The organism is Aliivibrio sifiae, from assembly GCF_002954705.1.
Lineage (GTDB): Bacteria > Pseudomonadota > Gammaproteobacteria > Enterobacterales > Vibrionaceae > Aliivibrio > Aliivibrio sifiae_A.
Map to the genome: position 1 here is coordinate 1016571 of NZ_MSCO01000002.1, position 57671 is coordinate 1074241.

Below are 57671 nucleotides of genomic sequence, written 5' to 3' on the forward strand. Positions count from 1 at the left end.
CTGCTTTTTTCAGTTGTATATTGTTTTTATTTACGATGCTATTCTCTATATATAGAGATAATTCGTTTTTCTCTTCTTCATTCAAATACAAACCTAATTTCGTTCTACGCCACAGTACATCTTCTGCTTTCTGAGAGAACTCATGTTGTATTAAATAATCAATTTCAGCTTGATATACCCCTTCTGAGAATCTTATTCCCATATCACCTTCACAAGTAATGTTCTCTAATAAAGTCCAAACTAAAGTACCGAATTGATTCACATAGCGAATTGCTGTTTTTTCTGCTAACCATTGATGCTTAGTACAAATATTATTTACTAATTGTTTACGTGGGTAATCAAAATCTCCCCCCGGTAGCGCTACATTTTTGGTCCACGACGTTCCTATCTTCATAAAATATGGGCTTAGCATCTTCATTGCAGTTTCTGCTAATTTTCGGTATGTCGTTAGTTTTCCACCAAAAATAGACAATAATGGTGCTTGGTCTAACTCTTGTTCTAGCTCTAGAGTGTAATCACGAGTAATCGCTTGAGGAGAATCAGATTCATCATCACACAATGGACGCACGCCACTGTAAGTCCACACAACATCATCACGCTGAATTTGATCAACAAAATGCTGGTTCACTACATCAATTAAATAATTTACTTCATCTTCTGATATTTCTACTTTCCTCGGATCACCTTTATATTCAACATCCGTAGTTCCTATGATAGAGAAGTCTTCCATGTAAGGAATAACAAAAACAATACGATTATCTTTATTTTGTAGAATATAAGCCTGCTCTTCATTATGAATTTTTGGTACGACAATATGGGAACCTTTAACCAAACGAATATTTCGTGGTGATTCATCCTCTAAGCTATCATCAAAAAATTGTTTTACCCATGGACCAGCAGCATTCACTAACGCTTTAGTTTTACGCTCAAAATGTGTGTTCGTTTGTTCATCAAAAATAGTAACATGCCAAATGTTATCAACGCGTGTTGCTTTCTCAACACGACAATAATTTTTTACTTCTGCGCCATTTTTCTCTGCAGCCATCGCATTTAAAATCACTAAACGCGCATCATCAACCCAGCAATCAGAATATTCGAATCCTTTTTTCATTTCCGGTTTCAGTAAACCAGAAGCAGCTAAATTAACAGAGTGACTTGCAGGAAGAGTCGTACGCTTGCCTAAATTATCGTAAAGGAAAAGACCAGCACGGATCATCCATGCAGGACGTAAAAATGGACGATGAGGTAAACGAAAACGCATTGGTTTAGCAATATGTGGTGCCTTTGCTAACAAAACTTCACGCTCTGCAAGCGCTTCAGACACTAAACGAAATTCATAATGCTCTAAATAACGCAAACCACCATGGATCAATTTTGAGCTTGCTGATGACGTTGCAGAAGCAAAATCAGATGCCTCATATAAACCGACAGTTAAACCGCGACCAGCGGCATCAGCAGCGATTCCAGCACCATTAATACCACCACCAACTACGATTAAATCTAAAACAGCGCAGGTTGTGTGTGTTTGGTTTCCATTATTCATAGTAGCGACCTCAAATACTCATAATGAGCGAACGAACATTAATTACGATAAAATCACGATAACTTAACTTTCGTTTTGAGTCACTTTATATTTTCGATTTCGAACATTTTGTGTGATGAAGATAAAAAAAAACCCTGATCTTAATCAAGAACAGGGATCGTTTACCGGTAAAAAGTGAGAGCTACTTAGAAATTACCTCATAAGGAATGTCATTATCTTTTAAAATAACCACGATCTCTTCTGGTGGCTCTTGATCCGTAATGATCATTTGTAACTCAGTAATACTACCTAAATTAACCATCGCATTACGACCAAATTTTGTATGGTCAACAGCAAGATAAACGCTTCGACTGTTCTCTATAATTGCTTTTTTCACACGAACTTCGTGATAGTCAAAATCCAGTAATGAACCATCGTAATCAATACCACTGATCCCTAAAATACCAAAATCTAAACGAAATTGCTTAATGAAATCGAGCGTTGCTTCGCCCACAATACCACCATCACGATTACGAACTTCACCACCAGCGAGAATAACCTTAAAGTCAGGGTTAGCCATTAAGATCATAGCTACGTTGATGTTATTGGTAACCACACGTAAATCTTTATGGTTTTTTACCAGTGCTTTTGCAACTGACTCTGGCGTTGTACCAATGTCGATAAACAATGTCGCGCCATCTGGTATATGTTTGGCAAGCGCTTCTGCTATCGTGTCTTTTTCATTTAGCTGCATCACTTTTCGTGTTGTATACGCAGTGTTTACCGAGCTTAATGGAATAGTCGCGCCACCATGATGACGGCGGATTTTATTCTCATCAGCAAGTTCATTTAAATCACGACGAATGGTTTGTGGACTGACTTTGAATTGCTCCACTAAATCTTCGGTACTGACATATCCATGTTGCTGTACTAGGTTTACGATTTCTTGGTGTCTTGATAATTGCTTCACGAATTACTCCCCTAATTTCGATCAATCAAAGACTTATATTTTTATCTGAAATTAGTGTACAAAGAAGTTTATGAAATTGGAAATAATTGCGATGAATATGCGTGATGTATATCAAATAAAGTTCGGAAAAGAAAAAGGAGCGCAATAAATGCACTCCTTTAGCTTATTTAATCATCAGATTATGACTAATTAATCTTCATCATGTAACTCAGCCCATGATTGTGCACATTTTACCGCGCGTTTCCAACCACGGTAGCGTTGGTTACGCTTATCTTCGTCATGATGAGGTTCAAACGAACGGTCAATTACTGCTTTACCCGCTAATTCATCAAGACCACCCCAGAAGCCAACCGCTAAGCCAGCAAGGTAAGCTGCCCCTAATGCCGTTACTTCAGTCACTTGTGGACGATGTACAGCAACATCTAATACATCTGATTGGAATTGCATTAGGAAGTTATTGGCTACCGCCCCACCATCAACTCGAAGTGCTGATAACTTAATGCCTGAATCCGCTTGCATAGCATCAATAACATCACGCGTTTGGTAAGCAATACTCTCTAGCGTTGCACGAATAATATGATTTGAGCCACAGCCACGCGTTAAGCCAACAATCGTGCCACGAGCATACGCATCCCAATATGGAGCGCCAAGACCAGTAAAGGCAGGAACAACATAAACACCATTTGATGAATCAACTTTAGTTGCAAAGTATTCTGAATCCTTCGCATCTGCCAACAGTTTCATTTCATCACGCAACCATTGAATTGATGCTCCGCCCATAAATACCGCACCTTCAAGTGCGTAAGAGGCTTCACCGCGTGGACCACATGCTAGTGTTGTTAATAGGCCATTGCGAGACGTTACTTTCTCTTTGCCTGTATTCATTAACAGGAAACAACCCGTGCCGTAGGTATTCTTAGCTTGACCTTGTTCAACACACATTTGGCCATAAAGTGCGGCTTGTTGGTCTCCTGCAATACCTGCAATTGGAATACGTGTCCCGCCTTTACCACCAATGTTTGTTTCACCATACACTTCTGATGATGATTTCACTTCAGGCATCATTGAAAGTGGAATATCTAGCTCTTTCAGTAGTTTTTCATCCCACTGAAGCGTATTGATATTAAACACCATGGTACGAGAAGCATTGGTGTAATCTGTAACGTGAACACGTCCTTGCGTCATCTTCCAAACAAGCCACGTATCAACCGTACCAAACAGTAATTTACCGGCCTCAGCGTCTTCACGAGCGCCTTCTACATTATCAAGAATCCACTTAATTTTTGTACCAGAGAAATATGGGTCAACAACTAAACCTGTATTTTCACGAATGTACTCTTCTAAGCCAGCTTCCTTCAGTTCTTCACACGTATCTGCTGTACGACGACATTGCCAAACAATAGCGTTATAGACAGGCTTACCCGTTTCTTTATTCCAAACAATGGTTGTTTCACGTTGGTTCGTAATACCAATTGCAGCAATTTGATCACTTCGAATACCCGTTTTCGCTAAGGTTTCAACTAACGTCGAACTTTGTGTTGCATAGATTTCAAGTGGATCATGCTCAACCCATCCTGCTTGAGGATAAATCTGAGTAAATTCACGCTGAGAAACACTGACAATATTGGCATCGTGGTCAAGAATGACGGCACGAGAGCTGGTAGTTCCTTGGTCAAGTGCAACAATGTATTTTTGCTCAGTCATGATGGAGTCCTTTTGTATATAAAATTCGTAGGGAGATAATTGTTATTTTATTAAACTTCAGCAGTTTTAGTGTCTTCTTCCACATCACACTGATTGGGAATCGTACAACCATGACCTGCTTTTGGCAGATAAGCACCAATCATTTTTGGATACGCCCAACCACCGAAACATGCACCAGCAATTGGCGCTAAAATTGGAACGATAAAGTAAGGAATCTCTTTTGCACCCGTTAATGCATAATCCCAGCCTGCTAAATAAGCAAATAGCTTTGGACCAAAATCACGAGCAGGGTTCATTGCAAAGCCAGTTAAGGGACCAAGAGATCCACCAATAACAGCAATTAATAAACCAATAAGAAGTGGATTCATTGCACCGCGAGCAGCTCCATTGTGCTCATCGCCTAGAGCTAGAATTCCAAACATAAGAACCGCAGTAATGACAAATTCAACCGCAAATGCGCCTAGCATCGATAAAGAGGGATGTGGATAAGTTGAAAAGATACCGGCTGTAGATAGTGCTTCTTTGCTGCTACGTAGGAAACCATTTGCAATTTCATAATCAGAAAATAAGTTACTGTATAACGCATAGACCAATGCCGCTGAGCAGAAAGCCCCTAATACTTGAGCAATGATATAAGGAATTATTTTTGCTTTATCAAATCCATGAAACGCCGCCAATGCAATGGTTACTGCAGGGTTTAGATGAGCACCAGAAACACCCGCAGTACAATAGATAGCAATCGCAACACCTATGCCCCATATAATACTGACTTCCCACTGGCCAAATTCTGCGCCAGTTAATACTAATGCCGCAACACAGCCAACACCAAAAAAGATCAATAAACCAGCACCGATAAATTCAGCGATGCATTGTCCAAGTAATGTATGTTGTTCATTATTCGCCATGATTCATTCCTTTGTTTCGTTATTTATTATTAAAGTAGGTTTACAGCATTCACGTTAAGCAGTGAGAAATGTACTCTTTTTATTAATAATTGATATGTCAACAGACTCAAAATGAGCATTCGAGCACAATAAATGCGTGTTAGAATATCAAAAAGAAGATCTAGAGCATAAAACAAGCAAACGAACAGGTGTGACCAGGTGTGTTATCTTATTTAAGACAAAGTGAAAAGACAAGATAATGAGAATATTGAAAGTAATAATTTCAGCCTAAATGCGTGAAGAGCCGATAAATGAATAGGATTGTGGCTTTGAAGTGATTTTACAACACTCAATAATATTTAATACAAACAAAAATGCTCGTTTTAATACATTATGAGTAAAAACGAACACTAACTAAAATAGAACGAATAAAAAATAGCCAACCAAACATGTAAGCCATTTAAAATTATACGTAAGAATTAAAATTGATAGTTAAATTCAATTCTATGATCACCATCAGAATAGTGAGTATCTTCTGTCCAGTTTGCAAAATAACGTAAATTCGCTCGCTTAGTAAGTTGATAACTGATCGCAGCTTCATGAGTCAAGATAGCATCATTATCTGTACCATAAGCGTTATTTTTGTATTCTTCTGATCCCGAAATCGTCCCTAAATACATAGGATTATAATTTATCCAAATCTTGTCGGTAATCTCTATTTTACTGTATAACCCAGCGACATAAAACGAACCATGTAGATCATAACGATCTTGCGCTTGCTGGGCACCTTGATCTTCTGCATCATACGACTCACCAGCGGCTAACCCTAACCCTGCTAAAGGATATAAACTTACAGGCCCCATTTTTGGAAGCGCTTGTATAAAACTATAAGACGCAGAGCCTTGGTTATTATCAAAATTCCAATCGACATCAACCTGAGCACCGCGTCCATTGGTTAAATCAACACTAAAGTTTCGAAAACGCAGTGAGTCAATACTATCATCATTATTTTCTCTTGCTTCTCCATTCCAACCAATCGCTTCACCAGCAATGCCTTTCACCTCAATAATGTTCATACCCATAGTAGTATCACTACCAGTATCATAAGTTTGCCCCATTTTAAGGTTTAATCCTTTATCGGTATAGCCAGCACCTGCTTGTGTATATACCGCCAATGGATCTGACATATCTTGTACATCATCATTGTTTTCTTCAGCCATTGCCGTTGAGCCAAAAGTCAGTGCTCCTAACACTATTACTGTTTTTTTATTCCACATATCCATCGTACTTCTCCACGCAATTTAAAGTACATCCATTTACTCCACGTCAGTTATAAATATTTTTATCATTAGTAAGTGACGATACGCGATGCTTAGTTTCGAGCCAATGGCCCCAAAGTTATATAGATTATAACCAAATCGTTATATTAGATTTCTAGTATTAAACGCCGTACAATTAACGCTAAATTTTAGGCTGTTCATTCCAAATGACACTTTTTAATCAGCATCATATAAACGACAATAGGTAGATCGATTTGCATACATTAGCGCAACTAAAATCCGGTGAATTACAAGGCATCACTCGACTTCAATTAAGTGAAAAACTCACTTCGTTTCCACTTGAGATTCTATCTCTTGCTGATTCATTAGAGATCTTAGATTTGTCTAATAATCAATTAACTGATCTGCCTATTGAGATGACTAAACTGACTAAGCTAAAAGTTTTCTTTGCTTCTAATAATCCATTTACTGTCTTCCCAAACACACTCGCCTTGTGTAAAAGCCTTGAAATGATTGGTTTTAAATCATGCCAAATCCAGCATGTCCCTGAGAATGCATTTCCTGAAAAACTACGCTGGCTGATCTTAACGGATAACCAAGTGAACGTATTACCAAACTCTTTAGGTAATTGCCATTTAATGCAAAAACTGGCGTTAGCAGGAAATAAACTAACAGAACTGCCAAAGAATTTATCTCAGTTACATAGCCTTGAGTTATTACGGATCTCTGCCAACCAATTAACTGAATGTCCTGAACAACTACTAGATTTACCAAAGCTGGCATGGTTTGCCTTTGCGGGTAACCCTTTTTGTAAATCGGACCTAAAAGTAAAATCAGTACCAAGCATATCGTCTTCTGACTACACATTAGAAAATGTATTAGGGCAAGGTGCATCAGGTGTAATTTCTAAAGCGCGTTGGAATAAAGAACAAACGGATTTTCCACAAGAAATTGCAGTTAAAGTATTTAAAGGTGAAGTCACTAGTGATGGCTACCCTGAAGATGAACTGCAAGCATGCTTAAAAGTCGGAAACCACCCCAGTTTAGTGCAGTCATTAGCGCAAGTAAGTGAAGATAACTACTTAGCGTTAATAATGAATTTAATCCCTGCTCATTACAAAAATCTTGGATTTCCACCAAGTTTAGAAAGCTGTACGCGTGATACTTTCCCTGAAGGGTTTCGTTTATCATTAGATCACATCAATAAAATGGTGGCAGAAATGCGTAATGTCTTTGAACACCTGCATGATAACCAAGTATGCCATGGCGATTTATACGCACATAACACCTTATTTGATGAAGACGCTAATATGATTTTTGGCGACTTTGGTGCCGCGAGTATGTACCACATGCTAAGTGACTCTCAGCAGCTAAAAATTAGAGCTATTGAAGAGCGTGCATTGAATCATTTTGTTGATGATCTAATGAGTGTGCTTCACTCAAAAGCATAATTAAACGAAAGCGTATTTTAAATTGAATTAAATAATTTGCGCTTATCATTACACCGAGTATAGTTTCTTTAAGTACCTAATAAGCAATTGATATTACTTTAAGCTATCACGAAATCCTGATTAGGCTATAAGTAATCGATATCAGGAGATTTAAAAATGAAACAGCTATTCTTCGGATTTGTATGTGCCGTGCTATTACAGGGTTGCGGCTCAGATAAACATGATGAAGCATTAGGAACCTTAGAGCGAGACCGAGTCACTTTCTCAGCGACTTCAAATGAAATTATCCGAGCCCTACCTATCAAAGAGGGCAGTGAAGTTAAAATTGGCGACATATTAGTCCAATTGGATACTAAAAATCAAAACGCCGTCCTTACTCATGTCATCGCAAACGCAGCTAAAGCCCAAGCTTATTTATTACGCTTAACTAACGGGGAACGCCCAGAAGATATTGCATCAGCCAAGGCCAAAGTAGACCAAGCAAAAGCACAGCTTATTGATGCTGAAAAAAATTACCGTCGGATGGTTGAGCTTGTAAAGAAGAAACTCACTAGCCAATCCAATAAAGATACTGCCCTCGCCTCCCGTGACTCCGCACGCGCTACATTAAACTCAGCCAATGAAGAGTTCTCAAAATTAACCGCAGGGGCAAGACCAGAAGATATCGACCAAGCAAAAGCTGAACTTGATGCTATGAATGCTGAAGTGATATTACAGCAACAGAAACTGGATGAACTAACTATCGTCGCCACTCGTGACGGCATTTTAGATAATCTTCCGTATAACCTTGGTGAGCGTGTACCTGTCAATGGTTTTGTTGCCGTTATCCAAGCTAATCGTATTCCTTATGCTCGTGTTTATGTTCCGGCCTCTTATCGAGTTGGATTCATCCCTGGTAAAACATTTTCAGTCACTGTTGATGGTATTAACTCTCCATTTAAAGGAACCGTTCGTTGGGTTTCCTCTGAACCGTCATTTACGCCATATTACGCCTTAACAGAAGAAGACCGATCTCATTTAATGTACTTGGCGGAGGTAGATTTACCTGAATCTGCGGCCTCTTTACCTTCTGGTGTACCTGCTCAAGTTCTCTTAAAAAAGGACAATATAGATGACTGAGTTTGCAATTCAAGCCACTGATGTTGTGAAAAAATTTGGAGATTTTACCGCTATCGATGGCATTAATTTATCCGTACCTAAAGGCTGTATTTATGGCTTTTTAGGCCCTAACGGTTGTGGTAAATCTACTACCATTCGAACCTTAACCGGCCTATTAAGCCCTACATCTGGTCATGTAGATGTACTTGGTTTAAGTATCCCTAAAGAATCAGAGGATCTTCGTTTAAAAATTGGTTATATGACACAAAAGTTCTCTTTGTATGATGATTTGAGTGTAGAAGAAAATCTCGAATTCATTGGTCAAATTTTTGGTATGGAAAAACAAACGTTACTCCTACGTATTACAGAGCAACTCTCTACCTATGGGCTTGACCAATTACGAAAACAACGAGTATCAGGCATGAGTGGAGGTCAAAAACAGCGCCTCTCACTGGCTGCAGCAACCATGCATAAGCCTGAACTATTGTTTTTAGATGAACCAACCTCTGCGGTTGATCCTGAGAATCGTCGAGATTTCTGGGAGCAACTATTTGATTTATCAGACAAAGGAACCACCATCCTTATCACAACCCATTACATGGATGAGGCTGAACGTTGCCACCGATTGGCGATAATGGAATCAGGCGTTATTCGTGCCGATGGAGAGCCAGAGGCATTAATGGCTAACATGGGGGTTAATATCGTTGAAGTGAAAACAGATAATTTACGCACATTAAAGAACATACTAGTTCAACGTAATGAAATCAGATCTGCAGCCCAAATAGGTATTCGATTACGAGTACTTATTCATCAAGATATTAACGACCCCATTTCATGGTTAAGAGCTGAATTCCCTGAATTAAAAAATGCCGAAATGAATATCGCACGTCCAAGTTTAGAAGATGTCTTTGTTACCGTCACTGGAAAGGGCCGCCAATGAAATCACTTAATCGTATGAAAGCTATTATGGTTAAAGAGATCCGTCAATTATCACGTGATAAGTTGACCTTTGGTATGGTTATTATGATCCCTTTAATTCAGTTGTTATTGTTTGGCTACGCCATTAATACTGATATTAGAGATATACCTATTGCGGTTGTTGACCAAAGTGAGAGTACTTTTGGTCGACTCATTACTGAATCAGTGAAAGTCACGCAAGTCGTCAGTGTTGAGCAATATTATCCAACAGTAAAAGAAGCTGAAAAAGCAATTCAACAAGGTGTGGTTCGTGCTGCGCTAATACTACCCAAAGACATTACACAACGTATGGTACAAGGCAGAGAGCTAGGCCAATGGATTGTAGATGGTTCAGACACTATGATAAGTGCAGCCATTCTTGGATTGCAAAGCATGCCATTAAGCGATTTGGATTTTGATATTCGCAATAGTGCCCATGCTAAAACATTTGAGGTGACGCTATTTTATAATCCTAGCCGACAATCCGCAGTGAACATTGTGCCGGGGTTATTAGGCGTCATCTTAACCATGACAATGATACTCTTCACCAGCTCAGCCATTGTACGAGAGCGTGAAAGAGGAAACTTAGAGCTGCTCATTACCACTCCGATTCACTCTTTTGAACTAATGGTTGCTAAAATCATCCCTTATATCTTTGTCGGCTTGATTCAAGTATTTATTATTCTTGGGTTAGGGTATTTCATTTTTGACGTTCCGATTAATGGCTCATTAAGTCAAATTTTGCTCGGTACATTGTTATTTATCTCTGCCAGTCTTACGCTTGGATTAGTTATTTCAACCATCGCTAAAACACAGCTTCAAGCGATGCAGATGACGATATTCATTCTATTGCCATCGATTTTATTATCAGGCTTTATGTTTCCCTATGAAGGAATGCCCGTCGTTGCACAATGGATAGCAGAAGTTTTACCTGCGACTCACTTCATGAGATTAATTCGAGGCATTGTTTTACGCGGCGCTGATTTAATTGATTTGTGGAGAGATACTGTCTGGATGATCATTTTCACCATCATTGGTTTATTCATTGCTTCAAAACGATTTAAGAAATCATTGGATTAAATGAAGTAACAGTATTGGCACTAAACTACCATATAGCTACGATTTACAATGTAAAAGGTAAAAGCCAGAACTCTCACTCTGGCTTCTTCTTAATATATATCGCTTTATTTTTGGAAAGGATACACCGAGCCTAGCTGAATGATTTGTGTTAACTCATCTAATGCTGCACGCGATTCCAATAACAACTGTGGATCCGCAAGATCTTTGTCTTCAATACGATCTCGATAGTGCTTATCAGCCCACAGATTTAACGTTGTAAATAGCTGATCGTTCATCAAGGTATGTTGATTAACTGCTTTTTTCTCTGCTTCATTTAACACCACACGGAGACGTAAACACGCTGGCCCACCGCCATTTTGCATACTCTGTTTTAAATCAAAGGTATGCAACTCATCAATGCCGCGTTTTTGTTCGACTAACTCATTTAGGTACGCCCATACTCTTGGATTCTCACGACAATGTTGTGGAAGAATGATCAAGGTAGCGCCATCCGATTTAGTGATTAGCTGACTGTTAAAAAGATACGTTTCAACTGCATCTTGCACCGACACTTTATCTGTTGGCACTTCAATAACATTAAAGCCAGAACCATAAGAAGCACTTAGATCTAACTTCACTTGTTCTTGATTCAAAAATGCTTGTTGATGGCAAAATAAGGTATTTTTATTACCAACAGCAATAACATCATTATGGAATACACCTTGGTCAATCACATCAGGATTCTGTTGTGCAAACACCGTAAATTGATCGCGTAAACCATGCGTTCGTGCAATCGCTTCACTGGCTTCTAATGTCTGGCGTGCTGGGTATTTTTTCGGAGCAAGGTAGCTCTCATCAAACGCACTTTTACCAAAGACAAAGAACTCAATGCCTTGTTCGCCATATTCATTACAAAAACGCGTGTGGTTTGCCGCCCCTTCATCACCAAAGTAATCACTGTGAGGCAACGCTTCATGGTGAGCAAAGTGTTTTTCATCTGCAAATGTTGCTTTTAAAATATTGCCAGTGACTTCATCTTCAATTGAACGATGAAACTTATTAATTAAGTTAGCAGGAGTAAAATGCACCTTGCCATCAGAGGTATCGGCACTTGGAGAGACAGTACCTGCGTTTGCTGTCCACATACTTGAGGCTGAGCTACATGCAGCAAGTAATTGTGGTGAATATTGATGAGATTTTTGTAACACTTCAGCGTCTGAGCCAGAAAACCCTAAACGACGCAGAGTATGAATGTCTGGACGCTCTTGTGGCGCTAATACCCCTTGAGTAAAGCCCATATCATGCAGAGCCTTCATTTTTTCTAAGCCTTGCTTTACGGCTTGTTTTGGGTTAGATGCACCAGATTTATTATTTTTAGAGGCAATATTCCCTACCGATAAACCACTGTAGTTATGCGTTGGCCCAACAAGGCCATCAAAATTCGCTTCAACTGCTTTCATATATTCCCTCATGACTGTTCTCTTATCGCTAACTAAGCTCTTTGACTTAATCTATTTATTGGGCTGATAGTAGCAAATTAAACTCAGTCAGCAGCATTTGATTTCACCAAACAAGCGCACAATCACAACTTTTACTTAACATTCAGCGACTTTTAATTAACTATTCTCTGTTATCAAATAACTATGCAGATTTTTATTCTAATCACTTAGCTTCCATAAAATTAATCTATTCATCGGTAAAAACTATCAAAATGATAGTTGATAATAATTCTCACTTACATATACTAATAATCATTCGCATTTACTGATGGCTTTATAATTATGATGACTAGCAATTCATTTTCACAATCGTTCTCGTTTTCGCAGTTTTCACTGCAGCATAAACGTTTATTACTGCCTATCACGTTATTAGCTTTAGTGGGTGCAGAAGCAACACGAAAGATCACCGTTACGACTTTATCTGATGCTTTTTGGGCGGTATCTACCTACGTAGCTTTCACATTGGTTATTTACCATTACCTATCAAACATCATGGGTAAAACCAACCGTATTACTGCGCTTTATAATAAATCTCGTACCAATCAAGTGGTCTTCTCTTCGTTACTTGGTGCCTTACCGGGCTGTGGTGGCGCTATCGTTGTGACTACGCAATACATCAGCGGGAAAGTTGGTTTTGGCTCAGTCGTCGCTGTATTAACGGCTACCATGGGTGATGCCGCGTTCTTATTAATTGCAGCGCAACCTAAAGTGGGATTTGGCGTAATGGCATTAGGCGTTGTTGTTGGTGCTGTCTCAGGCATTATTGTGAATGCATTACATAAAGACGATTTTTTACGCCCTGAGACTCAAGAAGTCATAGAGCCAAAGCGTGATATTCCATGCTTACAAGTAAAAGCTATTAACCTACAAGGTGCATTTTGGAAGTGGGTACTAGTTCCAGCAACCATCATTGCGGTATTAGGTTCTTTTCAAGTCGATATTAACCAATTACTCTATGTTCCTGAGCACACGATTGAATGGATTGGCGCAATACTAGCAATTGGCAGCATGATGTTATGGTCGTTAACCAAGGAGATCAGTGATTATCAATCTACGGTTTCAGAAGACAATAAATGCATTAGCTCTCACCCTATTCAGAAAGCAGCACAAGATACTAACTTTGTTTCTGCTTGGGTAATTGTCGCTTTCTTAATTTTTGAATTAACGACTTACTTCTCTGGCGTTGATTTACACACGGTATTCCTAGGTTATGGAATGTGGATGCCGCTGATTGGTTTGGCTATTGGGTTACTCCCAGGTTGTGGTCCTCAGATTTTAGTAACTAGCCTGTATTTATCCGGTGCGATGCCGATGTCAGCACAGCTTTCAAATGCAATCTCAAATGATGGTGATGCACTTTTCCCTGCGATTGCATTAGCTCCCAAAGCAGCAATGGTTGCGACCTTCTACTCAGCAGTTCCTGCCTTTGTGGTTGGTTATGGTTACTACTTCTTGTTTGAGATGTAACTTGTTGCTAGATCGTAACAATAACCAAACCAAAATAAGTTAGTTATCAGATAAATGTGAATAAAAAAGCGACAGTATTATGCTGTCGCCTTTGTTTAATCTACATTACGTAACAGTGATTATTTTGGTTTCTTGCTTAATACCATATCAATATCCGCGGCACTATGGCGCTCTGGTACTTGCTCCCACTCTTCGCTCCATGAGCGGTTTATAATACGTCCACGTTGCACTCCCTCGCGAGCTTCAAGCATTTTCGCCCAACGAACAACGTTTGTATAAGAGTCTACTTGTAAAAACTCCGCAGCATCATACAAGTTACCTAATACTAGGTTGCCATACCACGGCCAAATAGCCATATCAGCAATACTGTATTCTTCACCGGCAACATAAGTATTTTTAGCAAGTTGCTTATCAAGTACGTCTAATTGGCGTTTTGCTTCCATAGAAAAGCGGTTAATTGGGTATTCTTGTTTTTCATCAGCATACGCATAAAAGTGACCAAAACCACCACCTAAAAATGGGGCTGAGCCTTGCGCCCAAAATAACCAATTAAAGGTTTGAGTTCTCGCACTGCCCTCTTTTGGTAAAAACTGACCGAATTTCTCAGCCAAATGAACCAAGATAGAAGCCGACTCAAAAACATGAACTTCAGGATCAACAGAATGATCAACCAAAGCAGGAATTTTTGAATTTGGATTAACATCCACAAAACCTGATGAAAATTGATCACTCTCACCAATATTGATTAAGTAGGCATCGTATTCAGCCTCTTTAATGCCTAGCGCCAATAACTCTTCTAACAGAATCGTTACCTTCTGACCATTGGGCGTCGCAAGTGAATACAGTTGCAAAGCGTGCTCGCCAATCGGAAGCTCTCTCTCATACCTTGCACCAGATTCAGGACTGTTAATGTTCGCCCATTTATTACCGCCATCAGTGTCATTAACCCAAATTTTTGGTGGTGTATATTCAGTTGCCATTGATAAATCCTTATCCATTCGGAGGTAGAGTAACTTGATTACTTATTAATATAGCCGACTTTTTAATAGTGCAACCGTTCCTTCTGATTTTTCATAATCAATAGGGAACTCAATCAGCTCATCTTCTGTTTTAAAAAATAAAGAAGGAAAACCACTTCGACCAATTGAGCGAGAAAATGTGATTTCATCTAATAATGATTGATGCGTCTCTGCAGATAATAAATCCAACTCAAATTTCACCATATCTAAACCAATGTCTCTCGCACAGCCGAGCAATACGTCATTGTCACTCGGGTTCATCGCTTTTAAATAATAAGCGGTTTGAATTGCCTCAAGCATGGCTAATTCAGCACCTTGAGCTCGTGCCGCAAGAATGGCACGGCAAGAAGGATATGTTGAACGACGAGGGGTATTCTTCTCCCAAAAGTCGTGATTAAAAGAAGTGCCTAAGTAGTTTTCTATTTTTTGCCAATATGATGCGATTTGGGTCTGCATCTCTTGCGACATAGGCTCTTCTGAGTCAGGCGCTAACCCGCCAAGAACATAGACAATATCGACGTCGCTAGAAACGGCTTGTTTAACCTTATTCCATACTGGCTTATAACCCCAACACCATGAGCACATTGGGTCGTAAACGTAATAAAGTATCGCTTTTTCATCTGACATAATTTAATTCCTTTTAAATAATTACTTTCATCATATGGGATGCATTACTTAATAGCAAAACCTCAAAGAAGGGCATAGAATCGACACCATTCAGATAGCGCACTACTGTCATGTTGATGTAGATTATTAAAAGGTTCGTTATGTATACATTTTTTGGGGCTTTGGCTTTTATCATATGGGGATTGGTTCCTGTCTACTTCCACCAGTTAGGAGAGATGAGCCCTGCATTAATTTTATCTAACCGTATCTTTTGGTCAGCAGTGATCTTACTGGTTGTTTTTTTCTTCAAGCCCAATTTAATCGACAAAAAACAATGTACGGCTAGAAATATCTCTATTGCGTTTGTGGCAGGGATCATGATGAATTTATCATGGTTAGGATTTGTATACGCAACCATCACCAATAACATCATGGCGGCATCATTAGCGTTTTATATTACGCCTGTTTTTGTCTTCTTTATGGGCTTTGTCTTTTTTAAAGAAGAGCTAAAATCACCACAAAAAGTGGCCCTATTTCTGATGGTATTGGCCATTGTGAGTTATGTTTATTTAGATCAGCAATTGCCTGTTTTAAGTTTGGCGATTTCACTCTCTTTTGCTAGTTATATAGCCATCAAAAAACTAATAAAATTAAATACCTTTGGGGCGATTTTCTTTGAGCATATTCTCTTTGCCCCTATTGCCTTGTGGTACATCATGACTCACTCTGATGGACTTTCTACACTTAACTGGGCAACTTTAATAGGAGCGGCGCCATTGCAACTTATCCCTATTTTGTTATTGAGTATTTCTATTCTCAAAACACCACTCAGTAAGATAAGCTTACTCCAGTATATTGAGCCAACGTTACACCTTACGTTAGCGATATGGATTTACCACGAACCGATTTCTAGCGGCCAAAAATGCGCGTTGATCTTGGTTATTCTCTCTATTATGGTTTCTAGCATCAAAATGAAGAAACCGCATAAACCGAATCTTGCTAATAAAAGCTGATTGGAAGATAAAAATCCAATTCAAACGCTTCTTCATCATTTAGAAAATGATTTTGATGGTAACGAACATACGCCGGCGTTGATCTCAATTTAAAGCCTGACGCTGGCAACCACTTTTCTAGTACCGCACTAATTTGTGGCAGCAATTGCCCATACACGCCATGTAAACGAAATACCGCATGTAAGCCTCCAGGGATCACCATTTGGTTTACTACGCCACGATATTTCAGTGGTTTATCAATCGCAATACACGCCACATATCGACATTTATCGAGATGAATCCATGCAGGGTTTGAGTGGTGTAATCCAAACTGAGTCGAAAAATCTCGATTTTCTGAATTCGCCCACGCTTTTAATACTAACCACGCATTTCGAATAGATCGGCTGTAACCTTCATGCCGAACATAAGCCGCTAATAATTCTGGTACTTCAATTATTTTAGGTTGTGGTAATACTCTATCTGCAACAGACAAATAGCCTGCCGCAACTTCTGGGTCTTTCAAATACGGCTTGTCTGATATTTGTAAATCGTGCTTACGCCATTCCCCCGGAGGCATATCAAAGGTTGATTTAAACGCTCGGCTAAATGAAGATAACGAACTAAAACCACAAGTATTGGCAATATCCAATACTGTTGATTTAGTATCAAACATCAGTTGATTTGCTGCATATTCCATGCGAGTTCGACGAATATACTGATGAATCGACTCTCCCACCACTTGTTTAAAAATACGATGAAAATGCTGCTCTGAGTACGCTGCAACCTCAGAAAGCTCTTTTGCCGTCAGTTCTTTACTGATGTCTTTGTGTATATAAAACAAAACATCATTGATTCTTGATATGTGTTGCTGGTTCATAAATTCAAAATAGCATAAATGGACATATTTATAAGCATAAACGGACAAACATAGTTGTGCAACGCCTTGTACTATCAAAGGATAAAATAAATAAGATAATGATGGGAACACATATGGAAATAGCTCACTCACTGCAACAGATCCAATCTTCTTATATCAGAGAAATCTTAGCGGCAGCAACGGACAAGAATGTTATCTCTCTCGCAGGCGGATTACCTGATGAGAAAACGTTCCCAATTGATTTAATGAAACCAACATTAGAAAGCCTGTCTGATATGCCAGAAGTCTTTCAATACGGTGCGACGGCAGGTTACGGCCCTCTGTTAGAACTACTGACAGAAATGTACCAATTACCAGAAACGCATATGCCAATGATCTGTACCGGCTCTCAACAAGGATTAGATCTTATTGCACGAGCTTACATTAACCCAAATGATACCGTGGTTATGGAAGCACCGAGCTACCTTGGTGCTATGCAAGTTTTTGGTTTAGTTCAAGCCAATATCGCAACCGTATCTCAAACAGATTTTGGTCCTAATCTTGAAGAACTAGAGCAATGCTTTATTCAAGATTCACCAAAAATGTTCTATGCCGTGCCTGATTTCCACAACCCTACAGGCGTATGTTGGTCATTAGAAACACGTAAAAAAGTAGCTGAACTGTGTATCAAATACAAAGTCGCTTTCATTGAAGATGCGCCATATCGTGAGCTACGCTTTACCGGCGAAGCGCTGCCAATGGTTTCAACTTTTTGCCCTGACGATTCTATCGTGCTACGTTCATTCTCAAAAATTGCTTCTCCGGGTTTACGTATTGGCGCAGTAACAGGCAAGAAAAGCTATTTAGAACCTCTGATTAAAGTAAAACAAGGTGCTGATTTACATTCAAGTGTACCAATGCAAGCACTACTGGTTGGCCTATTAAAGCACGCTGATTTTGGTCTGCACATGGAACAAATTCAAGCGCTGTATAAAACGCGTTATGATGTGTTATTCGCAGAACTGAAAAAACAATTACCTGACACTTGCGTGCTAAACCCTGTTGATGGCGGCATGTTTATTTGGTTATCTCTACCTGATTGCGACACTTTCGCTCTGGCTAAAACGTTAATTGCTAACGGTGTTGCTGTAGTACCAAGCCCTGTATTTTATCCTAAACCAGAAGGCGCACCCTCAGCATTACGCTTAAACTTTACTAATGCAAATACTGAAGAATTGGTTGAAGCCGTAGGTCGTTTAACGAAAGTATTGAATGAAGCGTTAAGCTAATTCTGTAAAGCGATAACGATAATCATCATAAAATTTATAATTTAAGTGGTATATAAATGAAAATATTCAGTAATTTTGAAAGTGGTAACATCCATGTCGTTGCAGCGAATACGCCTGATGATATTCAGCTGACTATTCCTGCAGATAACCAAACTGAGATCGCTCAATGGTTTCACTTTCGTTTAGAAAGCCAACCTCAACAGCAGCATTCATTTAAAATTTTAGGGTTGGCTAAATCTGCTTATCCTGAAGGTTGGCAAGATTACGATGTGGTTGCTTCTTATGACCGTGAAGAGTGGTTCCGTATTCCAACTGAATTTGATGGCGATACGCTTAGCTTTAATGTAATGCCAGAGTACCGTTCAATGTATTTCGCGTACTTTGCACCTTACTCGTACGACCGTCACCAAGATCTACTTCACGGTGCACAAACGCACCACAGCTGCCAGTTAGAAACGCTTGGTGTGACATTAGATAACAATGACATCAGTATTCTAACGATTGGTGAGCCAGCCGAAGGTAAAAAAAATATCTGGATCACTGGTCGCCAACACCCGGGTGAGACAATGGCAGAATGGTTCATTGAAGGCTTATTATTACGCCTATTAGATGAAACCGATACGGTTGGCCGTGCCCTACTTGATACCGCTGTTTTCCATATTGTCCCTAACATGAACCCTGATGGCAGTATCCGTGGTCACTTACGTACCAATGCGATTGGCGTGAACTTAAACCGTGAATGGCAAACACCATCAATGGAAAGATCCCCTGAAGTATTCCTTGTTCGTGAGCGTATGCTAGCAACCGGCGTTGATATGTTCTTAGACATTCACGGCGATGAGGCCATTCCATACAACTTTGTTGCAGGCAGTGAAGGCCTTCCTTCTTACAATGAGCGCATTGCTGAGTTAGAAAATACCTTTAAACAAGCGCTACTAACGATTACTCCTGAATTTCAAGACGAGATTGGCTACGACAAAGATGAACCAGGTACGGCAAACTTAACCGTTGGTTCTAACTGGGTTGGTGAGCAATTTAAATGTCTGTCTTATACTGTTGAGATGCCATTTAAAGATCACATTAGCCACGCTGATGAACTGTATGGTTGGTCTCCAGAGCGAAGCATCGCCTTTGGTCAAGACACGCTATCTGCTATTTGGGCTACCGTTGGTAAGCTGTAGTCTTTGCTATAAATACCAAAAAACGCCGTAGATAATACTCTACGGCGTTTTTATTTCAATCTCAACAATTCGGTGAATGATACCAATTCCAATAATTATCTGATCTATTTAGTTACATTGGTATTAATTGTCATGTCACATCTCACATCCTAATTCTGTGATAACTGATATTTTCTTCGTACGCCATCATACGATGAGAAATAAAAACGCTCATCAATAAAGAAGACGATATGTGTAGGACATAAAGGTTACAACCGGAAAAGCAGAAGGATGTATGATGAAACCTGACTGTTTAAACGCATTTTCTGACTAAATTTACATCAATCGCTAATAAATGCACATTTATACAGAAGCCCTGACCTAATAATTTATTGATTTTAATTTTTTCACATGTATGCTGCGCAGCGTCAGACAATATAGAATGCTGATATGATAAAGGCAAACCAGTAGAAATACTGGGACGCAAAGCTTCCGGTCTAAGGGATATTTCCTAAGATAGCGGGGATGCCATAGTAAATACTGATTAATTAACCAATGATGTTACGCATATCGGTTTTTACGTATAATTCGATCATAAATCTAAACACGATAATCTTGTGTATAGATTTTATCATACCGAATATTAACTCCTCTTTGTACTGGTTCAAGCTTTGTTTGCCTTATTGAATAATTTAACTCAATAAAGAATTTTCGAATGTTTAAAAGAACACTTCTAGCCTCACTACTATCAACCAGCGTTTACGCGACTGAATTCAATGATAAAATCATTGATATGGATTTATTAGCTGGTCAACCTGGTATATATAACAAAAACTTCCAATTTGACAATGATAACAACGCTAACTTTAAGCACATCATCGTTCAAGCCAAAAACCTCCCGGCTGACGTTGCCTTAACAGTTCGCAGTATTACAGGTGAAGTGCTTTATACTAAATACCGCATCAGCGATGGCGAACATAATCTTTATCTGCCGCAAACTGGCGGCTTTATCATATCGGTGACATTGCCAAAAGGTGTAGAGCTAAATAAAAACGCTCACTTAGCAATCGATAAATTAGTATATACTGACAATGCAACAAGCATGACGCGACAAGATCGTGCATTCGTTGGCGCAGATAACCGTACTCGTCTGGTCTGCCATGAAGGTAGTGACATTTTTACTTGGGGGCGCAGTGCGTTGGCGCTTGAAGGCGGCGGTAACTTAGGCTCCGCTTCCTCTATTGGCTCTGGCAATTTATTTTTAACTAACGAACATGTGATCGGAGAACCACGTCCAATTACCGGTACGGTAGCTTTATTCAATAACCGTCATAGCTATTGTGAAGGCGATGCCCAGCTTGAAGATGTTATCCGCCTTCCTGTTACAGAAGTGATTGCTGCAGGCCATAAGGCTGATTACAGTTTCTTCAAAATTAATGAATTCGATTTAAATAACTCTGAAGTTAAACGCTTATTTGGTGGTTTAAAACTGGCGGAAGATAACGCAGTACTCGATCAGACACTAACTATCCCACAAGGATGGCACAAATCAATAGTCGCTACAACTCACGACGACGGCAGTGACTGTAAAGTTGTTTCTGAAAATAACACCATCACCTTTTATAATTGCGATACTGAAGCAGGCAGTTCAGGCTCTCCTGTGCTTGATCGTAAATCAGGTGAAGTGGTTGCTGTCCATGCAGCTGCCACTAACAATAAAAATGTCGGTGTAAAAGTATCAGTAATGCGCGAACAAAATCCGTGGTTAAATGATTACGCTGAAAATGTATCTGTTCTAGGCACTGATGCAAAAGTAAAACTAACCAATATTGCGCTTTCACCTTTCAAAGATAGTGGTATCCTCAAAGCTGATGTGGGGGCGATGTATTTTGCTAACACGAACATCACTATCGAGCATCACGATAGCTACTCATTAGTCTATCCGCAATATTTAAATGAACGCACCAATGAAGTTTCCAGTGCCGCAGAGCTTAATCTACCAATTAAAATATGGTTAGAATCTAACGGTGTTAACTACCCGATCAACAAAGCTATTGATAACGGGAATACCGTCACGCTAAAATACAATTCATACGAAGCTGCATCACTCGCTTCACGGGCTTGGATCCCACTTGATATGTATAATGCGCAAGGCCAGCTTGTAGAGCATACAATGATCCGTATGACAACAAACTGGTTTGATCCCATGCAACCTCCGTTTGATCCTGAATTGGTTGATGCTGAGATAGAAACCTTCCGTATCAATAATTTCAACACAGTAAGCACATTCGCTAAACCCGCTAGCAAAGAAAGAGTAGGTACAGTACTGTTCTACCCAGAGCAAGGCCCGGTGAACCTTACCTGGAGCGATCGTACCATTCCTGATCTACCTGTTGTCATTGAAAACCGCAGCACAATGAAAAAAGAGGTGATCAACCTTACTGCATATCGTGTTAGTTGTGGGCGTCAGTCAACATTAAACTCAGCCGCGCCGTGCAGTGATGGAAATCCAGCTACATTCAAATTTGAGTTTCATCCATCTAAAAATAACCACTTAGCTAAAGGTAATTACAGCGGTATTTTACCAATGCAGATACGAAATCATGGCGACAACACAGTAGAATCAAATATATTGATGAACATTGATCTCGTTGTTCCAGAGATGGCACCTTACAGCACAGTTAAACTGTATGCAGAAAACGACCAAAGTGGCGAAATGGTACAATTTTCTAGCGATGTCGCTGATATGTCTGTGTTCGGTTTTGATAATAAACTATCCTCTTATGACATACCGCAAGGCTATTCGGTACGCTTCTTTGAGGGCCTTAACTTTACCGGAACCTACTATACCCGCCATAGCAGTGTTGGCAACTCAACGGTATTTGATAACATTGTCAAATCGGTCAAGGTATTACAATCACCCGGTTTTATGAAAGGCCCACAAGTTGTATTAAGTGGTGATGCTAATTACTTCCCAGGGCAGAATATTAATCTTACTGCTCAAGTATCTACGACAAACAATATGTCGCTTAGCTACCAATGGAAACTCCCTACTGGTTACCACCTAGTATCAGGAGAGAATACGGCCAGCGTAATCATTGCAACGCCGAAGAAAGCTCTGTCAAATCAGCAAATAGAAGTGCTAGTGACTGATGGTAAAGTTCATTCGACAGCGATAATTAATATCTCATCAACACCATCATTAGCCCCAGTTTTACAGGGTATTGAAGATGCTTCCATTGCTTTTGGTGATATATTCAACCCGCGCGATGGTGTTAGTGCAAATGATGATTTAGATGGCGATATCACCGCAAATATCACCATAGCTGGTAGTGTAGATAGTCATATTGCAGGAAAATATACGCTAACCTACAGAGTACAAGATAGCGAAGGCAATACTAGCGAACAGAATCGAATTATTACAGTGGAAGCTGATAATAGCTGTAATAGCAACGATCCTGACGCAACTAAATACCCTGCTTGGCAGTCTACTAGCGTGTACACAGGCGGCGATATCGTCAGCTTTAATAACCTAATATGGAAAGCCAAATACTGGACTCAGGGGAATAAGCCATCACGAACCACTGATCAATGGCAATTATTGAGCAATGTGCAACTGGCCTGGAGCAAAGATGTCGCATACAACGGCAACGATGTAACTATGCATGATGGCCGACAATGGCAAGCCAAATGGTGGACCAAAGATGAAAAACCAGGTGTTGCAAACGTCTGGGAAGATAAAGGCGCAGCAAGTTGCAACTAAGTTCTACGGAAAAATAGCCTTATTTCTGTGACTAGAGCCTGTCTGTTTACCCTGACAGGCTTTTTTTACAGTTAGACAACAACGCGTGGAGAATACAGCTCTTTATAAAATATTAATACCAATGTAACTAATTAGATGATCTATTTATTACGCAGGAAAATCACTTAAGAGTAAGGCAAAATTCTTATAAGTAGTTATTCAACAGTAATAATGAACAGATAATTATTGGAGTTGGTATACGTTGTAGTCTCTTTTAATAAACACTAAAAACGTCGTAGGTAATACTCTACGGCGTTTTTATTTAAGGTAATATTACTATTGTTTAACTTTAGATTGAATCTCTGTTCCCGCTTCTCTCAATAAATTAAACGGAGACATAATCACCCCTTTTACAGCTCCTTGAGTCGCTTGTTGAGATAGCTCTTCTGTTTTATCTATAATCTGATCGGCTTTAAGCATGATTGGTGGTACTTCTTTACGTAATTTTTCCGACTCTTTGATCACCGCTGGAATTGTCGTTACGCGATATCCCTTACTCTCTATGAAGGCTTTAGGAAAAACTTGCTCGCGATAATGTTTTAATTCGACCAATACCGTTGGGATTGTCTTTTCATTTATAGCGTTCATTACCGTAATCACTTCAGGTAACGACTCCGTACGAATAGACTTAACTTCATTAAGAATAAGAGGAATTTTACTGTCTACCGAAACGACGGTTTGATTTACATCTTTAACCGTATCTTTTACTTCACTCACTAAAGTCAATACTTGTGGACTTAACTCTTCAATGTGTTGAGCCAATAATAGCCATTGCTCTATTTCAAGTTTATCCGCGGTTTTATTTACCTCTTCCATTAATTCAGGATAGCGTTCAACCACTGTATTTATTGAATAAGTAAAAGAATAGATAGTGTAACCTAGATAAAAAATTGAAACCGCTAATAAGGCTTGTATTGCTATTCCTAGTCTCGCCATAAGTATTGTCCATAAATAAGTTATGCCTCTACCTTACGACACCTACAGAAACAAATACAACTACTTATCTACATCGTAATTAAGCTAAAGCCAATAAAATACCACCAACCGTTAAGGCTGCCGATACATACAGGCCTGCTGAATAAGAAGTATCATTTTCATCTTCAATTTTATCAGGGTGATCTATCCCTAGCACACCATGAGCAAAAGACTCTACTTGCTCTGTCACATCTGCATTTTCGTGCTTATTAAATTGATTATCTCGTTCAATTTCTTGTAAAGCATACAATAATGCTTTGCCTTCATTAGACAAGGACACCGTATTATCTTGCACTTTTATCGTATTCATTGATGAGGCCAAGACAGGGACGAACTCAAATTAGCACTAGGTTTTACATAAGTGTATGCCGTTGATTAAGTTGAGATTCCATTTAACATTTATGACCTCATAAAAATGACTATTCATCTAAATAATGTATCGAAAGCTATGTGTAAAACTTGTGGTAGTATCAGCAGTTAACGAACAATTTCCGAACTTGATCACTTTTTCTTTGCAAGAAATTTTAGTTTTCACTCTTCGTTACTTGACCTTCCTTTTTAATCCTATTATATTAATCGTGTTTTTACGATTAACCAGTGAGCTGATAATGACAACTCAATGCCAACCGACAAACAAGTGTACCTTTTCAACTTCAGAACAAGATCTGAAACAAGAGAAAGAGTTTGCAGCACTCGCTAAAGCCTTAGCCCACCCTGCTCGTGTTCGTATTCTGAAGATTTTATCAACACTAGAGAAGTCAGGTGGCTGTTTAAACAGTGATTTAGTTTCTGAACTTGGCTTAGCGCAATCAACCGTATCAGAACATTTACGCGTATTAAAGCAAGCTGGCTTTATTACTGCTGAATCGATACCACCAAAAATGTGTTACCGAACTAACCGTGAATGCATTACTCAATTTGAGCAATTAACTAAGAACATTTTGACGTAATTAAAGACACTACATAAATTCAACACAATCACGTTACTTACAGAGTTTATAATTAAGAACGTGATTATTTTTTACTTACATGAATCGCAATTCGACGATACACGATTCAGGGCTATACTAAGAGAATACCTCTCATATTAAGGAATGTATTATGCAACCTAAACTCAGTTTCCTCGACAGATACCTAACTCTATGGATTTTCCTAGCGATGGCCATCGGCGTTCTTATTGGCGTTCAATTCCCTCAAGTTGCTGAGTGGAATGAATCCATGTCAGTCGGTACAACCAACATTCCTTTAGCTATTGGTTTGATTTTAATGATGTACCCACCACTGGCGAAAGTGAATTACAACTTACTTGGTCCTGTCATGAAAGACAAAAAAGCCATCACTCTTTCACTTATTATGAATTGGGTTGTCGGACCTATTCTGATGTTCATTCTTGCGCTGACATTCTTAGGTGACCACCCAGGTTATATGGTGGGTATTATTCTCATCGGTTTGGCTCGTTGCATCGCGATGGTATTGGTATGGAACGATATTGGCGGTGGTAATAAAGAATATGGTGCGGCATTAGTTGCCATTAACTCTGCATTCCAAATCGTCACTTACAGTACAATGGCGTGGTTGTTTATCAGTGTTTTACCACCGATCTTTGGCTATGAAAGCATGGTTGTTGATATCTCAATGATGGATATTGCACACAGCGTACTTATCTATTTAGGTATTCCATTTTTAGCTGGATTTTTAAGCCGTAAGATCTTAGTCGCGAAAAAAGGGGAAGAATGGTACAACACGGTTTTCATTCCGAAAATCTCACCTATCACCTTGATTGCTTTATTGGGTACGATTGTTCTGATGTTTAGCTTAAAAGGTGAAATGATCCTTGAGCTACCAATGGATGTGGTTCGCATTGCCATTCCACTAACTATCTACTTTGTATTAATGTTCTTCTCTAGCTTCTTTATTGGTAAGAAAATAGGCATTCCTTATGATAAAAATGCATCTATCGCATTCACTTCAACGGGTAATAACTTTGAGCTAGCGATTGCAGTATCTATTGCGGTATTTGGTTTGAATTCAGACCAAGCATTTGCAGGTGTGATTGGGCCTCTAATCGAAGTGCCTGTATTAATTGCCTTAGTAAATGTCGCATTAAGATTGAAAAGTACCTATGAAGTGAAAGCAGTGGCGTAATACAAAGAGAAATTAATGATTACTCTCTGCCTTTACTAAAATGGGTCGTTGATATTATCTATCAACGACCCATCTTTTCATCTTTATATTTTTATTGTTCTAAAAGTAACTATTCCACATTAATATTACGATCACGCTTATCGTACATATCAGGAGTGGTATGGAAATTACCCGCATAACCGGCTTGTTGTAACTTTTCTCGTACCGCTTTTACCTCCTCTATCGTCACAACCTCTGTGCGATCACCTAAGTAATTACGAATAAAGGAGATCAATTCAGATAGCTGAGCATCAGTTAATATGTTTTGAAAACTCACCATCGGCATGAAGTTTCTTTCTTCATTTAAGTAACTTGGTTCAAGCCCTCGAATAACAACTGCAATAGTATTGTATGGATCTCGGTGCATGATAATCCCATTATTTAACAGTGTAGGAGCTATTGGATCTCGTCCTTTACCATCTTCACCATGGCACGCACCACAGGTTGAAACGAATAAAGGATACATCTCTGATTGTTTCGCTTGCTCTGTAAACCCTGTCGGCTGCAACTGTTTCGTATTTGGCGGAATAGTATTATTTTCATCGCCTGTGAGTAAATAGGTTGCCATTGCCTCAACATCTCGACGCGTCATGAAACTAGTACTGTTTTTAATTACATCAGCCATACCACCAAATGCAGACCCTTTATCTGAATGCCCGGTATGCAAGAAATCAGTCAGTGACTTAACATCCCAACGATCTTGATATAACTCACGAGCAGAGATATCTGGCGCGTTCCAACCATCAATAATATTACCTTGGAATATTTTATCGGTTTCTAATGCTTGAGCAATATTACGTGGCGTATGGCACTCAGAACAATGCCCTAACCCTGCCACTAAATACTTACCACGAGCCCAAATATCCGCCTCTTCTTTTGTTGACCCTTCTGGTATGTTACTGGTTAAATCAAGAGGATCTCTGTCCATAAATACGATATTCCACCCCAATAGCCCTAAACGAATATTTGATGGGAACATCATGCTATTTTCATCATTACGACGAGAAACCGCAGGGATGGATTGCAAGTAATCCCACAGTATTTTTACATCTTCTTCTGTTACGTATTGGTAAGACGTATAAGGCATTGCAGGGTACAGATACCCATGTTTACCTTTGCCATCATAAAGAGCGGCTTTGAATTCTTCATAACTGTAATCACCAATCCCTTCAGTATAATGAGGCGTAATATTGGTTGAATACACGGTCCCAAATGGCGTAACAAATGGCAAACCACCAGCGAACGGTTCGCCGCCTTCAGCACTATGACAAGCAACACAGTCCCCTGCATAAGCGAGGTATTCACCTTGAGTGATTTCATCCGCTGGAATGGCTGAAATTTTAGCATCGTAAGTTATACGTTGATTGGTTATAAACGCCGCGAGCGCTAAAATATCATTATCACTTAATTGATCTTCAAACGCGGGCATAATGTTGTTCAAACCATAATTAATCGTGTGTTGTATTTCTTCAATACTTCCTCCATGCAACCACACATTATCTGATAAATTTGGTGCCCCAATCGCTTGATTTCCTTTTGCATCGGCACCGTGGCACGCAATACAACTTTTCATAAATGCCGTTTTACCAAGGTCTATTTTGACTGAAGGTGCATTTAGTGGTCGCTGTTGCAAAGAAGCCAAGTAATAAGAAATATTCTGAATGTCCTCTTTAGGAAGAATATTTATCCACCCAGCCATTGCTCCGTAACGTCCTTTTTTAATTGAATGCAAAATAGCTTCATCAGAGCCGCCATATAACCACACATTATCAATTAAATTAGGGAAATGTTTTTGACCTTGTCCATTAGCGCGATGACAAGCAGCACAGTGAGTTTGAAATAGCCCTTTACCGGAAGCCACAATGTTTGGTTCGGCGGCTAGTACCGTTAAATCGGCCTCACCTAATTGAGCTATTTGTTCATCCAAAGACTTATTGTGATCCTGAACCGTATCATCACTTTGCTGCCACCCTAGCAGCCCTTGCCAGTTACCCAGCCCCGGATATAAAAATAGGAATACCAAAGAACAAACAAAAGCAACAAAATAACCAACGAACATAATGCGCGGCGGTGGCCCATCGTTTTCATCAATGTCATCAAATGAATCAATGGTTTTATCTTTATCAGCAAGGTGATTGGTTCGCCAATACTTAATCACCACATAGACCATTAAGGCTAAGAAAATAACAGTAAGACTAATGACCCATACATTCCAAAATCCAGTCATAATTATTCTCCCTGATCTTGCATGGTATCAACACCCAAGCTCTGCAAATAACGGATTAACGCTTCACCTTGGGTTTTCCCTACCACTTTAAGTCGAGCACCATCAATGTCTGCATCCGTATAAGGCACACCAAGCGTACGTAGCGCTCGCATTTTTTCGGAAATAGCCTCTCCATCAAGAGTTTGCTCAAACAACCACGGATAGCTTGGCATGATAGAAGTTGGCACCACATTACGAGGGTTCATTAAATGAATCACATGCCATTGATCGGAATACTTACGTCCCATGTTCGTCAAATCAGGACCGGTACGTTTTGAGCCCCATAAATTTGGAAACTCATAAATATCATCGGCTTCTTTATTGGCACGACCATTACGCAGTATTTCTGCTTCTAACGGACGCACCATTTGAGTATGACAAACATGACACCCTTCGCTGATATAAATATCTCGCCCCGCAAGTTCTAGTGCTGTAAGCGGTTTAGCTAAAGATATTTTCTTCAAATCCGAGGCCATAAACACATTAGGAACGACCCAAACTAACAACGAAAAAGAGGCAACAATAACCGTTGAGAGAATTAAAATTAAAACCGATTGGGTAAAGTCTTTACTTAAGATCATGATTTACCCTCCATTGCCGTTGTGGGAATCGAATTTGAGGTAACCGTTTTATACAGATTAAAGACCATCATCAATAAACCGACCACAAAGAACACACCACCAAGGAATCGAACAAACAACCAAGGCGCTTTAAAGTCCATCGCTTCCACAAAACTGTAAGCGAGTGAGCCATTATCAAGCTGGGTAAGCCACATGTACCCTTCACCAATCCCTGCCACCCAAAGAGCGATAGCATAAAGAGCAACCCCAATATGAGCGAACCAGAAATGCCATTTTAATAAACGGAGTGACCACAGTTCTTCTTTTCCCCATAAGCGAGGAATGAAATAATAGAATACGGCAATGGCAGACATACCCACCCAACCTAGAGCTGCTGAATGTACATGACCAATGATCCATTCGGTATTATGGGCAACCATGTTAAACCAACGGATCGCCAATAGTGGACCTTCGAACGTCGCGAGACAGTAATAAAGAATGGCAGAGAAGAAGAACAACATTATGTAGTCTTTCTTCAATTTTGCTTTGTTAGAGAGCAACGTCATTGCACTATTGAATGCGCCTGCCCATGATGGGATCCACAAAATCAGCGACATCACGATACCAATATTTTGCACCCACTCTGGTACTGAGGAATAGATCAGATGATGCGTTCCCGCCCATGTATAAAAGCCCACTAATCCCCAAAAATGAATGATAGATAAACGGTAAGAATAAATAGGACGTTCTGACACCTTAGGAATGAAGTAGTAGTTCATGGCAATAATGCCCGCAGTTAACAAGAAACCTACTGCATTGTGCCCCCACCACCACTGAACAATGGCATCTTGCGCTCCTGCATAGACCGAATAAGATTTCCACATCGACACTGGCAATGCCAAATTATTAATAATAAAAATCATTGCGATAACGAGAATAAATGCCCCAAAAAACCAATTGGCAACAAAGATATGGCTGACCGTTCGTTTCGCAATAGTACCGAAGAATAAGACCGCATAAAGCACCCAAACTAAGGCGATTAATATATCAATTGGCCACTCTAATTCCGCGTATTCTTTGGTCGTTGTGTAACCTAATGGCAGGGTAATTAGCGCGAGGATTAAAATAAACTGCCATCCCCAAAAGACCATCCAAGATAGGCTTTTATTAAATAATTCAATCTTACTGGTTCGTTGAACAATGTAGAGCGAGGTCCCCATTAAAATATTAACAACGAAACCAAAAATAACCCCCGATGTATGCAACGGACGCAGTCGACCAAACTGAAAATATTGAGAATCAAAATTGAGCGATGGCCAATACAGCTGAGCTGCAAGCATCACACCAACACTCATACCAATGACAGCCCAAATAACCGCAGCAATAATAAAATAGCGTACAACTTTTGTATCGTAATCCCTGATATCTGTCATCGCCTTTACTCCATTTTATCTTTAGACTCAGAACCTAACATCGAGTAATAGTAGGCAATGTCTTTCATGTCTTGATTAGATAACGTATCTGCTTGCTGCTGCATTAGAATGGCTAACCCACTGGTTCTCTCGCGGGATTTATAATCTTTGAGTGCAGACACAAGGTAAGAAGCGCGCTGGCCTCGTAAATTTGGATAGGGGTCAATCAATGCAATGCCATCAGCACCATGACAAGTCATGCATACTTTGGCTTTTTGTTTTCCAATCTCAAACTGATTTGATTCTTCAGCAGAAAGAAAACCACTAAATAAAAAAGCAAAATAAACGACAAACCACTTATTCATATCTAAAACCCTTATGGATTAACAATAATAATAAGCGTAGATTATTTATTTTAAGCGTGCTCAATTTAGGTCGTATAAAATCATAAATATAAGTGCTAAATGTGACTTACTCGTGCACAATTCATCCTCCCACCGGAGACATTCTTACTCCTAAAGAGTTAAATAAACGGGCTATCCCGATCTCTGGTAAGATCATTTATCTACTGATTACCCTTTCATTGATCTAGATTAAACCTTCAATGATGTGTTTTTAACATCAACTGATACCCTATTAACTCTGTTGTCAGTTGGTGTATTTAATGAAACCCTCTATCGAAAAAGTCTTACTTCAAATCGCATTGGATCTTAGTTCTAATTTATCAAGTGATTTACATTACCAACGTTTGATCTCTTCTATTCATCAAGTGTTTCCCTGTGATGCTAGTGCATTGTTTGTATTAGACCATGATGGGTGCTTAAAACCGGTTGCCGTTCAGGGTTTATCTACCGCCGTATTAGGTCGTTGCTTTCCTCCAAAAGTACCCCCAAGATTGCAAGCCATTTTAGAGAGTAACACCCTGTTCGATTCGAATCCAACTCAGACCTACCAGACCCCTTTGATGGCTTATTATTGGTTGATGAACATGTCAATATTGAAGTGCATGACTGCTTAGGGTGTAGCTTATATGTCGAAGATACTTTAGTGGGTTTACTAACCCTAGATGCATTAGAGGTTGGTGCCTTTAAAAAGATAGATAACATAACCATTGAAACCTTCGCAGCATTAGCCGCTGAAACCCTACATAATAAAGCCTTAATTGAGACGCTTAAAAACAGTAATCAACAACAGAAATCGATCAACCAAGCCTTAATCCAACAAGCCAGAAATCAAAAAGGTGAATTGATTGGGATTAGCCCTCAAATTGAACGATTACGTAATAATATCAAGATGGTATCGCATTCTGATTATGCAGTTCTCATCAGTGGTGAAACGGGTTCAGGCAAAGAATTGGTCGCGCATTCAGTCCATGAGCAATCTTCTCGGAGTGACCAAGCAATGATTTATGTAAACTGTGCTGCATTACCAGAGTCTCTCGCAGAAAGTGAATTATTTGGCCATGTCAAAGGCGCGTTTACTGGTGCAAATAACCATCGAGCGGGCAAGTTTGAATTAGCGGATAACGGTACGATCTTCTTAGATGAAATCGGTGAATTGCCTTTATTAATTCAAGCCAAATTATTACGTGTTATTCAACAAGGTGAAGTTCAGCGTGTTGGCTCCGATAAAAACGTAATGGTGAATGTGCGTATCATCGCCGCAACCAACCGAAATTTAGAGCAAGAAGTAGAAGCTGGACGCTTTAGAGCTGACTTATTCCACCGTTTAAATGTGTTCCCAATAAATGTGCCTCCCCTTCGTGATCGTGACGGTGATATTTCTGTTTTAGCGGGCTATTTATTAGATAAAGTTCGTACCCAATTTAACGTGCCTAACCTGCATATTCATCCACGTACATTAACTCATTTAGAGAACAGTCCGTGGTTAGGCAATGTACGAGAGCTTGAACATACGTTAATGCGTGCAGGGCTTCGAGCAATACAATAAAACGATACCAGTATAACTCTGGCTCACTTTTTAGGAGATGTTGAACACTCTGATGATGTAAAAACGACAACAAGGTTACTACCCAAAGAAAGTAAACCAATGCGTGATTTGGTTGAAAGCTAGGCTCTTTATTACTCAAACTGGTTAAATTTTAACAGTAACAACTATCCTGCCAGAGATTCTATGGAAAAAGAAACTTAATAAGCTATATTTAATAGAAAGGATGATAAAGGAATATAATCAATGAGGTTTGCAAACTACTTACAAAGAATTCGAAGCGAACAAGAGCTAACTCACAGGGCGAACGCATGAGTTATCATTCTGTTAATCGTTACACTTATTTAACTCATAAAAATACTTACCAGCAAAAATAGAGGTTAATTCTTAATCAATTATTGGTGGTTAAGTGTGAATACAAAAACGCAGATTAGCTTCTATTTACATTTTCAACTCGTTTCGTTAACAAAAATTCTACTCATGCGTTCGCCCTGAGCTAACTCAGCAGTCACTGTTAGAATTATTAATAAATTCTGATGAACAATTTTCTAAACTTGACTTAACAACGTTAAGCCGTTGGGAGAGGGGAGTAACAACACCAAAACTTGAAAAACAAATTATTATCGCCCGATTAATGAATGATGATATAGCTCACCTTTTAGATCCTGAGACTAATCCCTCATCTAATAAAAAGAATAGTTTAGATAAGATTATTAACACTGTAAAAAATTCATATATAAATAATGACCTACCTTTCCATTTAATAAAATTGAATATGTTAGAAAATGAGCCTTTATTATCTAAGAAGTTGCAAGCATTCCATTTACACCACCTTGGTGTAGAGCTCAACGATGCCTTTTTTACAAAAAAAAATGTTTATGTTGATTTATATCTGGGTGAAAAAGAAGAATTGATAGGGCACTTACTCTATGGTTATGTTTCAGTAGAACACGGAATGCCCTCATTAGACCCAAATAAATGTGAATTTATTGAATCCTCTCCAGAACAAGAACAAGAACAAGAACAAGAACAAGAACAAGAAATTGTGCTATATTTCATTTCATCTTACAGCATAATTCCAAAACCCCGCTCTATTATTATATTAACAATGCTAGATATATTACGTAAAAACACCTCCATTAATTCTGTTTGTATCAATTGCCATAATCAAGATGGATTTAATATCTATGATAAAATGACAACAACTGAGGTAATAAAGAAAGGCGAGGAAGTTGAATTTGGTGGCATAAAGCTCTTCGGTAAACGTTACCGCTATGTCCAAATACTTGTGAATATTGAAAGTATATTGGCTTCGAAAATAGTAGCAGATTTAATACCATTTACTTGTAAATACATTGAAAATTTATTACAAGAACAGAAATTAAAAAATGATAGTTAGTAATTTATCTCAAATTACAAATCAAAAAAAGCCAATGACTGAAGTGACCCTGTTAAGTTGGACATATTAATTTCATCGGCTTTTTGTTTACTTGGTTCTTATGATGAGATTAAACACCTCTAATCAAAATCGCCATATAAGGTTAATGGGTCAACAGGCATTGCTATTGGCTGCCAGTGATCTGTAAAAGTATATTTCGCATAAAAGAGTAAATGGTTTGGTTCATAGAAATCAGAGCGTTGGATACCAACCGCTGCACCTAAATACCAGCGTTTACTAATACGTTGCTCTGCCGCTGCCTCTAAAGAGAAACCAAAACCACCACCAGTACTTGAATCTGCAGTTGATAGTCCGTATGGCGCATCTTCTTCTGTCCAAGAGTTAGACACTGAACCACTGACTAAGTACGATAAGCCATCATTTAAGCGCTCATAATAATTCACAGGAATAGAAACTGAGAAATATTGTTGTGGGCTGTAATAGCCTCCATTCCCATAAGCATATTCACTCAGGTTCTTATCATAGTTTAGATACATTAAGTTCAAACCAAGACTTAAACGACGATTATCTTCATTGATAATTTTCCAATACGTACCACCAAGTAAACCTAGACGAGTGTTGTCTTCTACACCCGTTCCTGTCATTTTGTGGAACTGTGCGCTTGCCCAATAACCGACAGGTCCGCCAAGGTCGTAACTGCCACCGAGATTAACACCGGTTTTCATCACCCCTCCCCAATCTTTACCTTTGTCATCTTTCACGCCATTAGGCACCGTCATACCCGCATAAGAAAGAGTACTGCTGGTTTCTGCACGTCGAGATAACGTTGCTTTCCAGCCCACATCACCTAAATCTCCAGAAAGGTTCAAACCACCAACAATATTTTGTTGATCAAATCCCAGTGGCGTCGTGCCTATATCCGCACTCCACGAATCTGCGAGCCATCCAATGCCAAAAGCAGACCCAGTGTGCTGTTCATTCATGACCTCCGAAGAATCATAATAATCAATATCACCAGAATTTAGATGTACGACATCGGCACGAAGTTGTAAATGCCCATCATATTTAGGTACTGGAATGATAGCTTCAACAGGTATTTGTACTGACCTATTTTCACCTTCACGCGCACTGTAATCGACACCAAAAGAAATATAACCCTGATCACGAGCGTGAATACTATCTAAATCAGATTTCACATTTCGAGTAAGCCAGTTATTATCGGCATGATTATATAGTTCACGCAGGTTTTTCTCTTCTGTCACATCATCTTGTTGTTGGTCGTATCCCAAATGAATAAATTCTGAAGTAGTTGAGCCCCTTTGTGGGTTAATAGCATCTTTTTTTAACGCTGAATAGGCCATATTCTTGGCGAGTGACCAATCTCTACCTTCCATAGCAACCGCCATACCATCACGATAATCAATCGCATCGCTGCCTTTTTTCTCTTTTAAGGATTCAACTAAGCTCATTGACTCAGATTGATAACCATAGCCCACTAGAGTAAGTGCCAACTCCATACTTTGACGACTATTAAGTGCTTGTCTTTCAGAAAATAAATATAGGGCTAATTCGTGTGCCGCATCATCTTCACCAAGCGCTCTTTCTGTTTTCAATAACCCTAACAATGCATCATATCGATATTGTGAATTTAATTGGCTTGCTGACGAGTAGTACGTTTTAGCACTATCATACTCTTCATTTCGAACTGCATACTCAGCAAAAAGTAAATCGCGACGGATCTTTTGATCAAACGAAATAACAGTATATTCACTGTTACCTTCTAAATGATTTTTCCATTCTTTAAATTTTTCATTTTCTTCAAATGTATACAATAACCCGCCATAACGTAACTGCGTTTCCATGTTCCATTTATCTGTCGGTTTAATACTCTGTAGTTCAGTAATCGCTTGCTTTGTAAACCCAAGCTGAAATTGAACATCAATTAACGATAACATTGTATCAGGGTCTGAATTATATTCGATTTCTAATCGCCTAATCTCTTTCTGTGCAGCTTCTGGATCATTTTTAGCAAGAATAAATAATGCACTAAACATTTGATTTTGTTCTAAGCGATTTAAGTTTGAGTTCATTGCTTCACTACGATCACTTTCAGCTACTGCCGTCAATTGGGCAATAGCTTCAACCGTTTGACCATAGCGAGCCAAATACAAAGCATACGCAAATGACATCTCCGGCGTTCCATTTTTTGACCAAGCCGACATCAATTTATCAGCACGTTGAGTTTGCCCCGTTAATCGTAAAGAATCAGCTACTTCACTACGCTGCCAAGGAGAGACGGGGGGCTCTATCACAAGCTTATCCAAGATCGTTTTAGCGTGTTCAATATCCCCTTTATTAGTCGCGACAGTAAGCTCAGTCATTAATAAAGAGATCTCAACGTCATGAAATCGTTCTGCCAAAATACGTTGTTGGCGTGAAGATAATTTACGACCTTCCTCTAACGCTTCCTCGCCTCCATAAAAAGAGATCTGTAAATTAAACCAACCTCGTAATGCCGTTTCATCTAACCGATTTTTGCGTAATGCGGTAGTGTAATAATCTAAAGCTTGCTCTTCGTCTTTCTGAGCTAAAGCCAATTCAGCAAGGTAATTATATGCATATGGGTCATCTGGCTCATATTTTATTGCTTGGTGGTATTTTCTATTTGCACCATCAAAATCCCCTCTTTGCATCATTTTCTCACCGTGTTCGAGGTAAGCCCAATAACTTGAAGAGTTGATATAACCAGTCCATTTATCGACATTTCGAAGATCTTTATCGTATTTTTTGGCTTTTTTAAAATAAGATAAAGCCACTTCTTGTTGACCTAATCGTAGATAAACCATACCTAACCCACCTAAAATCTCAGGATCATTAGGTCGAGCTTTTAATGCTGTCAATAATTGTTGTCGAGCATTCAGAATATGCCCTGACTCAAGCTCTTTTAATCCGGTTAACTTAGCTAGGTATTTAGAGTCTTTTCTCAACCCTGCTTCTTTTTCAAAGCGCTTATTCGCATCAATTAATGCTTTTCTGTAGGTTGCATTTGAAGGGTAATAACTGGAAAGTATCGCGTATTGCTGAACAACCTCTTTTGTTATGTAACTATCATTTAAGCGAGAGATCCATAATGACGCAGCGCTGCCTGATACTGACGACTCTAAAGAAAGACGCTGTAGCAGCTTCATGGCAATAGGGTTTGATGGTTCACCTTTTGAGATATGCTCTGCATAAGCAAGCTGAAAATCAGGTACTCCGGGATAGTCTGCATTGAGCTTTTTAAGTCCAATCAACACCTTTCTTTCATGCCCTTTAACGCCTGACTCTATATTCAAGTAGGTCAATTGTAATTCGGGCGTCGGCATACCATTAGGAAATAACGTATTTAATGCTTGTAGCGCTTCTTTATTGCGACCAGAACGAGATAGTAAAATGATTTTCTGATAGGCCGCTTTATTCTCGCCATAAATAGATAAGCTATCTCTAAGCTGATTGGTGGTTACTGAATTAGGTTGGGTCGCTTCTAATTTTTTTAAAATCATCATCGCTTGGTCAACCTGCCCCAATTTCACCAAATGCTGAGCTTGAAAACTCAGTCCTTCGGCATTATTAGGATCAACCGCAAATAAACGCTCGAGTGTTGTTTCAGTAATATCGGGACGATGAAGTAATTGTGCATATCTTAACTGTTCCACTAACTGTTTAGTCGAATCAACATTAGACACATCACTCTGAAACACAATTGGCTTCATCATTATTAAATCTGATTTAGGCGTCGCCGCCATAATCGATGATGAAAAAAACACTCCTACTACGGCAATAGGAAGTATGTGAATTCTTTTATTAATAACGAAGCGTTCTATTGACATACATGAGCCCAACTAGGAATAACACTGCCATCATTATCAAACTGATAAAGCCCTTGATGCCAACCTAATCCAAACAAGGTTAATACGCTGTTGTAATAACGGTCTTTCTCAATAGTTGATAGAGAATCCTCAATGCTTTGGGCATACTCATCTGCAATTTGAGTTGAATCAACGGCATCTAACAGCGGAAGAATTGCGGCATTAATACCAACTCCACCTATATTCTTTATTTTGCCAGTTTGAGTATTAAATATTTCAGGCATTCCTTTACCTTTTTCTAACTCAAGCACGACTGGATGCATTTTATTTAAAATAGCTGCTTTGTTCTTATCACTGTTAGGTAGCATTCCTGCCCATAAGTAAGTACGAATTGCGTTATAACTACCAATGGCTTTGGTTTTTTTGTCGTTTTGAAATTGATCACTGCTCCACTCAACCCAATCAGGGCTAGACCCTTTAGGCATGGTATCTTTAATCAATCGCGCACTTGATTGATATAACTCAGCCCATTGATAATTTGGAAACAATGTATCCATGCGAGTAAGTAATTGCAATGGAACATAACTAGGATTTAAACGAACGTGATTATCACCCAGAATAAACCCATGCTTACCAGGCAATAAGACCGTACCAAGACCTGATACAACCGCGGTTTCTTCTCGTAAAATACGGCTCGCAAGCAAATGGCCTAAAGATTGATAATAGAAGTTATCCCATAAGCGACCCGCCTCCATTAAGCTATATGCAATCCACAAATCCGAATCTGACGCAGAGTTTGCATCTAGCACACCTTTACTGCCATTTGCTCTTGTTCCCCACAACCACGCGGGGAGTTGAGCCGTAAGATCTCCGCCTGCTAAGTTTTTTTCAGTCCAATTAAGTAACGAACTAAACGTTGCTTGGTCATTCGCTATTAGTGCAAAAAACAACCCATACGACTGCCCTTCTGACGTCGTAATTAAGCGAGGATCGCTAGTATCAATCACTCTTCCATTCTTAATGTAGTTTTTCTTAAAGCTATTCCAAAGTGCCCATTGGCATTGATTTTCTTTTGTCATTACCACTTGCGATTTAACGCGAGGTGAAAGACTCACCTCTTGTGCTGTGATCGTCGATGTTGTTAGTAATGAACCAATAAAGACACTCAATAAGGTCAGTCGCGTTTTCATTGTTCATCCTCTTCTTGTATTTAAACGACGTTGTGCAATGTGACGAAGTACTCGATATAAAATAATAGTAACCATAACGACCAATAAAGTAGAAAAGAAAGCAATCAATAATGGATATTTAGAAAAGTGATACCAAATCAACTGTGATATAGGCAGTTCACCAACATAATAATGTTCACCCACATTAAAGCTGGCTACTTCATCATCACGTAAAGTAATTACTGAACCAAACATAGATGATATTTTGCCACTGTCGTTTAATGATTCATTAATCAACGCAAATGACTCTGGTGTTTGAGCAAGTAAATTCACCATGGTGCGCTGCGCTGTATAAGGCGATTCGACACTTGTAATTGCAGCAAAATTTCCGGTGGTATTAATACTAATAGAATCGGCAACTTGCTGATTATCGCTCGCTGGGTCTACCCAATTTTTTCCTCTTTGCGATTCATTTTTACTTGGTAAATTAAGTACGCGATCAGATGACATCAATTGGATATGCTCAATGTCTTTTTTATCAACAGAGGCCAATTCAGGCATGACTCCAATTGTTAGGATATCTTTATTTTCTAATTTTTCCTTGCTCCACTTATCGGTAACAGCCACGTTTAATACTGGGTAACCTGAGTTTGAACCAAATACGCCCATCATATTAACAAACGTCTGAATCTCTTCATTTGATGGCTTTTGAGGAATAACAACAACGGTATCTGACAAATCTGCCATTCTTGTAAATGGGTAGCCGGAATTAGCAAACGCACGCATATTTGGCATTTCGATATAATGTGAAAAACCAGAGAAATCAATGGTAGAGTCCTCACCAATCACCGCATAATTTTTACTTGGTTGCATGGTTTGACACTGGTCTTTCCCCCCCACAGATGATGCAAAACCAAATTCAAATTTCACTTCATTTTTACTGCCCACTTGGAAAGCAGGGATACGAACTACATCACCACCACCTAATAAATCATCATCTAACAGGGGTAATCGTAGACGCGTGTTGTTAGTTGACTCTCCAGATGTGTTCAAATTAAACGCTTTTACGAATTGATTATTCACGCTTAAACTCATTCGAGAACCAGAGTGATCCATCAATGGCGGGGTGTAGCGATAATTCAAATCAAATGGAATACCACGACTTTGCCAAGTAAATAAATCTGGCGGTAAACGGAAGTTCACTGAAATAGGAGGCGGATTTTGCCCTTCGACTTGCAATGACGCCCCTTCTGTTAATAAATCAGACAACGCCACCGCTCTATCTGTATCTATCCAATTGGGTGCATCATAAGGTTTACGCGGCACAAGTTGTTCTGCCTTATTGATCTTTGCTGATGACCCAGTAAATAGATTTTTTCCTAACGCTAATCCCTTCACCGCCGTTACTAAATCTTGACTGTCACGACCAAGCACAAGCAATAGTTTTATATAAGGATCCGTTGGGTGAGAAATCATTTGAACTCGCGGTCCATCTACATCCGGAAAGTTCCTTAAAAAATCAGGTTTACTGTCATTAGTAACAAAAACAATTGCATCACGAGTTGGTAATGCATTATCAATCATTGGGAAATTTGAACCTCGCCATTCAGATAATGAACCAAAGTATGATGATGCTATGCCTGCAGCTTTGATTTCATTGATATCAAGTTCATCACCAAACACCATCGGTAGCGTTAAATCGCCCATATCTCTTGAATCAAAAAATGGCGCGGGTAATAAACTTAAATCGTTATTTATTTTTGTTTTTTGAGTTGATAAAGAGATAGTACTCTTTGAACTAATTTCAGCCCAAATACTGCTGTCATTTGGATTACTGCATAACATTGAAGCATTTCCGACTAACTCAAATTTAAGTTGGTTATAATCGGTAAATAAACGAGGGTCTAAATTCAAATCAACAGAAGAAGATTTACCTTGCATTCCATTATCAATAGCAACCACGCCAGCAAGTTCATTATTGAAATATACTTTAACATGAGAAACCAAAGACAATAACGCGGGTGATGGAGTTAATTCAAAATGCAGTGACGCTTGTGAAACCACTTCATCCAATCGAGATCCAAAACCAACATAAGCCGTACTTTCACTGCCTAGTAATTGAATTGAATGCCCATAACCAAGATCACTAAAGCTGAATGTCTTATTGGTTACAACTGGGGAAATCCGCGAAGTGACCATTTCTCCACTGGCCACTTGTGTTGAGCTATTATTTTCATTAGCCATAAGCGGCGTTACCGCACTCGCCGTAAAACTGATCAAGCCTATCGCCACCGCTATGGCATTTATTTTAGTTTTCATCCACATAACTTCGCACTCTGAAGGTTAACTTTTATAGGTTTAAACGTGAGCAAAAACTCACTTATTATTGTTATAAATTGCGCAATCATTTTGACCCATTTAGGGCTATAAGCGATTGTATTTCTGTAGCCTCTTGCACCTATCTTAAATACGCTAAGCATACTCATTAAAGGCTTGTCGCTCTGATAACTGTTTTGCCATTTTGTCCATACGTCAGCACGGGCAAAGGTACATTGCACGTAATCAATATTTTGTTGTTTCGTCAGTGGTTCAAGCTGTAAACCTAACGCTTTTCCTCGGCTATAAGTCACTTTTGCAGGGAAAACAAAATGGTGTTCACCGCGCTGCAAAATTATGTCTAAAGAGTGTCCATAAAACAGCTCAACCGATGTCGGTAATTCAACTCTCAATCCACCTAATGAAAAATCTTTAATATCACATCGTATTTTGTGGCCTGATGGCAAATGAATCGACATTGGAATATTCACGACAACTCGGTGATCTTTTCTCACTTGCTTTGATTCTTCGGCAACGGCAACCGCACCACCAAGAATAAGGAGGTTATAAAAAACCCAAAGTAAGTTAACAACTACGCTACCAAGCTCGTCATCCGGCCCCCAACCTAAGCGATACAAACCAAAACCAATACCCAAAACATTTAAAGTCACTAATAACCAATAGGGTTTAGAAATCGTCCAATCGTAATGTGTATCTTCAATCAAGCCCCCTTTTGCTGTGACATTAAACGTCCCTTTATGAGGCGCAAATAAAGCAACGGTTGTTGGCCTTGCGATATACCAAGACAAAACCGTTTCATACACTTCTCCCCAAAATGAATAACGATATTCTCCCTGCATTCGAGAGTTAGTGATGCTGGCATGTACCATATGCGGCAATACATATAAAATAATCGCTAATGCAGGTGCATAAATAATATACGTATGCATAAGTAAGAACACTAATGGTGCTAGCAAAAAGATAATGCGTGGAATACCTGATAAAAAGTGCAACATGGCATTGGCATAACACAAGCGTTGTTGCCACTTTAGCCCTTTACCTAATAATGGATTATCAACACGAAATATTTGTGCCATGCCTCGCGCCCAACGAATACGTTGCCCAATATGAGCAGACAGAGTCTCTGTAGCCAAACCTGCTGACAATGGCTTTCTTAAATACGCTGAGCGATAACCCAAACGATGCATGCGCAATGAGGTATGAGCATCTTCTGTTACTGTCTCAACGGCTATTCCTCCCACCTCTTCTAACGGCTCACGACGCAAAACAGCACACGAACCACAGAAGAAAGAAGCATCCCACAAATCATTACCATCTTGGATTAAGCCATAAAACAAGCTGCCTTCATTCGGAACATCCCCAAAATTAGATAAGTTTCTTTCAAACGGATCCGGTGAGAAAAAGTGGTGCGGGGTTTGAATTAATCCCAGTTTTTCATCATTTAAAAACCACCCCATTGTCATTTGGAAAAAAGCACGGGTCGGAATATGGTCGCAATCAAAAATGGCAACGTATTCACTGGACGTCTGTTTTAAAGCGTAATTAATATTACCGGCTTTTGCATGCTCATTGGTTGGACGGCGGATATATCCTACCCCAATCTCTTCTGCAAACTCTTTAAACGAATCTCTTTTACCATCATCCAAGATATAAATGTTCAGTTTTTCTTTTGGCCAATCAATGCCTAACGCAGAATACACCGTCGCTCTTACAACATCTAAGTCTTCATTATAGGTAGGGATCATCATATCAATCGTTGGCCACGTTGATTGATCATCAGGTAAAGAAACGGGTTGTCTATTTAACGGCCAGATATTTTGAAAATACCCTAATATAAGTACAATCCACGCATACGTTTCAGCCATTAATAAAACACAGCCAAGAAACAGAGCAAGTGGATCATCCCAATTCAAGGAAGAGGTATAACGCCACCAGATATAACGACAAGATACCGTTACAGACAAAGTGATTAATAAAATGGTTGGGAAGCGCCCTGGCATACGTCGAAACATCATACCAAGTGACCACAAGGCAACAATAAAGAATGCTTGGGCTGTTAGGCTAAATGGAATCGTAAAACACAATACCGCGAGAAGAAAAACAACAGTACCAACCGCCATATTTATAAATCGGTTCGATAATGAAGATGCTTTCTTTTTCTTTTGTTTCGAATCAATAGCATAATGACTTGAGCACCCTTCTAGCCATACAACAATTGAAGTTAATCCTTTTAATGGTAAATAAAACAAACGTCCAATTTGCTTCCACACTATGCTGATAATTTGGCTAAGAGAGAACCCCTCCGTGAGCTTTCTTGGTTGTACAATAAAAAGAATCCACAATGTCTGAAGCAACATTCTGAAAGGGTCAAAAAACTTAAAGCGTGAAAAATCAATTTGTGGATACCAATAATGAGGCAATTTCCAGCTATCGATCCCTGCTATCTTTGATTTAAAAAAACAAAAACATACCACAAACCACACAGAAAGAATCAACTGACTTATATAAGAAGGAGATTTATCTTGCGTATAAAAATGCAGTTGCTTACGAAACTGAACCATAAGTCTTGGTTGAAAAAATAGCGATAACCAGCCAAACATAATGTTATAGATCTTCCATCGTTTTCGCAGAAAAATGCGCTAAAAGCCAAAATGCCAACTCATTCAACCCTTTAGACATCTGACTGTGCGGTGCATATTTAATGACGTTACTTAATTGCGAACAAGCATCAGGCACTGATGTATCATGGTGTAATAGCATAGGTAAGCACTGCTCAGCTAACTCTTGTTTAAATACCAATGAAAGGTCTACGCTATTTTCACTAAGAGGTTGATACCTATTAATCAGAAAATAAGGATGGTGGCGTTGGTTAAAACAATGAAAAGAAGCATTTTGTTGAGCGTAAGTGTAATTTTGAATATCTGCGTTAATCACACATAAAACCATATCTGCACTATCAAGTAATGCTGTATGGCTATCATCAAGCTCATTAACACTCGGCAATAACATCAATTGCCATTCATTCACAACTTCAGGCTGAGTTGGAAATACATTCAGTAAGCCATGAGACAAAGATGCAATTCTCTGTTTAATCGTTTTAAGCTCATCTACCGTCAATGATCCATAAGGTACAAAAGATAAATTGCTGTGACTTACATAAGCGGCTTTTTTCCATGATTCATCGGATAGCCACCGTTTAGACCAACCATCTTTAATTGAAAAATCTAACGCAAAATGCAAACTCATGAGATTCTCAGAGCGAATATCAATAACATGAACACTTTCTTCAAGTTGCACTAATGATTGAATTAAATTTGCCGCGATTGTTGTTGCACCAACCCCTGCACGCAAACCCGTAATAATTATTCTTTTCATAATGCAGGTTCTTTTTTATTAACAAAATGTTCACAAGATTTATTTAAAACATGACTTCCACTCATTTTACTTTTAGATAATAGATCTAATGCATTCCATGATTTTTTAATTTTATTATAACGCTCAACCTCGCTTAACTCGTTGTATGAACGTTCTTTTATATCAAAAGCAGAAAACAAAACCGTTATATCCTGACTAATTTCTCTAGCCATAAAGTAGTACCCTTAATGAGTGGTGTAATAGATTTTAAGTAGTAATATATTCTATTACAGATATATATGAATATAATACTCAGCAAACGTCTCATAAGTGATATTGAGGTGTAAATATATATACAATGATTTATATATTAAATGCACACTTTAAAAAAATATATAAACTAACTTTCAAAATATCTTACACGAATACAATATTGTGTTTAATTTGTTATAAAAAATAACTTTACACATATATCAAACCCTCAATACAAACAGAGTGAAACACATGCTAAAAAACACACATCCACTTGAAAATAAAAATAAAAAATTAAAATCAAGTGTTTATATAACAACATTTAGCACTAAAACACCGATCATAAATCACATATCTGAATTAATAAAAGATGAAAATGTAAATACATTTATATGCTCAACAACACTAGATATATTCACAAGATCATTAAGTACTTCAAATACATCAATATTTAAATATAATTTAAATAAATACTGCTCAAACATATTTTTCAATAGCAATGATGCATGTAATTCACTTAAGTATTTATTTGATGATATAACTAAAACTCAAATTAAAGATAACACATCGATAATTGTAGTTATTCCAGACAACATATTTACTGCAAACTCAGTTAAAAGTGAAATAGCATTCGTTGAAAAGCTTCAATCCTTAGCTATTGATAAATCACTTACTATAAATGTATTAATCTATGGCAGAGATATACATTTAATAAAAAAAATGCTCAGCCAGCATCCTAACTTATGCGTAGGTTATTCAAGCTTACAAAGCATAGATAAAAAAACCTTTTTGTATCATGTTTATTATTGGGGATTGAATACTGGCATGAGAGGAGAGAGTGAAACCTACCTTACTCTTAATGATGATCAATCACTCACTCCACAATCAAAAATGGACGATGCTCAAACAGCCTCTCTTCTGAACATCGACGATGAAAGTACAATCTATATTTCAGATACTGCAATTGAAAAAAATCAAAAAGCTTCAGATTCCATGATCTGCTCATCAAATAATGAGAGCTTAGAAAAAAGCCTAACAACAATATCCCGAGCAACAATAATACTAAGCTGCTCTACACAAAATGAGGTTAGATTATTAGGTGTCAGTATCTACAGGCTACGTAAAAGTTTTGGACAGAATATTAAAATTATCGTTAGAGAGATGCAGCCCTGTTTACGTTATTCCGATGAAATGTACTTACTGCAATCGGGCATCAACTTGATTATTCATTTTGGAGTTCGATTTTCAAGCATGCTGAGTTCGATCGAGATTTTACGTGGCCAAATACTCACCAGATCTCTCCCTAGCACCACAGAAGAATTGCTTAATTTTCACTCACAAACAACGAAAATAAAAGGTTATACGATCAATGAGCGCTTTGTTAATTACGCCAGTGAATCACTAATGCATCTAGATATATCTCAGACAGAGTTTGCCCTAATAAAATTAGAGCTTCTTCCGAATATAGCTCCCGAAGCTTATCTAAATATGTGTAATATTCAAAGAGAAGGAGATGTTATGACAGTATGTAAAAACGCTATTTATCTCTTCTTGCAAGGTGTTCGTAGGACCGATCTTCCAGTGGCATTACACAATATTTTTACGTTACCAATTAGAGATATTTTTTCTAGTCAAACAAATTTTACAACACTAGGAAGAGTAGAACATGAATTACCAAATATTACGCAACAGAGTGTAATCATTAGCGATGAATTAGCCCTAGAAAAAAACCGCTCTCATTCTTCTAACGGCTCTTCTTCTACTATGATTCTCGCAACACATAAACCATTGGACTTTTAGCATTATGAATATTGAAGATTTTATACTAACCGTCTTATTCAGTGGTTTTTCAGGAATAATCATTGGTTATTTTTTACGAGATATTGCCAACGCACTACGCAATTTTTATAACCGCTATATCCGTAAACCTAAACACTTAGTTAAATACAATTTTGAAGATAATGGAAATATAGAGAAATGAAGACAAACACACTACAACAACCTCTCTATGGGCTTGGTTGGTGGAATATTTATTTCATCATTAAGATAGGCTTATTTACTCAGGATATTATTAGTTTTCATCCACTTGAGAACTTTGCCTTTGTTGCTTTTTTATTGCTACCATTACAACCAAGAGCCCTAAAAATTATGCGACAATGCATTGCCGTACCGATTGGGTTGTGGCTAATGCATTTCGATTCTTTTCTACCACCTCTAGATCGTTTATGGGGCCAAATAGGACAGTTATTACAATTTAACCTTAGCTACCTTATTGAGCTTGCAGGCCGCTTTGTTTCTCCACAAGCATTTCTTGCTTTATTTGTCTTAATTTTTGCCTACTACTTTTTGAATCAAGTGTTCCGTATTTCTGTTTTCGTTATACTTGCTCTGGCTTACATCAGCCTACCTCAAGGCGTATTTAACTCACAGCCAAAAGAAACAGTTATCGCTCAACAACCAATCATCGCCCAAACGACAGCACCTTCACAGCAGTCAGTTGATGAAAGCGGTCCAGTTAACGATGCGGTACTTAATCAAGCAAAAGAGTTATTCTTTAAAAACGAAGCTCAACGAAGAGTAACCTTTCCAAGTAATGCGCCATCAACTAAATTTGATCTTCTGTTCTTAAGTATTTGCTCTGTCGCATGGGATGATATTGAAATTGCAGGCTTAGAAAATCATCCTCTGTTTAAAGAATTTGATGTTATGTTTGATAATTTCAGTGCTGCGACCTCTTACAGCGGTCCTGCAGTAATTAGATTATTAAGAGCTAGCTGTGGGCAAGAGACACACCAAGAATTGTTTTCCGCACCATCATCTAAACAGTGTTTCTTATTTGATAACCTAGCTCAACTTGGTTTCCAAGAAAATCTATTATTAAATCACGATGGTAAATTTGATGACTTCTTAGGATTACTTAAAGAAGATGGCGATTTACAAGCACCGTTAATGTCTCAAGCAGGGTTAGAGCAATATCAATCAGCCTTTGATGGTTCACCCATTTATCGGGATAAAGAAGTACTGACTCGCTGGCTAGGGAACCGAGAAAAGGAACAAGATAACTCTGTTGTCGCACTTTATAATACGATTTCATTACACGATGGTAATCGCATTATTAGAGCCAGCGGTAAAGTCGGTTTAGTCAGTTATAAGCTGAGGTTGAAAAATCTATTGGATGATTTATATGATTTCTTCCAGACGCTTAAAGCCTCAAAACGTAATGTTGTTGTCATGCTTGTTCCTGAGCATGGTGCAGGTATGCGTGGCGATAAAATGCAGATTGCAGGTATGCGTGAAATCCCATCATCTACGATAGTACACACTCCTGTTGGTATGAAGATCTTTGGTGAAAATATCACTCGCACAGGAGATACGGTTCATATTAATGCTGCATCAAGTTACTTAGCCGTTTCAACATTAGTTAGTCGAATTTTAGAGCAAGATATTTATAGCCAAAAAACGTTTGACCCTAAAGTCTTAACTCAAGGGTTACCAAAAACAAAAATGGTTGCTCAAAACTCAGGAACGACAGTAATGAAATATAACAACAAACCTTATGTTTCTCTTGATGGCTCAACATGGTCTGAATACCCAAAAAAATAATGCGTCATAAAAAAGCCCACACCCTATATTTAGCATAGGACGTGGGCTTTATTTTATGAAAACAGTACTGATTTAACTACACCAATAATGCACTATTTACTTTAATAATCAGTTTCTTCACAGCTGCTGGCTTATCATTAACCGCAACTAGAGGGCGATGTGGTTGCTTAGGGGTAAAGATAATAAATTCTCCTGTCTCTAACGTTACAAACTGTTCATCTTGAACATCATTACTGAATGCGATGTCTTTCTCTTCAAGGCAATCATCTTCAATCGATATTAATGGATATTCACTGTAACCAAACGTCTCAGTGCCTTCCAAAATTAATTGAACATCAAGATATTTATGGTGAATTTCTGATCGACGATGTTCTTTCAATTCCGTTTTATCATTCACAATAAAATAGACTGACTCATCATGTAATGGGTAATTGCCTACCTCTGTATTTTCTATTGTTTGTTCTTTTACTTTTTGAATGATCTCAATGATAACAGGGTGTAATGCAGCCCCTTGAATATCGTCACTCCATTTACCTTTAAACACGATAACCTCTTAAGAAATAACCACAATATGTAACTGAAAATAGTAGCATGATAAATTGATTTTTCTTATCTTTCTTCACTTGCCACTACATAAAAAAGCAACATAAGTATAAATTACAACAAGGTTAGATATAATCACACTCAATTATCAAAATCATCATTTGAGGAAATTCATGGCAAAGCTCAGTGCAACTTATCTTGTTCGCGTTCATATCGCAAAAGTACTGATTGATCATGCTATGAAGCATTATGGCTTAACTCATTCTGATTTTAATATCCCACCACATTTACTGGATTATCAATTAAAGTTGATGCCATTAAGAGATCTAGAATCTCTACTTTGTAAGATTGAACACTTAACCCAAGACCCTACCTATACCGCAAAGCTAACCAAATCAGATAGCTTGAAAATATTTGGTCCTTTTATACAACTGCTTGCGAGCTCTACCAATTTAGGAATGGCAATAAAGCGTATGAATACGGTACATAATGCGCTGCAATCAGGCGTGCAAGTAAATATGCTATTGAGTGGCTCTATCGCTAAATGGCGAATACTCACACCAACCTTAATTCCGCAAGCTCGTATTCATGAAAGTATATTAGCTGCTGGCTCTTTCTTACGTTTACTTCAATTGTTTCATGGAGATGATTATCAGCCGATAGCCATTCATTTGGCGGGAGGTCCTATTGGTGCATTAGGCGAGATAGAAGCCATTTTTAACTGCCCAATTGTATGGAACAGCCCAAATACACAAGTCTGGTTTCCCGTAAAAGACATTACTTGCCCAAGGAAATTTGAATTACCCACACCACAAGTAAAAGCGTTTACTATTGAGCAAGCCATGAGTTATATGCTCATACCTCTTCCTCAAGATATTTTAAAAATTGTATTTGAGCTAACGAAATACTCTCTATTTTTTGGTTATCCAACGCTTAAGTTTGTCGCAGACAAAATGGGCATGCGTCCATTAACTTTACAACGTCGCCTACAAGATCAAAGTATTTCATTTACAGATATTGTTCATCATAGTATTTGTGATGAAGCCATCGCTCTAATGAGTACTGATTTATCAATGTACAATATAGCCCAACGTGTGGGCTATAAAAATACCGCGTCGTTTTCGGTCGCCTTCAAGCGTATGTATGGCGTCACCCCCATCCAATACAGAAGCACGTTAATTACCCCAAACAGAAACGTTTAAATACATCATAAAAAGCAAATTATAGATATAACCAAACCTATAATATCGACTAAATACTCTATTAGACCTCATGCTTAACCTTCATTATTTTCGAAGGTAAATCATTTATGAGTTTAGTCAGTATGCCCTTTGTTGGATCAGGTCAGGATCTCGGGCTACATGTTGTTGCAAGCGTTGTTATGATTGGAAGTATTATTGCGCTTGCTTATGGTTTCTGGAAATTACATGAATTACCAATTAACAAAGCACACAGCAAACAACACCAACAAATAGGACTCATTACCGCCCTCACTTGGATAGGCTTTGTCTGGCATTGGGTTTGGGTATTAGCCGTGATTTGTGCCTTTGTTGATGCAGAAAAAGCATTAATTAAAATTCGCGACATTTGGCATCAACCTACTTCAAAATTACAGGCACAAGCGCCAATAACAGAAGCAACTGCAACGCAAACAACTCAAGAGGAGAACCACAATGCTTGAGGGATTAGCCGTATGGGCTCTGTTTATTTATCTACTTCGAATGGTAGGTATGCCTTGGAATAAATTTACACAGGCTTTTGCTTACATTGGCGGCGGATCTTGGTTGTTATTTGTATGGGCAGGTTTATTAAACTATACCCCAATGGACTTATCTGGTGGTTCTGTCGTTCAATCGCCACACATTCAACTTCGTCCTGCGAGTACTCAGATTAAAGGGACAGTGGAAGCCATTCATATAAAACCGAACCAAGAAGTAACAAAGGGACAATTAGTATATGAGATTGACGATGAGTTATATCAAATTGCGCTAAACAAGGCTGATGTATCACAAGAAGCCAGCGAAGTGGCGCTTGAAGTCGCTAAACAAAATGTAAAACTAGCGCACCAAGCTATTACTGCTTCAGAAAGTGATATTGTGGTTAGTCAAAAACAAATTGAAGCTAAAAAACAAGATCTAAAATACAAGCAGATCACGCTACAGCGCTACGTAGATCAAAACCGTAAAGTAAAAAATACGATTACTCAAAGCTCATTAGATGAACAAGGAACACTTGTATCTATTGGGCAAATCGATGTTGCCAGTGCTATTGCTCAATTAGACAAAGCAAAACTCGCTAATGAAAAAGCCCTTTTAGATTTAGACAACGCCAAGTTAGGCGTAAAGGCAAAAGAAAGTGAGCTAGCCAGCGCACAAGAAAGTGTCACTCAGGCACAATGGAACTTAGATAATACCAAGGTTTATGCACCTGCAGATGGCTATGTCACCAACTTCATTCTTCGTGAAGGGCAATACGTTGGCGCGGTTCCTAGAATGCAAATGTACACCAACGAAAAATACGTTCTAATGCGAGTTAACCACCAAGCCATTCGTAATGTCAAAGTTGGACGCCCAGCAGAGTTCTCTAGCCCTGTCTATCCAGGAAAAGTTTTTATTGCTGAAGTAGAAGGTATTGTTGAAGCCACAGGAGAGGCACAAGCAAATCTCTTAGGTAGAGAAACGAATGTTCGTCAAACTACAGGATTAAACGTTAATAACAAACATCATTTTGTTCGTTTAAAACTACAAGAAGATCAAGGTTATGATATTCCTGTTGGCTCTGTTGGTTTAGCGTGGATATCAGGTGAAAAACCAATTGGCTTCATGGCCTTTCTAGATGTAATTCGCGGCATTATCATTCGAATGAAATCACAAATTTACTTCTTCTATTCGCTATAAAGACTTCCACTTTGCCCTTCTGCTCAACTCTCTCGAGCGGAAGGGCTTTTTAGAGCCCCATCCATTCCATTAATGGCTTATTCCTTCAGCTAATAACAAGAACCACACTGTTGGCACTCATCGATTAACCTTTTATCATGTATACAATATCCTAAAGTAGAGTGTCTCTTTACCACTCTACGCCCTTTTGTTTCATATAATTTAAAGGGTAATACTTTTCCACTGCTTTCTTTACGCAATAATGCCGCTCGACTTTCATTATCAATAATAATGCTTTTATTACCCAGCATCCCAAACACGACAACATCCAAATCAATTTATAATAAAAAGATCCTACACGGCATGAATCAAGGATGGATATTCAGACTTTTCTGAAAATCATCATATACGTTTCAATACACTAACTAGAAAGCGTCTCTTTAATTTCATCCGAACTAAAACCATGAGAATAAAGATACGCATAGGCTTTGCTCTTATCTTTTGAATTACTTAAATCAAAGCGTTTTTTATCTAACCTTGCTTGGCAGTTTTCATAGAAATTAATCGAACCGTCCATCTCTAGTTTTTCAATTTCTTCATCAAAAGTAGAGATATCGATCAGTTTTTGTTTTAGCTCCCGCTTGATAACAGACTTACCTTTTAGTTTACGAGCGAGCTTCTCTATCTCTTTAACTAAATCTGCCTTATCAGCTTTTATTTGCATTTTAGAAGGCAGTGTTGATGCGATTGAATGAGATTTTATCGCTTCACGAACATCAGCAGATTTAAAACCATATTTAGTTAATGTTGAGTAGAGCTTATCACTCGATAATGAATCTAAATTCATGTTAGCCAAACGATTATTAAGTAATGTTAACTCGCACACTTCATCACGGTTAGCGACGTATGAGATTGCCTCATTGATTACCGATTCATTAATCCCTTTCTCTCTTAACTTCGACAAAATAAACTGACTGCCTTTCTCGCCACTAAATGCCATTTCTACAAAGTTAATTGCAAAGTTCTTATCTGACTTTAGATAGCCACGTCCAATAAGATCGTCAAGAACGGTATCAATCCACTCTTGATTATCAGTCTTAGCTACAAGCTTTTTTCTTAACTCATCGATAGTTCTGTCTTTGGCTTCAAGATGATAAAAAGCACTACCGTATACATTATCAATAGTTTTGGCGGGTTTGACTGGACGTTGACTGAACATAAGAACCTCGGGTAATTAGACACACACTCTCGAATCTAACGCATATAATCAGTAGATGCTATAGACGCATTAAATAACCTTTATTTCTAGGGATATCTCACCTGCTTTGCAACAATACCAGCCAAAGTTTCTATCCCTTTTTTCCATTTATCATTATCTCTATAAGAAGCAAAACTAATACGGATACAATGTTTAAATTGATCTTGAGTACAAAACATCGTTCCAGGTAATACACTGATTTTTTGACTTAATGCTTGTTGATATATCTCGGTACCATCCGTACCCAAAGGTAAGGTTAACCAGCATAAAAAACCACCCTCTGGTTGAGAGAGATAATAACGCTGCTTTAGATGTGGGTAACTATCCAGAGCTTCAGTTAATCGCTGGTATACCCGTTTTTGATTACTCTTATAACTGCGCTGCGCTCTATGCACATGTTGTTTATATTTGCCTTTTTTGAGGAAATCACTTACCGCTGACTGGATAAGATTTACACTTCCCATATTTTCTGACATCAAACGTTTTTCTACTTGTGCTTGATATTTCCCAGCTAAGATCCAACCAATCCTTAAGCGTGAATCAAGAGTTTTAGATAATGAATTGCAATAAATTACTCTATCTTCAGTATCTAACTCTTTAAAGGTTTTTGGTGCACTCTCATAAGACAAACCACCAAATACATCTTCTTCAATAAAAGGGATCCCTGTTGTTACTTTTAATAACGCTTTTCGAGCAGATTCTGATTGCGTATAACCCGTCGGATTATTATAGGTAGGGTTGATTAAAATCGCTTTTATGTCCCACTTTTTTATTGCCTGTTCGACCGCTGTAATGTCTAAACCGTAACTAAAATGATTAGGGATCTCGATGACTTTTAACCCTAAAGATTCAAGTAGAAGTAAGGAACCGAAATAACAGGGGGAGTCGACCAAAACAATATCCCCAGCTTTTGTTAACGCCTGTAAACTTAAACTAATGGCTTGCTGAGCACCATGTGTAATTAACACTTCATTTGTCGATACAGAAATACCCAGGTCCTGAGTTATGTTTGCCACATATTTAAGTAACGATGAATTTCCCGGAGGCATTTGATAGCAGCTTGGAATATTCGATTGTTGGCGACTATGGCGCCCTATCTCTGCATATAACGTTCGTATCGCAGGAAAGTCAATATCAGGATGAGCTGACCCCATAGATAGTAATTGATGCTCATTTGGTTGACTCAAAATGGATTTACTAAGGGATAATAAATCGATATTCGATGGTGAACTTGATGTCTTAGCCTGAAACTCTCGATGAAAATTAATATTTGCAACGGTATAGCCAGAGCGATCATGAGCGATCAATATTTGTTTTGCTTCTAACTCCTCATAAGCTCGTATAACCGTATTTTTCCCTACCAATAACGTGTCACTAAGTTCTCGAATAGAAGGTAGTTTATCTCCCGCAAGATACAGTCCTTTCTCAATACCCTGCTGGATATGTTTTTTCACTTTCTGGTATTTTTTCACTATTCATCCCTTAATTATCCACCTCGAATCTGTACCCAACAAAATAAAGAAAACTGTCTCTTATATCAATAGCTGTACCTAGCTAAAGTACGCTAAAGACAAAACATAAACAGGAATTATTATGCTTACTAAATACGTGCCTTTTATCTTCGTCGTTTTATGGAGTTCTGGCTTTATCGGGGCTCAATATGGATTACAGTTTGCCGAACCTGCGACCTTTTTACTTATTCGTATGCTAGCCAACATTTTCGTTTTTATTATTCTATTGCTTATCTTCAAATCTCAACTGCCAACAGGTAAGGATGCTATTCATTCTCTCATTGCTGGCATCTTAATTCACGGGTTCTATTTAGGAGGTACTTATCAAGCAATTTCCCTTGGTATGTCGTCAGGACTATGTGCTTTGCTTGTCGGGGTTCAACCTATTCTTACCGCTGTGTTATTGGTTAATTTTGGGAAACAACGTTTACTTCCCCTACAGTGGCTAGGTCTATTTGTCGGTTTGGTTGGAATTACGTTAGTACTGCAAGGCAACATAGAGTGGCGAGATACTAGTAATAAATATACAGCATATTCTTTTGCATTTATCGCTCTCATTGGTATTACACTAGGAACGTTATATCAAAAAAGATACTGCCAAAATGTAGATCTCATTGGTAGCATGGTTTGGCAATATTGTGCGGCTGCATTCGTTTTCTTACCAGTTGCTTTACTCAATGAAACCATGGCAGTAACATGGAATGCCGAGTTTATTTTTGGTGTTATGTGGCTAGTCTTGGTTGTCTCAGTTAGCGCGATTTTATTACTGCTTTATATGATTAAAAAAGGCGATTCTTCAAGCGTGGCTTCTACTTTTTATCTCATCCCACCGATGACCGCACTTCAAGCATGGATTATCTTTGGTGAACATTTTGATACCCAAGGTGCAGTAGGGTTTACTCTTGCAGCGATTGCGGTTTATTTAGTAATAAGAAAGCCAAAATCACGTCTAGTTACCGCCGTAAAATAAAGGATTAATTCACTTCTCGTCTTAATCTCGTCACTTCATTTGCTTTATTTAATGCGCCTAACATCTGATTAAGGCGCAATTGAGTAACGTTAGAAGGACGGCGGCTAAAAGGCACTAATTCAGTACGCTTTATTGGAACAAACTCCAATGCTTCTTTTCGATATATGAAGTAGCTACTCGTAATCGCCTCTAGCGATATATAACCAAATCTTTCATGTGTTTTGCGTACTCGCTGCTCAAATCTTTCCATAACTAAAAACCGACGTCCCATAATAAAATACCTAGAGATAAAAAGAACATAATCCATGTTATCTCACCGGCAGCCACATGTTGTTAGCATCTGAGTTCAAAATAATTTCAAAATGCTAAGTTGTGCATTAATCTTTCTTTAATGAACTTATCGTGGTATTTCTAATCAATAATATATTACAAGCTTTAAAATCGATAAGGTATAGGATGCTCCCTCTTGTTCATGTAAAAAACGTCTCAAAATGCTATTCAAATTCCAATCAAAATCAACAGGCTCTGAGTGATATAAACTTCAACCTGCAAGCCGGACAAGTTCTTGGACTGCTTGGTCATAATGGTGCTGGAAAATCGACCTTAATTAACGCTCTATTAGGTACTCATAGGTATCAAGGTGAGATCAGCATTAATGGTTTACACCCTATAGACCAACATGCTGAACTGATGCAACATTTAGCCTATATCTCGGACGTTAATGTTTTACCTGAATGGATGAGTGTAAAACAGTTATTGAAATACACATCAGGGATCCACCCGAGTTTTAATATCGATAAAGCAAAATCCGTGTTGAGCAATACGAACATCACACTTAATAGAAAAATTAAAACACTATCTAAAGGAATGAAAGTTCAAGTTCATTTAGCCATTGTTATTGCAACTGACACTAAAGTTCTTATCTTAGATGAACCAACATTAGGGCTAGATCTATTATATAGAGATACGTTTTATCAGCATTTAGTCACTTGGTTTAATGCCGGTGAGCGATGTCTGATTATTGCCAGTCATGAAGTTTCTGAAATTGAGCACTTGCTAACCGATGTTCTGATATTAAAACAAGGAAAAGTCGTCAAACAAGAGAAAATGAACAATATACCAAAAGGCACTTTAGCTGAACTCTTTATCGCACTACAAAAGGAATCAATTTAATGCGCCCTGCACTATTTATGCTTGAAAAAGAACTAATTGAACACAAAACGGTTACTCGTGTCCCTTTGTTTATTCTTCTTTGTGGTGTTCTGCTTTTTATTAGCTTGATGATGAACACAAACCTACAAGATAACTTATTCATTTCAGTACAAACTCAAGGTAACATTACGCCTTTTTCTACTGGGTTTTCTAACGATTTACAAATGATGCTAAGTTTTATGGCTGGAATTTTATCTTTAGCATTAACAACAACGTATCTGTCGAAAACATTACGAAAAGAACGTAAGGAAGGTAGCTCAGCATTTTGGCGCAGTATGCCTGTATCGAGTCAATATACTCATGCGATAAAGTTGTGTTTTGGGTTAATTGTTATCCCACTTATTTTTTCATTGTTGGTATTAACTGCAAATTTATTTTTC

44 protein-coding genes, 2 pseudogenes and 1 riboswitch (1 of these 47 only partly in view) are annotated in these 57671 nt (G+C 38.5%); of the genes and pseudogenes, 21 read left to right on the top strand and 25 right to left on the bottom strand.

What is annotated here, in order from left to right; genetic code table 11:
- The 5 genes from glpD to BTO22_RS15555 all read right to left on the bottom strand — a co-directional run.
- Positions 1–1543, bottom strand: a 1543-nt coding sequence (gene glpD / locus BTO22_RS15535) for a glycerol-3-phosphate dehydrogenase (protein WP_105056255.1), incomplete at its 3' end; no start/stop codon positions are given.
- Between the two features lie 181 nt (positions 1544–1724).
- Complete coding sequence (locus BTO22_RS15540) at positions 1725–2492, bottom strand: DeoR/GlpR family transcriptional regulator (protein WP_105056256.1); 768 nt, start codon at positions 2490–2492, stop codon at positions 1725–1727.
- A 189-nt stretch (positions 2493–2681) separates the two neighbouring features.
- The gene (gene glpK / locus BTO22_RS15545; RefSeq protein WP_105056257.1) at positions 2682–4196 is read right to left on the bottom strand and encodes a glycerol kinase GlpK; all 1515 of its coding nucleotides are present in this window, start codon (positions 4194–4196) and stop codon (positions 2682–2684) included.
- A 50-nt stretch (positions 4197–4246) separates the two neighbouring features.
- Positions 4247–5101 carry an MIP/aquaporin family protein gene (locus BTO22_RS15550; protein ID WP_105056258.1) on the bottom strand — a complete coding sequence of 285 codons (855 nt, stop codon included), beginning with the start codon at positions 5099–5101 and terminating at the stop codon, positions 4247–4249.
- Positions 5102–5559: 458 nt separating this feature from the next.
- On the bottom strand, positions 5560–6357 hold the full coding sequence (locus BTO22_RS15555) for a hypothetical protein (protein WP_105056580.1): 798 nt from the start codon (positions 6355–6357) through the stop codon (positions 5560–5562).
- 257 nt (positions 6358–6614) lie between these two features.
- Between BTO22_RS15555 and BTO22_RS15560 the strand changes: the two genes are divergently transcribed.
- The 4 genes from BTO22_RS15560 to BTO22_RS15575 all read left to right on the top strand — a co-directional run bounded on the left by BTO22_RS15560 (position 6615) and on the right by BTO22_RS15575 (position 10946).
- A complete protein-coding gene (locus BTO22_RS15560) occupies positions 6615–7811 on the top strand; it encodes a leucine-rich repeat-containing protein kinase family protein (protein WP_105056259.1) in 1197 nt (398 codons plus the stop codon).
- Between the two features lie 156 nt (positions 7812–7967).
- Complete coding sequence (locus tag BTO22_RS15565; protein WP_105056260.1) at positions 7968–8930, top strand: HlyD family secretion protein; 963 nt, start codon at positions 7968–7970, stop codon at positions 8928–8930.
- A complete protein-coding gene (locus tag BTO22_RS15570) occupies positions 8923–9849 on the top strand; it encodes an ABC transporter ATP-binding protein (RefSeq protein WP_105056261.1) in 927 nt (308 codons plus the stop codon). Before BTO22_RS15565 ends, BTO22_RS15570 begins: the two co-directional genes overlap by 8 nt.
- A complete protein-coding gene (locus tag BTO22_RS15575) occupies positions 9846–10946 on the top strand; it encodes an ABC transporter permease (protein ID WP_105056262.1) in 1101 nt (366 codons plus the stop codon). Before BTO22_RS15570 ends, BTO22_RS15575 begins: the two co-directional genes overlap by 4 nt.
- A 104-nt stretch (positions 10947–11050) precedes the next feature.
- On the opposite strand, the gene astB is transcribed toward BTO22_RS15575, so the two are convergent.
- Positions 11051–12385, bottom strand: coding sequence for an N-succinylarginine dihydrolase (astB, locus tag BTO22_RS15580; RefSeq protein WP_105056263.1), 1335 nt, complete (start codon positions 12383–12385; stop codon positions 11051–11053).
- A 321-nt stretch (positions 12386–12706) separates the two neighbouring features.
- Here astB and BTO22_RS15585 point away from each other — a divergent pair, with 321 nt between their 5' ends.
- The gene (locus BTO22_RS15585; protein WP_105056264.1) at positions 12707–13891 is read left to right on the top strand and encodes a putative manganese transporter; all 1185 of its coding nucleotides are present in this window, start codon (positions 12707–12709) and stop codon (positions 13889–13891) included.
- 119 nt (positions 13892–14010) lie between these two features.
- On the opposite strand, the gene yghU is transcribed toward BTO22_RS15585, so the two are convergent.
- Positions 14011–14871 carry a glutathione-dependent disulfide-bond oxidoreductase gene (gene yghU / locus BTO22_RS15590; RefSeq protein ID WP_105056265.1) on the bottom strand — a complete coding sequence of 287 codons (861 nt, stop codon included), beginning with the start codon at positions 14869–14871 and terminating at the stop codon, positions 14011–14013.
- A 45-nt stretch (positions 14872–14916) separates the two neighbouring features.
- A complete protein-coding gene (locus BTO22_RS15595; RefSeq protein WP_105056266.1) occupies positions 14917–15537 on the bottom strand; it encodes a DsbA family protein in 621 nt (206 codons plus the stop codon).
- Positions 15538–15677: 140 nt separating this feature from the next.
- Here BTO22_RS15595 and BTO22_RS15600 point away from each other — a divergent pair, with 140 nt between their 5' ends.
- Complete coding sequence (locus BTO22_RS15600) at positions 15678–16529, top strand: EamA family transporter (RefSeq protein ID WP_105056267.1); 852 nt, start codon at positions 15678–15680, stop codon at positions 16527–16529.
- On the opposite strand, the gene BTO22_RS15605 is transcribed toward BTO22_RS15600, so the two are convergent.
- Entirely contained in the window at positions 16516–17385 is an 870-nt protein-coding gene (locus tag BTO22_RS15605) for an AraC family transcriptional regulator (RefSeq protein ID WP_105056581.1), read from the bottom strand. The two genes, BTO22_RS15600 and BTO22_RS15605, sit on opposite strands and share 14 nt — an antisense overlap.
- 113 nt (positions 17386–17498) lie before the next feature.
- Between BTO22_RS15605 and BTO22_RS15610 the strand changes: the two genes are divergently transcribed.
- The 3 genes from BTO22_RS15610 (at position 17499) to BTO22_RS15620 (ending at position 23576) form a co-directional block, all read left to right on the top strand.
- Positions 17499–18653 (top strand): aminotransferase-like domain-containing protein, encoded by a 1155-nt coding sequence (locus BTO22_RS15610; protein ID WP_105056268.1) that lies wholly within the window; start codon positions 17499–17501, stop codon positions 18651–18653.
- Between the two features lie 56 nt (positions 18654–18709).
- Positions 18710–19834, top strand: a complete 1125-nt coding sequence (locus tag BTO22_RS15615) for a M14 family metallopeptidase (protein ID WP_105056269.1) — start codon at positions 18710–18712, stop codon at positions 19832–19834.
- A gap of 427 nt (positions 19835–20261) precedes the next feature.
- A riboswitch (cyclic di-GMP riboswitch) is annotated at positions 20262–20346 on the top strand.
- A 182-nt stretch (positions 20347–20528) separates the two neighbouring features.
- Entirely contained in the window at positions 20529–23576 is a 3048-nt protein-coding gene (locus BTO22_RS15620) for an immunoglobulin-like domain-containing protein (RefSeq protein WP_105056270.1), read from the top strand.
- Positions 23577–23891: 315 nt separating this feature from the next.
- Here the strand turns inward: BTO22_RS15620 and BTO22_RS15625 are convergent, their stop codons facing one another.
- Both BTO22_RS15625 and BTO22_RS15630 read right to left on the bottom strand, forming a co-directional pair.
- Positions 23892–24551: a hypothetical protein gene (locus BTO22_RS15625; RefSeq protein ID WP_181044668.1), complete on the bottom strand. Its 660-nt coding sequence runs from the start codon at positions 24549–24551 to the stop codon at positions 23892–23894.
- Between the two features lie 79 nt (positions 24552–24630).
- Positions 24631–24929: pseudogene (locus BTO22_RS15630) on the bottom strand (hypothetical protein).
- Positions 24930–25198: 269 nt separating this feature from the next.
- On the opposite strand from BTO22_RS15630, the gene BTO22_RS15635 reads away from it, so the two are divergent.
- Both BTO22_RS15635 and arsB read left to right on the top strand, forming a co-directional pair.
- Positions 25199–25540 carry an ArsR/SmtB family transcription factor gene (locus BTO22_RS15635; RefSeq protein WP_105056271.1) on the top strand — a complete coding sequence of 114 codons (342 nt, stop codon included), beginning with the start codon at positions 25199–25201 and terminating at the stop codon, positions 25538–25540.
- 151 nt (positions 25541–25691) lie between these two features.
- Positions 25692–26735: an ACR3 family arsenite efflux transporter gene (arsB, locus tag BTO22_RS15640; protein ID WP_105056272.1), complete on the top strand. Its 1044-nt coding sequence runs from the start codon at positions 25692–25694 to the stop codon at positions 26733–26735.
- A gap of 109 nt (positions 26736–26844) precedes the next feature.
- Here arsB and ccoP read toward each other — a convergent pair whose 3' ends face one another.
- Genes ccoP through BTO22_RS15660 form a run of 4 tightly spaced genes read right to left on the bottom strand, consistent with a single transcriptional unit; the run spans position 26845 to position 31377 of the window.
- Complete coding sequence (gene ccoP, locus BTO22_RS15645) at positions 26845–29001, bottom strand: cytochrome-c oxidase, cbb3-type subunit III (protein ID WP_105056273.1); 2157 nt, start codon at positions 28999–29001, stop codon at positions 26845–26847.
- Positions 29002–29003: 2 nt separating this feature from the next.
- Complete coding sequence (ccoO, locus tag BTO22_RS15650; RefSeq protein WP_105056583.1) at positions 29004–29618, bottom strand: cytochrome-c oxidase, cbb3-type subunit II; 615 nt, start codon at positions 29616–29618, stop codon at positions 29004–29006.
- Positions 29618–31033 (bottom strand): cytochrome-c oxidase, cbb3-type subunit I, encoded by a 1416-nt coding sequence (gene ccoN, locus BTO22_RS15655; protein WP_105056274.1) that lies wholly within the window; start codon positions 31031–31033, stop codon positions 29618–29620. Before ccoN ends, ccoO begins: the two co-directional genes overlap by 1 nt.
- Positions 31034–31038: 5 nt before the next feature.
- Positions 31039–31377 (bottom strand): c-type cytochrome, encoded by a 339-nt coding sequence (locus BTO22_RS15660; protein ID WP_105056275.1) that lies wholly within the window; start codon positions 31375–31377, stop codon positions 31039–31041.
- Positions 31378–31676: 299 nt separating this feature from the next.
- Between BTO22_RS15660 and norR the strand changes: the two are divergent.
- Positions 31677–33082, top strand: a pseudogene (gene norR / locus BTO22_RS15665) (nitric oxide reductase transcriptional regulator NorR); the annotation flags it as partial.
- A gap of 511 nt (positions 33083–33593) precedes the next feature.
- The gene (locus tag BTO22_RS15670) at positions 33594–34358 is read left to right on the top strand and encodes a hypothetical protein (protein ID WP_105056276.1); all 765 of its coding nucleotides are present in this window, start codon (positions 33594–33596) and stop codon (positions 34356–34358) included.
- A gap of 119 nt (positions 34359–34477) precedes the next feature.
- Here BTO22_RS15670 and BTO22_RS15675 read toward each other — a convergent pair whose 3' ends face one another.
- The 6 genes from BTO22_RS15675 to BTO22_RS15700 are packed head-to-tail and all read right to left on the bottom strand — an operon-like array spanning position 34478 to position 45299.
- Complete coding sequence (locus BTO22_RS15675) at positions 34478–38227, bottom strand: cellulose synthase subunit BcsC-related outer membrane protein (RefSeq protein WP_105056277.1); 3750 nt, start codon at positions 38225–38227, stop codon at positions 34478–34480.
- On the bottom strand, positions 38218–39396 hold the full coding sequence (gene bcsZ, locus BTO22_RS15680) for a cellulose synthase complex periplasmic endoglucanase BcsZ (protein ID WP_105056278.1): 1179 nt from the start codon (positions 39394–39396) through the stop codon (positions 38218–38220). The genes BTO22_RS15675 and bcsZ overlap by 10 nt, the downstream gene beginning before the upstream one ends.
- A gap of 3 nt (positions 39397–39399) precedes the next feature.
- Entirely contained in the window at positions 39400–41700 is a 2301-nt protein-coding gene (gene bcsB / locus BTO22_RS15685) for a cellulose biosynthesis cyclic di-GMP-binding regulatory protein BcsB (RefSeq protein WP_105056279.1), read from the bottom strand.
- A complete protein-coding gene (gene bcsA, locus BTO22_RS15690; RefSeq protein ID WP_105056280.1) occupies positions 41691–44312 on the bottom strand; it encodes a UDP-forming cellulose synthase catalytic subunit in 2622 nt (873 codons plus the stop codon). Before bcsA ends, bcsB begins: the two co-directional genes overlap by 10 nt.
- Before the next feature lie 4 nt (positions 44313–44316).
- A complete protein-coding gene (bcsQ, locus tag BTO22_RS15695; protein ID WP_105056281.1) occupies positions 44317–45087 on the bottom strand; it encodes a cellulose biosynthesis protein BcsQ in 771 nt (256 codons plus the stop codon).
- Positions 45084–45299, bottom strand: coding sequence for a hypothetical protein (locus BTO22_RS15700; RefSeq protein WP_105056282.1), 216 nt, complete (start codon positions 45297–45299; stop codon positions 45084–45086). The genes bcsQ and BTO22_RS15700 overlap by 4 nt, the downstream gene beginning before the upstream one ends.
- Positions 45300–45570: 271 nt before the next feature.
- On the opposite strand from BTO22_RS15700, the gene bcsE reads away from it, so the two are divergent.
- A complete protein-coding gene (gene bcsE / locus BTO22_RS15705) occupies positions 45571–47118 on the top strand; it encodes a cellulose biosynthesis protein BcsE (RefSeq protein WP_105056283.1) in 1548 nt (515 codons plus the stop codon).
- Positions 47119–47295: 177 nt separating this feature from the next.
- Positions 47296–48921 carry a cellulose biosynthesis protein BcsG gene (bcsG, locus tag BTO22_RS15710; RefSeq protein WP_105056284.1) on the top strand — a complete coding sequence of 542 codons (1626 nt, stop codon included), beginning with the start codon at positions 47296–47298 and terminating at the stop codon, positions 48919–48921.
- 76 nt (positions 48922–48997) lie between these two features.
- On the opposite strand, the gene BTO22_RS15715 is transcribed toward bcsG, so the two are convergent.
- On the bottom strand, positions 48998–49465 hold the full coding sequence (locus tag BTO22_RS15715; RefSeq protein WP_105056285.1) for a YhcH/YjgK/YiaL family protein: 468 nt from the start codon (positions 49463–49465) through the stop codon (positions 48998–49000).
- A 172-nt stretch (positions 49466–49637) separates the two neighbouring features.
- Between BTO22_RS15715 and BTO22_RS15720 the strand changes: the two genes are divergently transcribed.
- From BTO22_RS15720 to BTO22_RS15730, 3 genes are all read left to right on the top strand, one after another.
- Complete coding sequence (locus tag BTO22_RS15720; RefSeq protein WP_105056286.1) at positions 49638–50666, top strand: AraC family transcriptional regulator; 1029 nt, start codon at positions 49638–49640, stop codon at positions 50664–50666.
- A gap of 107 nt (positions 50667–50773) precedes the next feature.
- Complete coding sequence (locus tag BTO22_RS15725) at positions 50774–51145, top strand: MFS transporter (protein ID WP_105056287.1); 372 nt, start codon at positions 50774–50776, stop codon at positions 51143–51145.
- Positions 51138–52361 carry an HlyD family secretion protein gene (locus BTO22_RS15730; protein ID WP_105056288.1) on the top strand — a complete coding sequence of 408 codons (1224 nt, stop codon included), beginning with the start codon at positions 51138–51140 and terminating at the stop codon, positions 52359–52361. The genes BTO22_RS15725 and BTO22_RS15730 overlap by 8 nt, the downstream gene beginning before the upstream one ends.
- Positions 52362–52761: 400 nt before the next feature.
- On the opposite strand, the gene BTO22_RS15735 is transcribed toward BTO22_RS15730, so the two are convergent.
- The gene (locus BTO22_RS15735) at positions 52762–53559 is read right to left on the bottom strand and encodes a RecX family transcriptional regulator (protein ID WP_105056289.1); all 798 of its coding nucleotides are present in this window, start codon (positions 53557–53559) and stop codon (positions 52762–52764) included.
- A gap of 86 nt (positions 53560–53645) precedes the next feature.
- Positions 53646–55070: an aminotransferase-like domain-containing protein gene (locus BTO22_RS15740; RefSeq protein WP_258132627.1), complete on the bottom strand. Its 1425-nt coding sequence runs from the start codon at positions 55068–55070 to the stop codon at positions 53646–53648.
- 121 nt (positions 55071–55191) lie between these two features.
- Between BTO22_RS15740 and BTO22_RS15745 the strand changes: the two genes are divergently transcribed.
- Entirely contained in the window at positions 55192–56079 is an 888-nt protein-coding gene (locus BTO22_RS15745) for a DMT family transporter (RefSeq protein WP_105056291.1), read from the top strand.
- A 4-nt stretch (positions 56080–56083) separates the two neighbouring features.
- On the opposite strand, the gene BTO22_RS15750 is transcribed toward BTO22_RS15745, so the two are convergent.
- Positions 56084–56350: a hypothetical protein gene (locus BTO22_RS15750; RefSeq protein WP_105056292.1), complete on the bottom strand. Its 267-nt coding sequence runs from the start codon at positions 56348–56350 to the stop codon at positions 56084–56086.
- A 185-nt stretch (positions 56351–56535) separates the two neighbouring features.
- Between BTO22_RS15750 and BTO22_RS15755 the strand changes: the two genes are divergently transcribed.
- Entirely contained in the window at positions 56536–57252 is a 717-nt protein-coding gene (locus tag BTO22_RS15755) for an ABC transporter ATP-binding protein (protein WP_105056293.1), read from the top strand.
- Positions 57252–57671 carry the beginning of a hypothetical protein gene (locus BTO22_RS15760; protein ID WP_105056294.1) on the top strand. The gene runs 453 nt beyond the window's last position, so only the first 420 of its 873 coding nucleotides appear in the window; the start codon lies at positions 57252–57254; its stop codon lies beyond the right edge, outside the window. The genes BTO22_RS15755 and BTO22_RS15760 overlap by 1 nt, the downstream gene beginning before the upstream one ends.

Bases quoted from the DNA above. Each gene is read 5' to 3' on its own strand.
- BTO22_RS15735 (WP_105056289.1), bottom strand. From the start codon at position 53,559: ATGTTCAGTCAACGTCCAGTCAAACCCGCCAAAACTATTGATAATGTA.
- BTO22_RS15550 (WP_105056258.1), bottom strand. From the start codon at position 5,101: ATGGCGAATAATGAACAACATACATTACTTGGACAATGCATCGCTGAA.
- arsB (WP_105056272.1), top strand. From the start codon at position 25,692: ATGCAACCTAAACTCAGTTTCCTCGACAGATACCTAACTCTATGGATT.
- astB (WP_105056263.1), bottom strand. From the start codon at position 12,385: ATGAAAGCAGTTGAAGCGAATTTTGATGGCCTTGTTGGGCCAACGCAT.
- BTO22_RS15585 (WP_105056264.1), top strand. From the start codon at position 12,707: ATGATGACTAGCAATTCATTTTCACAATCGTTCTCGTTTTCGCAGTTT.
- BTO22_RS15670 (WP_105056276.1), top strand. From the start codon at position 33,594: ATGAATGATGATATAGCTCACCTTTTAGATCCTGAGACTAATCCCTCA.
- BTO22_RS15660 (WP_105056275.1), bottom strand. From the start codon at position 31,377: ATGAATAAGTGGTTTGTCGTTTATTTTGCTTTTTTATTTAGTGGTTTT.
- BTO22_RS15635 (WP_105056271.1), top strand. From the start codon at position 25,199: ATGACAACTCAATGCCAACCGACAAACAAGTGTACCTTTTCAACTTCA.
- BTO22_RS15700 (WP_105056282.1), bottom strand. From the start codon at position 45,299: ATGGCTAGAGAAATTAGTCAGGATATAACGGTTTTGTTTTCTGCTTTT.
- BTO22_RS15605 (WP_105056581.1), bottom strand. From the start codon at position 17,385: ATGAACCAGCAACACATATCAAGAATCAATGATGTTTTGTTTTATATA.
- bcsG (WP_105056284.1), top strand. From the start codon at position 47,296: ATGAAGACAAACACACTACAACAACCTCTCTATGGGCTTGGTTGGTGG.
- ccoN (WP_105056274.1), bottom strand. From the start codon at position 31,033: ATGACAGATATCAGGGATTACGATACAAAAGTTGTACGCTATTTTATT.
- BTO22_RS15570 (WP_105056261.1), top strand. From the start codon at position 8,923: ATGACTGAGTTTGCAATTCAAGCCACTGATGTTGTGAAAAAATTTGGA.
- BTO22_RS15595 (WP_105056266.1), bottom strand. From the start codon at position 15,537: ATGTCAGATGAAAAAGCGATACTTTATTACGTTTACGACCCAATGTGC.
- BTO22_RS15615 (WP_105056269.1), top strand. From the start codon at position 18,710: ATGAAAATATTCAGTAATTTTGAAAGTGGTAACATCCATGTCGTTGCA.
- BTO22_RS15610 (WP_105056268.1), top strand. From the start codon at position 17,499: ATGGAAATAGCTCACTCACTGCAACAGATCCAATCTTCTTATATCAGA.
- bcsE (WP_105056283.1), top strand. From the start codon at position 45,571: ATGCTAAAAAACACACATCCACTTGAAAATAAAAATAAAAAATTAAAA.
- BTO22_RS15745 (WP_105056291.1), top strand. From the start codon at position 55,192: ATGCTTACTAAATACGTGCCTTTTATCTTCGTCGTTTTATGGAGTTCT.
- BTO22_RS15730 (WP_105056288.1), top strand. From the start codon at position 51,138: ATGCTTGAGGGATTAGCCGTATGGGCTCTGTTTATTTATCTACTTCGA.
- BTO22_RS15750 (WP_105056292.1), bottom strand. From the start codon at position 56,350: ATGGGACGTCGGTTTTTAGTTATGGAAAGATTTGAGCAGCGAGTACGC.
- yghU (WP_105056265.1), bottom strand. From the start codon at position 14,871: ATGGCAACTGAATATACACCACCAAAAATTTGGGTTAATGACACTGAT.
- BTO22_RS15600 (WP_105056267.1), top strand. From the start codon at position 15,678: ATGTATACATTTTTTGGGGCTTTGGCTTTTATCATATGGGGATTGGTT.
- BTO22_RS15625 (WP_181044668.1), bottom strand. From the start codon at position 24,551: ATGGCGAGACTAGGAATAGCAATACAAGCCTTATTAGCGGTTTCAATT.
- ccoP (WP_105056273.1), bottom strand. From the start codon at position 29,001: ATGACTGGATTTTGGAATGTATGGGTCATTAGTCTTACTGTTATTTTC.
- BTO22_RS15575 (WP_105056262.1), top strand. From the start codon at position 9,846: ATGAAATCACTTAATCGTATGAAAGCTATTATGGTTAAAGAGATCCGT.
- BTO22_RS15555 (WP_105056580.1), bottom strand. From the start codon at position 6,357: ATGTGGAATAAAAAAACAGTAATAGTGTTAGGAGCACTGACTTTTGGC.
- BTO22_RS15720 (WP_105056286.1), top strand. From the start codon at position 49,638: ATGGCAAAGCTCAGTGCAACTTATCTTGTTCGCGTTCATATCGCAAAA.
- bcsZ (WP_105056278.1), bottom strand. From the start codon at position 39,396: ATGAAAACGCGACTGACCTTATTGAGTGTCTTTATTGGTTCATTACTA.
- BTO22_RS15755 (WP_105056293.1), top strand. From the start codon at position 56,536: ATGCTCCCTCTTGTTCATGTAAAAAACGTCTCAAAATGCTATTCAAAT.
- bcsQ (WP_105056281.1), bottom strand. From the start codon at position 45,087: ATGAAAAGAATAATTATTACGGGTTTGCGTGCAGGGGTTGGTGCAACA.
- glpK (WP_105056257.1), bottom strand. From the start codon at position 4,196: ATGACTGAGCAAAAATACATTGTTGCACTTGACCAAGGAACTACCAGC.
- BTO22_RS15565 (WP_105056260.1), top strand. From the start codon at position 7,968: ATGAAACAGCTATTCTTCGGATTTGTATGTGCCGTGCTATTACAGGGT.
- bcsA (WP_105056280.1), bottom strand. From the start codon at position 44,312: ATGTTTGGCTGGTTATCGCTATTTTTTCAACCAAGACTTATGGTTCAG.
- BTO22_RS15620 (WP_105056270.1), top strand. From the start codon at position 20,529: ATGTTTAAAAGAACACTTCTAGCCTCACTACTATCAACCAGCGTTTAC.
- BTO22_RS15725 (WP_105056287.1), top strand. From the start codon at position 50,774: ATGAGTTTAGTCAGTATGCCCTTTGTTGGATCAGGTCAGGATCTCGGG.
- BTO22_RS15675 (WP_105056277.1), bottom strand. From the start codon at position 38,227: ATGTCAATAGAACGCTTCGTTATTAATAAAAGAATTCACATACTTCCT.
- bcsB (WP_105056279.1), bottom strand. From the start codon at position 41,700: ATGTGGATGAAAACTAAAATAAATGCCATAGCGGTGGCGATAGGCTTG.